46 protein-coding genes, 4 tRNA genes and 2 pseudogenes (1 of these 52 cut by a window edge) are annotated in these 51,512 nt (G+C 45.9%); 25 read left to right on the forward strand and 27 right to left on the reverse strand.

The features are described from left to right. From hcaD to hcaE, 6 genes are all read right to left on the reverse strand, one after another. On the reverse strand, positions 1-1,171 hold the 5' portion of the coding sequence (gene hcaD, locus AZH43_RS04120; RefSeq protein ID WP_067666871.1) for a 3-phenylpropionate/cinnamic acid dioxygenase ferredoxin--NAD(+) reductase subunit. The gene continues 59 nt to the left of window position 1, outside the view; only the first 1,171 of its 1,230 coding nucleotides appear in the window; the start codon lies at positions 1,169-1,171; the stop codon falls past the left edge of the window. Between the two features lie 18 nt (positions 1,172-1,189). Continuing rightward, on the reverse strand, positions 1,190-2,152 hold the full coding sequence (locus AZH43_RS04125) for a 3-carboxyethylcatechol 2,3-dioxygenase (protein WP_067666873.1): 963 nt from the start codon (positions 2,150-2,152) through the stop codon (positions 1,190-1,192). A 201-nt stretch (positions 2,153-2,353) separates the two neighbouring features. Then, complete coding sequence (hcaB, locus tag AZH43_RS04130; protein WP_067666875.1) at positions 2,354-3,169, reverse strand: 3-phenylpropionate-dihydrodiol/cinnamic acid-dihydrodiol dehydrogenase; 816 nt, start codon at positions 3,167-3,169, stop codon at positions 2,354-2,356. A 2-nt stretch (positions 3,170-3,171) separates the two neighbouring features. Continuing rightward, positions 3,172-3,498, reverse strand: coding sequence for a 3-phenylpropionate/cinnamic acid dioxygenase ferredoxin subunit (hcaC, locus tag AZH43_RS04135; protein ID WP_067666877.1), 327 nt, complete (start codon positions 3,496-3,498; stop codon positions 3,172-3,174). Then, complete coding sequence (hcaF, locus tag AZH43_RS04140; protein WP_067666879.1) at positions 3,498-4,016, reverse strand: 3-phenylpropionate/cinnamic acid dioxygenase subunit beta; 519 nt, start codon at positions 4,014-4,016, stop codon at positions 3,498-3,500. Before hcaF ends, hcaC begins: the two co-directional genes overlap by 1 nt. After that, a complete protein-coding gene (gene hcaE, locus AZH43_RS04145; RefSeq protein ID WP_067666881.1) occupies positions 4,013-5,380 on the reverse strand; it encodes a 3-phenylpropionate/cinnamic acid dioxygenase subunit alpha in 1,368 nt (455 codons plus the stop codon). Before hcaE ends, hcaF begins: the two co-directional genes overlap by 4 nt. A gap of 281 nt (positions 5,381-5,661) precedes the next feature. On the opposite strand from hcaE, the pseudogene hcaR reads away from it, so the two are divergent. Both hcaR and AZH43_RS04155 read left to right on the forward strand, forming a co-directional pair. Further along, positions 5,662-6,566 (forward strand): annotated as a pseudogene (gene hcaR, locus AZH43_RS04150) (DNA-binding transcriptional regulator HcaR). A 305-nt stretch (positions 6,567-6,871) separates the two neighbouring features. Further along, positions 6,872-7,549, forward strand: a complete 678-nt coding sequence (locus tag AZH43_RS04155) for a DUF1345 domain-containing protein (protein ID WP_067666882.1) — start codon at positions 6,872-6,874, stop codon at positions 7,547-7,549. 61 nt (positions 7,550-7,610) lie between these two features. Here AZH43_RS04155 and AZH43_RS04160 read toward each other — a convergent pair whose 3' ends face one another. The 7 genes from AZH43_RS04160 to AZH43_RS04190 all read right to left on the reverse strand — a co-directional run bounded on the left by AZH43_RS04160 (position 7,611) and on the right by AZH43_RS04190 (position 15,564). Continuing rightward, a complete protein-coding gene (locus tag AZH43_RS04160; protein ID WP_067666884.1) occupies positions 7,611-8,468 on the reverse strand; it encodes an alpha/beta fold hydrolase in 858 nt (285 codons plus the stop codon). A 302-nt stretch (positions 8,469-8,770) separates the two neighbouring features. Continuing rightward, positions 8,771-10,012 carry an OprD family outer membrane porin gene (locus AZH43_RS04165; RefSeq protein WP_067666886.1) on the reverse strand — a complete coding sequence of 414 codons (1,242 nt, stop codon included), beginning with the start codon at positions 10,010-10,012 and terminating at the stop codon, positions 8,771-8,773. A 505-nt stretch (positions 10,013-10,517) separates the two neighbouring features. After that, a complete protein-coding gene (gene dmpG, locus AZH43_RS04170; RefSeq protein ID WP_067666888.1) occupies positions 10,518-11,537 on the reverse strand; it encodes a 4-hydroxy-2-oxovalerate aldolase in 1,020 nt (339 codons plus the stop codon). An 11-nt stretch (positions 11,538-11,548) separates the two neighbouring features. Further along, on the reverse strand, positions 11,549-12,451 hold the full coding sequence (locus AZH43_RS04175; protein ID WP_067666890.1) for an acetaldehyde dehydrogenase (acetylating): 903 nt from the start codon (positions 12,449-12,451) through the stop codon (positions 11,549-11,551). A 38-nt stretch (positions 12,452-12,489) separates the two neighbouring features. Continuing rightward, on the reverse strand, positions 12,490-13,287 hold the full coding sequence (locus AZH43_RS04180; RefSeq protein WP_067666892.1) for a 2-keto-4-pentenoate hydratase: 798 nt from the start codon (positions 13,285-13,287) through the stop codon (positions 12,490-12,492). Positions 13,288-13,812: 525 nt separating this feature from the next. Continuing rightward, the gene (locus tag AZH43_RS04185; protein WP_067666894.1) at positions 13,813-14,481 is read right to left on the reverse strand and encodes an HAD-IA family hydrolase; all 669 of its coding nucleotides are present in this window, start codon (positions 14,479-14,481) and stop codon (positions 13,813-13,815) included. 123 nt (positions 14,482-14,604) lie between these two features. Continuing rightward, entirely contained in the window at positions 14,605-15,564 is a 960-nt protein-coding gene (locus tag AZH43_RS04190) for an RluA family pseudouridine synthase (RefSeq protein WP_067666896.1), read from the reverse strand. A 761-nt stretch (positions 15,565-16,325) separates the two neighbouring features. Here AZH43_RS04190 and AZH43_RS04195 point away from each other — a divergent pair. The 6 genes from AZH43_RS04195 (at position 16,326) to AZH43_RS04220 (ending at position 22,326) form a co-directional block, all read left to right on the forward strand. Beyond that, on the forward strand, positions 16,326-19,652 hold the full coding sequence (locus tag AZH43_RS04195) for an Rne/Rng family ribonuclease (RefSeq protein ID WP_067666898.1): 3,327 nt from the start codon (positions 16,326-16,328) through the stop codon (positions 19,650-19,652). 186 nt (positions 19,653-19,838) lie between these two features. Continuing rightward, complete coding sequence (locus tag AZH43_RS04200) at positions 19,839-21,680, forward strand: long-chain-acyl-CoA synthetase (protein ID WP_067666900.1); 1,842 nt, start codon at positions 19,839-19,841, stop codon at positions 21,678-21,680. 131 nt (positions 21,681-21,811) lie between these two features. Then, positions 21,812-21,887, forward strand: a tRNA-Lys gene (locus AZH43_RS04205). 20 nt (positions 21,888-21,907) lie between these two features. Then, positions 21,908-21,983: transfer RNA gene (locus tag AZH43_RS04210), tRNA-Lys, on the forward strand. Between the two features lie 49 nt (positions 21,984-22,032). Next, a tRNA-Lys gene (locus tag AZH43_RS04215) sits at positions 22,033-22,108 on the forward strand. A 142-nt stretch (positions 22,109-22,250) separates the two neighbouring features. Continuing rightward, positions 22,251-22,326, forward strand: a tRNA-Lys gene (locus AZH43_RS04220). Between the two features lie 178 nt (positions 22,327-22,504). On the opposite strand, the gene AZH43_RS04225 is transcribed toward AZH43_RS04220, so the two are convergent. Beyond that, on the reverse strand, positions 22,505-23,185 hold the full coding sequence (locus AZH43_RS04225) for a hypothetical protein (RefSeq protein ID WP_081406767.1): 681 nt from the start codon (positions 23,183-23,185) through the stop codon (positions 22,505-22,507). 310 nt (positions 23,186-23,495) lie between these two features. On the opposite strand from AZH43_RS04225, the gene AZH43_RS04230 reads away from it, so the two are divergent. Continuing rightward, on the forward strand, positions 23,496-23,756 hold the full coding sequence (locus tag AZH43_RS04230) for a PspC domain-containing protein (protein ID WP_067666902.1): 261 nt from the start codon (positions 23,496-23,498) through the stop codon (positions 23,754-23,756). Positions 23,757-23,863: 107 nt separating this feature from the next. Here AZH43_RS04230 and AZH43_RS04235 read toward each other — a convergent pair whose 3' ends face one another. Then, on the reverse strand, positions 23,864-24,976 hold the full coding sequence (locus tag AZH43_RS04235; protein ID WP_067666904.1) for an HPP family protein: 1,113 nt from the start codon (positions 24,974-24,976) through the stop codon (positions 23,864-23,866). A 223-nt stretch (positions 24,977-25,199) separates the two neighbouring features. Next, positions 25,200-25,997: a transglutaminase-like domain-containing protein gene (locus AZH43_RS04240; protein ID WP_067666906.1), complete on the reverse strand. Its 798-nt coding sequence runs from the start codon at positions 25,995-25,997 to the stop codon at positions 25,200-25,202. 313 nt (positions 25,998-26,310) lie between these two features. Between AZH43_RS04240 and glyQ the strand changes: the two genes are divergently transcribed. The 8 genes from glyQ to AZH43_RS04280 all read left to right on the forward strand — a co-directional run bounded on the left by glyQ (position 26,311) and on the right by AZH43_RS04280 (position 33,367). Continuing rightward, positions 26,311-27,294, forward strand: a complete 984-nt coding sequence (gene glyQ, locus AZH43_RS04245) for a glycine--tRNA ligase subunit alpha (RefSeq protein WP_067666981.1) — start codon at positions 26,311-26,313, stop codon at positions 27,292-27,294. After that, complete coding sequence (glyS, locus tag AZH43_RS04250; protein ID WP_067666909.1) at positions 27,294-29,363, forward strand: glycine--tRNA ligase subunit beta; 2,070 nt, start codon at positions 27,294-27,296, stop codon at positions 29,361-29,363. Before glyQ ends, glyS begins: the two co-directional genes overlap by 1 nt. 105 nt (positions 29,364-29,468) lie before the next feature. After that, positions 29,469-29,942: a hypothetical protein gene (locus AZH43_RS04255; protein WP_067666912.1), complete on the forward strand. Its 474-nt coding sequence runs from the start codon at positions 29,469-29,471 to the stop codon at positions 29,940-29,942. Between the two features lie 352 nt (positions 29,943-30,294). Then, entirely contained in the window at positions 30,295-30,657 is a 363-nt protein-coding gene (locus AZH43_RS04260) for a DUF3060 domain-containing protein (RefSeq protein ID WP_067666915.1), read from the forward strand. Positions 30,658-30,825: 168 nt separating this feature from the next. Beyond that, positions 30,826-31,215: a hypothetical protein gene (locus AZH43_RS04265; protein WP_067666917.1), complete on the forward strand. Its 390-nt coding sequence runs from the start codon at positions 30,826-30,828 to the stop codon at positions 31,213-31,215. 310 nt (positions 31,216-31,525) lie between these two features. After that, positions 31,526-32,041 (forward strand): hypothetical protein, encoded by a 516-nt coding sequence (locus AZH43_RS04270; RefSeq protein ID WP_067666921.1) that lies wholly within the window; start codon positions 31,526-31,528, stop codon positions 32,039-32,041. Between the two features lie 253 nt (positions 32,042-32,294). Next, positions 32,295-32,849, forward strand: coding sequence for a hypothetical protein (locus AZH43_RS04275; RefSeq protein ID WP_067666924.1), 555 nt, complete (start codon positions 32,295-32,297; stop codon positions 32,847-32,849). Between the two features lie 188 nt (positions 32,850-33,037). Then, complete coding sequence (locus AZH43_RS04280; RefSeq protein ID WP_227509783.1) at positions 33,038-33,367, forward strand: hypothetical protein; 330 nt, start codon at positions 33,038-33,040, stop codon at positions 33,365-33,367. A gap of 196 nt (positions 33,368-33,563) precedes the next feature. Here the strand turns inward: AZH43_RS04280 and AZH43_RS04285 are convergent, their stop codons facing one another. From AZH43_RS04285 to AZH43_RS04295, 3 genes are all read right to left on the reverse strand, one after another. Beyond that, positions 33,564-34,517, reverse strand: a complete 954-nt coding sequence (locus tag AZH43_RS04285) for a 2-hydroxyacid dehydrogenase (RefSeq protein ID WP_067666983.1) — start codon at positions 34,515-34,517, stop codon at positions 33,564-33,566. Between the two features lie 160 nt (positions 34,518-34,677). Next, positions 34,678-34,869, reverse strand: a complete 192-nt coding sequence (locus AZH43_RS04290; RefSeq protein ID WP_227509784.1) for a hypothetical protein — start codon at positions 34,867-34,869, stop codon at positions 34,678-34,680. A gap of 120 nt (positions 34,870-34,989) precedes the next feature. Then, positions 34,990-36,261: a hypothetical protein gene (locus AZH43_RS04295; RefSeq protein ID WP_067666985.1), complete on the reverse strand. Its 1,272-nt coding sequence runs from the start codon at positions 36,259-36,261 to the stop codon at positions 34,990-34,992. A 120-nt stretch (positions 36,262-36,381) separates the two neighbouring features. Between AZH43_RS04295 and AZH43_RS04300 the strand changes: the two genes are divergently transcribed. After that, a complete protein-coding gene (locus AZH43_RS04300) occupies positions 36,382-37,164 on the forward strand; it encodes a class I SAM-dependent methyltransferase (RefSeq protein WP_067666928.1) in 783 nt (260 codons plus the stop codon). Between the two features lie 7 nt (positions 37,165-37,171). Continuing rightward, on the forward strand, positions 37,172-37,744 hold the full coding sequence (locus AZH43_RS04305) for a hypothetical protein (protein ID WP_067666929.1): 573 nt from the start codon (positions 37,172-37,174) through the stop codon (positions 37,742-37,744). Between the two features lie 53 nt (positions 37,745-37,797). On the opposite strand, the pseudogene AZH43_RS04310 reads toward AZH43_RS04305, so the two are convergent. The 3 genes and pseudogenes from AZH43_RS04310 to AZH43_RS04320 form a co-directional block, all read right to left on the reverse strand. Further along, positions 37,798-38,210, reverse strand: a pseudogene (locus tag AZH43_RS04310) (GFA family protein). A 93-nt stretch (positions 38,211-38,303) separates the two neighbouring features. Beyond that, positions 38,304-39,503, reverse strand: coding sequence for a TIGR03862 family flavoprotein (locus tag AZH43_RS04315; RefSeq protein ID WP_067666931.1), 1,200 nt, complete (start codon positions 39,501-39,503; stop codon positions 38,304-38,306). 5 nt (positions 39,504-39,508) lie between these two features. Then, complete coding sequence (locus tag AZH43_RS04320) at positions 39,509-40,156, reverse strand: class I SAM-dependent methyltransferase (protein WP_171254425.1); 648 nt, start codon at positions 40,154-40,156, stop codon at positions 39,509-39,511. 99 nt (positions 40,157-40,255) lie between these two features. Between AZH43_RS04320 and AZH43_RS04325 the strand changes: the two genes are divergently transcribed. Then, positions 40,256-40,441 carry a DNA gyrase inhibitor YacG gene (locus AZH43_RS04325; RefSeq protein ID WP_067666935.1) on the forward strand — a complete coding sequence of 62 codons (186 nt, stop codon included), beginning with the start codon at positions 40,256-40,258 and terminating at the stop codon, positions 40,439-40,441. Between the two features lie 104 nt (positions 40,442-40,545). Here AZH43_RS04325 and AZH43_RS04330 read toward each other — a convergent pair whose 3' ends face one another. From AZH43_RS04330 to AZH43_RS04350, 5 genes are all read right to left on the reverse strand, one after another. Beyond that, a complete protein-coding gene (locus AZH43_RS04330; RefSeq protein ID WP_067666937.1) occupies positions 40,546-41,190 on the reverse strand; it encodes an MBL fold metallo-hydrolase in 645 nt (214 codons plus the stop codon). 19 nt (positions 41,191-41,209) lie between these two features. Continuing rightward, positions 41,210-42,223: a ferrochelatase gene (gene hemH / locus AZH43_RS04335; protein ID WP_067666939.1), complete on the reverse strand. Its 1,014-nt coding sequence runs from the start codon at positions 42,221-42,223 to the stop codon at positions 41,210-41,212. A 64-nt stretch (positions 42,224-42,287) separates the two neighbouring features. Further along, on the reverse strand, positions 42,288-43,316 hold the full coding sequence (locus tag AZH43_RS04340; RefSeq protein WP_067666941.1) for a DUF4062 domain-containing protein: 1,029 nt from the start codon (positions 43,314-43,316) through the stop codon (positions 42,288-42,290). Between the two features lie 167 nt (positions 43,317-43,483). Beyond that, the gene (gene murI / locus AZH43_RS04345; RefSeq protein ID WP_067666943.1) at positions 43,484-44,353 is read right to left on the reverse strand and encodes a glutamate racemase; all 870 of its coding nucleotides are present in this window, start codon (positions 44,351-44,353) and stop codon (positions 43,484-43,486) included. A gap of 47 nt (positions 44,354-44,400) precedes the next feature. Next, positions 44,401-45,012 (reverse strand): DUF1285 domain-containing protein, encoded by a 612-nt coding sequence (locus AZH43_RS04350; protein ID WP_067666945.1) that lies wholly within the window; start codon positions 45,010-45,012, stop codon positions 44,401-44,403. Between the two features lie 191 nt (positions 45,013-45,203). Between AZH43_RS04350 and AZH43_RS04355 the strand changes: the two genes are divergently transcribed. From AZH43_RS04355 to AZH43_RS04375, 5 genes are all read left to right on the forward strand, one after another. Further along, positions 45,204-46,916 (forward strand): electron transfer flavoprotein-ubiquinone oxidoreductase, encoded by a 1,713-nt coding sequence (locus AZH43_RS04355; protein WP_067666986.1) that lies wholly within the window; start codon positions 45,204-45,206, stop codon positions 46,914-46,916. Between the two features lie 61 nt (positions 46,917-46,977). After that, positions 46,978-48,357 carry a multidrug transporter subunit MdtD gene (gene mdtD, locus AZH43_RS04360; RefSeq protein ID WP_067666947.1) on the forward strand — a complete coding sequence of 460 codons (1,380 nt, stop codon included), beginning with the start codon at positions 46,978-46,980 and terminating at the stop codon, positions 48,355-48,357. A 439-nt stretch (positions 48,358-48,796) separates the two neighbouring features. Then, a complete protein-coding gene (locus AZH43_RS04365) occupies positions 48,797-49,675 on the forward strand; it encodes a LysR substrate-binding domain-containing protein (protein ID WP_067666949.1) in 879 nt (292 codons plus the stop codon). Between the two features lie 16 nt (positions 49,676-49,691). Further along, complete coding sequence (locus tag AZH43_RS04370) at positions 49,692-51,044, forward strand: MmgE/PrpD family protein (protein WP_067666951.1); 1,353 nt, start codon at positions 49,692-49,694, stop codon at positions 51,042-51,044. Between the two features lie 235 nt (positions 51,045-51,279). Then, a partial coding sequence (locus AZH43_RS04375) for an acyl-CoA dehydrogenase family protein (RefSeq protein ID WP_131796924.1) occupies positions 51,280-51,512 on the forward strand: 233 nt, incomplete at its 3' end.

Here is a 51,512-nt window from a genome sequence, read left to right on the forward strand (position 1 = left end):
CAGACTGTTTACTGATCAGTTTTTTCAAATGACGCATTTCTTTGGCTGCATTTACAGTGATGCCGCCAACAATCACACCATCCGTCACACCAAACAGCACAAAAGACGATTCTGCACCCAACTCAGGATTGATCTCACCGCGGGCAATCCACTCAGCCGCGGCCATATCGCCGACAAACTGGTAGTTGATATTTAATTGGTCCGTCCAGAACCACGCTGGATTTGGCGTTGGGTGTTCTGCCCCCATGACATGGCGGGCAAAAATGCCTGCTTGCAGATTGGCATTTTCCCATGTTTCCACGCGGCGGTGATTGCCGCAGTCACGCAGCTGAGTTGCAACGTCGCCCGCAGCATAGATGTCTGGATGAGACGTTTGGCAATCTTCATTCACAAGAATGGCAATATTCACATCTAAACCAGCATCTGCGGCCAGCTGCGCATTCGGCACAATACCAATCCCGTAAACCACTGCATCTGCACGAAGCTCTTCACCGCCGTCCAGTGTAATAACAACTTCTTCGCCATCAAGCTTGCAGTCTGCAATTGCAGTTGAAAGACGCACGTCTACACCGGCTAAACGCTGCTGCGCCAGCAAAAATTCGCTTAACACGCGCGGAGAAGAACGCCCCATCACCATAGGGCCCATTTCAATCACCGTAACGATACAGTCTTTAAAACGCGCAGATGAAGCCAGCTCTAAGCCGATCACACCGCCGCCAATTAAGACAATACGCTTGCCAGCCTGCAATACAGGAACAAGCGCTTGTGAGTCTTCAAGGTTGCGCAGTGTGTAAACATGTTTGCCCAAAGCATCGAAGTTTGGCAAACGGCGCGCTGCGCCGCCTGTTGCCAGCAATAATTTGTCATAAGCAACGACATCGCCATTTTGAAGTTCAACGTTTTTTGCGTCGGCATGGATTTTTACCACACCATTGCCGCGAATCGTTTCCACCCCAAGTTCTGCCAGTTTCTGTTCTGACAGAATTTCGATTTTGGTATCGGAAGGCTTCAAAATCACATCTTTAGACAACGGCGGACGTTCATACGGAAGATGCGTTTCATCACCGATTAAGATGATTTTACCTGCGTATTTATTGCCGCGAAGCTCTAAAATTGCACTGGCGCCTGCTTGACCTGCACCTACAATGACGATGGTTTCGATGTTGCTCATGTGCTTAAACCCTTACAATTATTTCAATTCAGCAGAAACGATGCCGAAGCCCGCAATCCACTCACTAATATCTTCATAGCAGTGAGTTGTCATTTCATACTCACCGATTTCATGCAATGCAGCAAAGGCCGCCATCCAAGAACGCACTTCCTGACCGCCGCGGCCGCCATCACGGCGGATTTCCGCTTCCGTCATCGCCTCAATCGCGGCAAAGTCCGCTTTGGCAAATGTCGCTAACAGCGCGCGATCCCAATCCGGGCTAAGCGGCACAGCAACAGATGTATCGCCTGCCGCCAGTTTTTGGCCGACAGCAATAATCTTAGACTGGCGGTTATTGCGCGACTCTTCACTTGGGTTGCGGCCGCAGATCAGGAATTCTTCCACTTCCGGCGGTACAGCGCCCATTTGCGGTGTCGGAGGATCATGCGAAAGGCCGCCTGTACCCAAAATCAGAACGCGTTCATTTTCCAGATTCAATGATTTGATGAACTGCCCCACTGCACGGCCTAAAGCGACAGTACGCTTGGTGGTCGGCATGGGCGCCGCTGCGCCATTGATGAAAATTGGAATCGTTGGATAGCGGTCCAGCTTGCCATTGCATAGAAAATGCAGCGGCTGAGTTACGCCATGGTCGGCCTGCATACGGTATGAATACGCAACGTCCACACCTTCATCCAATACGCGGCGAACAAGGTTCACTGCGGTTTCTTCAGGCACATCAATTTTGTTATTGTCTTTGCCGTAGTCCCAATCGCCTGCAGCGGTTGCGCGGATGCCCACGCAAAAGCTTGGCATCAGGTCATAAAAGAAGCCATTAAAATGGTCTGGGCCAAAAGTGATGATTAAAGTCGGATCGTAAGCAGCGACTTCCGCCGCAAGCTGAGCAAAAGTCGCGCGGACTTTATCCTCTTTATACTTCTCTTGCGGAGAAGCGAATTCCATGAGCGGGCTATGCGATGCACAAATAAGTTTAACGGCCATGAGAGACTCCAGAACGGAAGTTCGATCCTTGAAAAGGTCATTCATCTAAATTCCCTTATCCTCCTGACTCAGCAGAAAGCAGCCTTTCGAAGCTTTGCAGGATTCTATAAAGGCCATTCCCCTCATTGCTAGAGGGGTTAGGGGAACTGATATAACATACAGTTATTTAATGACAAGCAAGCAATCTTTAGAAAGCGGATTTTATTCGTCAAAGAAACCTGCACGCGGCTGACGTAAACCGCGAATGCCTAGACCGCATTCAGCATTAATTAAAACACCGGTCAAAGGACGGTTATTTTGACGAGAAGCCAAGAGCACGTATGAACCAGTCATATCTTCCGGCTCAGGCAGGAAGTTCAGCGGCATGCCGCGTGCAATTTTCTCAGGGTCGCGTGCATCCAGTAAGCCAAGGTTTTCCTGACCTAAAGACGCAGCGCCTTTGATGTTCACATTCATACCTGACGGCGCAACTGCATTCACTCGTACTTTAGGCGCAAGCTCATAGGCCAATTCTTTCATCACCCCTACACCGGCATGCTTAGATGCAGTATATACAGGGCCTCCGCCAGCTGAGTACAGCGCGGAATTAGACAAAGTAAATATGATAGAACCTTCAGAAGCTATCAATGCATTCAGCGCAGCTTTCGCGCCGAGGATGAGCGATTTGGTATTAATGCCCATAATCTCATCAAAGGCTTTTTCCAGCTGTTCGCCTGAAGTATTGACGATATCTGCATAGTGATCCCAGATACCGGCATTACCCACGAAACAGTCCAGCTTGCCGAAGCGCTCAACTGTCGCGTTTACAGCGCGGACGTTGTCTTCATAGCTGGCCACATCTCCGGCAATTGCTAAAACCCGATCACCGAAGTGCTCTTTCAGCGCATCAACTTTTGCTTGTGAACGCTGAAGCACCGCAACTTGCGCGCCCTCTTCTAAAAAGCGTTCAACCAATGCCCAGCCTAAACCTGAACCGCCACCCGTAATAAGTGCAACTTCGCCTTGCAGCCAACCCATGATTACTCTCCTGCCATCTCTACATATAAGGCGCCATCTTCAAGCACGACCGGGAAAGTCTTGATTGGATCTGTTGCAGGCAAGCAAAGCGCTTCACCTGTTTTTAAACAGAAACGTGCCGAATGAAGCGGGCATTCCACAGTACCGTCGTCTTCAAGATAACCTTCAGACATTGACGCGTTGCCATGCGAACAGCGGTCATTCATGGCAAAGAACTCACCGCCATTGTTGAATACGGCAAGCGCTTCAATACCGTTCACGCCGCAGTCCACTTTCAATGCTTCGCCTTCATCCAAGTCATCAACTTGGCAAACAAAAATCTTATTCATTAGAAGAACACGCTCAGGTTATGTGAATTATAAGTCACTTGATCAAGAGTGATCTTACGGTTGAAGATCTGGAAGCCTTGATCAGAGTCGACTTTACGGATTTTGTCGTGACGCTTACCGCAGTAGATGGTGACATCTTTTTCTTTCTGGGTGCGGTACAGCAAATACGTGACATAAACGTCGTATTCGCCTTCAACCTCAGTTGTTTCAACAATCACATTGGAAACCATGTGTGTTGTACGTGAAGGAGGTTCTTCCGCCCAAGCCATGCCAGTCTCTAAACGGGCTACACGGCGTTCCAGCAAATCTTTGGTATCGTTGAATACCCACGTGGTCGGCGGCTCAACTGAGCGGCGGCGGTCACGGGTTTGCGCATTGGGTGTTGTACGCAGCGTATAAGAAATATCTTCTGCCAGCACGCTTAGCCAATCGCGGAATTTCCAGTCGTCCAGCATTTTTGCTTCGCGATAAAGGAACTGACTGATTTGATGCTGAAGTTCTAAACTGATCTGACTCATTTCATCAGCTCCTTCTCATATTCGTCAGCGGCTTTTTCCACATCTTCCCATTTCTCATGGATCAGCAAATCTGCCCAGCGGCGGTATAGGCCGCGCGCTGCAGTTTCAGAGAAGATATAGTTGGTAATGCCTGGAATACCATCTTCGCGCTGTTTTTCATTGCCTAAACCCATTTCCATAATGAGTTTGTTGTTGCGCGCTTTATAGCCGCGCAATACTTTTTGAATCTCAATCCAGTTTTCAGAGTCATCTTGCTCCAAGAAACCAGCTGGACCGAAAGCGCGGGTTGCAGAACGCTCAAATGCCTCTTTCACTTCTTGCGATGCTTCAGCGTCCGCAATGCAGAATGCCCACACTTCCGTTTTGTTCGGACCGCGAGGGTGCCATACGCGAAGTGTAGCCGTACCGTTCAGCCAAGACATGGTCGGGAACATATTGTTATGGCCGGCAAGGCGTAAAGCCCGCGTTTCGCCCAAACGCTCTTTCACTTCTTCGTATGTTTCACGGAAGTAATTAGCAACTTCACCGTCTACCCAAACGTTTGCATCCGGTTTTTCGGTAAAGAAGAAACCTGAACCATGACCGCGTGAACCGTACTGGATTGCATCTTTGGCAGTTTCCCAGACTGGACGCGCTGTTTGCGCTGCGCCGAGTTTCTTAGATGATTCATCATCCGGTTTTGCACCCAATACCTGAATTGCAGATGCATGAGAGAACAGCGCATGGTATTGGTCAGATGCAAACTGTTCCGCTGCAAATTTCCAGTTGCACTCGATTTCCCATTTATGCACGCCGCCAATGATTTCAGTACCGCCCGGACGGCGGTCGACAACACCGTCTAAATACCAAGCGATGTCGCCCATGTATTCGATTAAATCTGGCGTGGTTTCATCCCAGCAGCCGAAGATTAAGCCTTTGTAAGACTCAACACGGTTCACTTCCACCAGACCCCACTGCTCTTTGCATGCGCCATGCGGGAAAGCGCGCTCTTCAAGCGGGATATCTTTTAAAGAACCGTCAATGCCGTAAGACCAGCCATGGTATGGGCAAGTAAATGCACGGGTATTGCCGCAGTCTGCAAAACTTACACGCATAGAACGGTGACGGCATTGATTTAAGAATCCTTTGATTGAGCCGTCTTTTTGACGCGCCACGATAATCGGATCTTCACCCATATAGGTGTTGAAAAAATCACCCGCCTTAGGGATTTGGCTTTCATGGCAAAGGAACAGCCAAGTGCGGCCAAATACACGTTCCAGTTCTAACTCGTATAAATCCGGGTCTGTATAAATAGACGGCGAGATACGGCCATTCTGTGCATCGACTAAAGCGTCGATTTCGCGCACATCAATTTTTCCACTCATGAAAGCTCTCCTGCGACAACCGTGGGGTCACAAACAAATAGACTCAACTTTTCATCGATAATGGATATTTAGGCGATTTTGGTGAAATATTTTTTTTGTTTCAATTAATAGGTTTAAGCGCTTATTAAAATAGTTATTAGTTATATTAAAACCGCCATGAAAGCGCTAAGACCATTTATTTTCTAAATATCAAAATCATCTTCACGGCATAGTTGTTTATAGATTATACTGGCCCGACTTCATAGTAAGACATTTTTTGGATTACTCACTAGGCTGATTATATGGAATTACGACACCTACGCTACTTTATTACGGTTGCTGAAGAACTCAATTTCAGTAAGGCTGCGCTGAAGCTTTTTACCGCTCAGCCGTCTCTCAGCCAGCAAATTAAAGACTTGGAAGAAGATGTCGGTGTCAAACTGCTGCATCGCACAAAACGCAAAGTGGAACTCACTGAAGAAGGCGCTGTATTCCTTGAGCAAGCGCGTTTGACCCTAGCGCAAGCCGATAAGGCGATTGCTATGGCGCGTCAGGTTTCACAAGCCAAACAGCAGATGCTGCGCATTGGTTTTGTGCCTGTAGCCGAGATGAAAATCTTCCCTTATGTGCTGCCGAATCTGCGGGTTCAGAATCCGGATCTGAAAATTGAACTGCTGAGCCTGAACAACGTTGAACAGATGAAGCTGCTGAAAAAAGGTGAATTGGATGTCACCTTTCCCGCCATAACTTTCACAACGAAGAAATTGAAAGCCAGTTTGTGCTGCGCGAGCCGCTGATCTTTATTTTACCCAAGGACCACCCGCTGGCGAAATACGAACGGATTCCAGTTAAAGCATTGAATGGTATTGATTTTATCATTCCTGCCGCTGAACAGTCCTTAACCCTGCATACTGCAATTTTAGACTTTGCCAAAGCCAACAATATTGAGTTCAATATTGTGCAAAAAGCGGACAATATCCTGTTCAACATCAACTCGATTGGCATGGGTTTAGGCTGCACGATTCTGCCCGGCTATATTGCGCCGCTGACCATGAGCAATACCGTCATCCGCCCGCTGGATATTGAACTGCCATATTTGGACCTGTATGTCAGCTACCGCAAAAACAGCTCATCCACTGCAATTCAAAAATTCATTGAACTGCTGACCAAAGTATTTTATTTAAATATCGCCCGCGATCAGCAGTAAATTTTTCACTGCTGCATAAAAATAAATGTGCGCCATTATTTATTTTGAAAATAATGGCGCTTTTTTTCGGTTAATTTTGGCTTTTTTTTCGGCATACCCGACTTAAGTCTTACACTTTTTATCAATCAGATCCGCATGATTAATGGGAAATAACTTATAAATTTTAGTTTATGAATTCATAAATTATTTAAAGTATTCTGCAAATTACAACTTAAGTCTAATAAGATTCGGCTATTCAGAATAAAATATTCCTATTCTTTAGTAAAAATATTATCTTCTTTATAAACAGCAACAAAGGAACTTTGATGAGGATTCAGCCGTTTTCCAGCATTAAAGCAGGCATGCAATACCGCCCATATTTCTTTGTTTCTTTTCTGATGACCCTGCTGCTGTACAGCGCGCTGCAGTTTTTCACTGCATGGGCATGGTCAACCTGCTTGCTCATCAGCTGGAATTTAGCCGTTTCCGCTTACCTCATTTTTACCATGACGCGCCTTTGGCATACAGACCACAGCCGTATTTTACAGCGCGCGCAGCAGCAGGATGCCAGCAAATGGCTAATTCTGGTGCTGGTATTCTTAACCTTGGTGATGTGCTTTATTGCCATTGTCGTTGAAGTCAACCATATGCCGCCAGACTCTGCCATCCGCCTTGCCCATTTAGCGCTGTCCGTGATTACCATTCTCTGCGCATGGCTGTTTATGCATACCGTTTTCGCCCTTCATTATGCTCATGACTTTTATTTGGCGCTAGCGGAGTCGCAAGACGGCGGACTGGAATTTCCAAAAACACCGCTGCCGGCTTATCCCGATTTTCTTTATTTCAGCTATGTGATCGGCACCTCAGCCCAAACAGCAGATGTCGCCATCACATCCCGCCCCATGCGGGTTTTAAATATGCTGCACATCTTATTGGCTTATGCCTTTAACACCACAATTCTTGCAGTATGCATTAATGTGGCGGCTGGATTTATTCAGCCTTAAAAAAACAAAAAGGATGGCAAAACGCCATCCTTTTTTAATTCATTTCAGCTCTTAAAAACGATTAAACGCCGCGGGCAGTTAGATAGTTTTTAATCACGGTATTGAATTCTTCAGATTTTTCAACTTGAGACCAGTGGCCGCATTGGCTGAAAATGTGCGCATCCGCATGCGGAACCACATTCAGGATATCCCAAGAACGTGAAACAGGAATCACCACATCCTGTACACCATGAATCAGCAATACTGGCACCGTAATGTCTTTCATTTTGTCAAAATCAAGCGGGAATTCAAAACGGTCACGGTCACGTGCGCCAACCACATCCATCAGACGGTTAGAAGCATAGTCATTGGCTGCAGAAGCAAAACGCACTTTAACCAGCTCATCTGTGATCAGGTCTTTATTCACGACAAACATAGACAGCGTTTTTTTAATGCCTTCTTCTGTCAATACTGGATTTGCGTGGGCTTTCAGCGCAGCAGTCTGTTTCGCGCCGCCGGTTCCCATAGACACGATACCCAATACGCGCTCTGGATAGTCCAGGGCCAATTGGAATGCCAGCCAGCCGCCCAATGAGTTGCCGACTAACCAAGTTTTCTCAATACCCAAAGCATCTAAAGTACGGATTGCGTGATCGACCCATGCACGGATGCCGTAAGCTGTGCCCGGCGCCACAACAGTTTGGCCGTAGCCAATGGTATCAATCGCGATACAGCGCGCCTGCTCGCCGATTTGCGGCAAGTTCAGCCACCAGTTTGCCGCTGCAGATACGCCAGTACCTGAACCATGCAAAAACAGGATTGGTGTTCCTTCGCCAATTTCGTGATAGTGAGTTAACTCACCTTCAGCTGTTTCAACCCATTTATCTTCTAAACCGAAGAATGAATCCGTTGTGTAGTCTGGGATTTGAACTGTGCTCATACATACTCCTCGTACCGCGTAAGCGCCTGCGTTGCCATCTTCTGCAGATTTAAACGCCAAGTGGATTAAAGTTTTAGACTTTTCTACAGCTTTATATTAACCGCTCTGCCGCCGCCAACTGATACAAATTTACGATCATATACAACAATTTAGATATTATTTAAAGCTTTGTTTTTATTATGTTTAATATTTCAGGTTTCCTTATTTTCCTTCGGGTATTTCTTCTTTAAATACAGCAGGCATAAAAAGAGCGGCATTTTCAGCCGCTCTCCTTCAACGCTATTGGATTCAGAAACAGCAAATTAGAACTTATAGGTATAAGTTGTAGCTACGCGGTACTCTTTAAGATCGGATTTCCAGTCAAAATCGGCATCAATATACATGGCTTGAAAACCTAAGCCCTTCAGTTTGCCTTCCGGAACAGTGTAATTCACAATCAAATTCAACTCATCCGACTTTTGGTCGGTTTTGCCAGCCACTTTTGCATCAGCGCCAGTGAAATAAACCGCAGTGGCATTTAAGCCTTTTGCACCTAATTCAGAGAAGTCATAGCCATAGGTGAAGCCCCATGATTTTTCATCTGGATTGGTAAATGTTGCAACACCCCAGTTCACTAAATACGGCTGCGGCACCCAGCCGCCCAATGTTGGAAATGCATTATCGCCAAACATTTGCTGGTAGCCCAAACCTACCGTATGCGCGCCGTAATTCACTTTGGCGCCAATAGATAAAGCTTGATTATCAATATCACCGTACAGCTTATCGCCAGACTCAGAGTTGTCAAAATAACGGATATGGCTGTCTAATTTGGCTTTTTCACCCAGCTTAGTTCTGTAGTTTGCGCCGACATAATGCTGCTGATAAATGTCTTTTACATCTGCATACCAGTAGCTGCCGCCAATTTCAGGCGTAAATTGATGGTCAATCCCCGCAATATACATGCCATCCGCTTTTGCGCCATTATCATAAGCAGGCGGTGCAAATTTTGTCAGATCACGGAATTGATTGTCATAACGGTTGTTGATGCCGTCAATGTAGGCCAAAGTCAATTTAGTATCTTTGATGTCTTTAGATTCCAGCCAAGCGCCGCTGTACGTCGTCAGCAATTGACGTGAAGGATCAAAGACCAGCACTGGAGATACAGGCAAAAGCTCGCCCACTTTCAATTCAGTTTGCGACACTTTGGCTTTTAATGTTGCGCCCACTTTGCCAAAGTTATCTTTCGACTCATTGCCGTCATGCGGCAGCACCCAGTCTGGATTTTTGTCTCGCCCATTCAATTTAAAGGCATGCTGCACCAAAAGGTCAGCGCCCACTTGAATGCCGCCGCCAATATCGGCATAGCCGGACTTGACGTCCAAAGTCACCCCTTGTGACCAAGAACCCCAGTTATTTTGAGGCGCATCAGCATATTGACGGTCTAAATAAAAATTTTTAAATTTTAACTGCACTTGGCTATCGTCAATAAAATCTGCATGTGATGCAGTTGTCCCTAACGTTGCTGTCGCAGCAAAAATTGCTATCCATAAATTTTGACGACGCATGGCTGAATTCCTAATGATCAGATTAAGCTATGGCCTTATCATGCGGAACAATGCACTGTAAAAAAATCCGACTACAGTATTAAGAATTGAGGCAGCAGCCTGCCTCTTCTACCTCTAAAACGGATTCAGCTGTTTTTCTTTAGATATTTAAGCAATAACTGTTTTTAAATCCGCCTACCAAACACTCGAACTAACCCTATGTTTTAATACATTTAAATTTATATTTTTTTATTTTTTCCAATTACAGCCCGCCTATTAATTGCTTTTAAGTTTAATGCATTATTTTTAGTGAGAGGCATCCTTATTTCGGTTATAGCATTTAACGATCAAACCATATATTTAATGTATCATTATCAACAATATATATTTCAACATCCATCTTCAGAGCCTTTTGGGGCAGAGTCAAAATTGCCATAACATGCGTTGCCCGCCTATAGCCTGCCTGATGAACCCGCATGCAAAAAAAAGCGCCCTTTCGGACGCTTTTAAACTTCTGCTTAAAAGATTAAGCTGAAAGTTCTTTGGCTTTAGACATGGTCAATGCCAAGTCTTCAATCATGTCTTCCTGACCGCCAACTGTACCGCGGCGGCCTAACTCCATCAAAATATCACGCGCAGACACGCCATATTTCGCTTCAGCGCGTTTTGCAAACAACAGGAATGACGAGTAAACACCCGCATAGCCTAAAGTCGCTGCATCACGGTCTGCACGGATTGGATTGTGCATCATTGGCACCACTAGATCTTCAGCGATGTCCTGCACTTTAAACAAGTCCACGCCAGTTTCCATGTGCATGCGGTTTGCAACAGCAACAAACAATTCAAGCGGTGTATTGCCTGCGCCTGCGCCAAGGCCAGCCGATGCCAAGTCAATACGCACTGCGCCGGCATTGACAGCAGCCACCGAGTTCGCCACACCCATGCCCAAGTTATGGTGGCCATGGAAACCGATTTCGATGTTTGAGTCTAAGCTTTGACGCAATGCATCCACACGGTCTGTTACGTCATTCGGCAGCATATAGCCGGCAGAATCCGTCACATAAATACAGTTCGCACCGTAAGACACCATCTTTTTCGCTTCTTCTAAAAGACGTTCAGGCGATGCCATATGTGCCATCATCAAGAAGCCGACAGTGTCCATTCCCAGTTTGCGGGCAGCCGTAATATGCTGCTCTGAACAGTCTGCTTCTGTTGAATGCGTTGCCACACGAATGGTCGACACGCCAATTTCATGCGCCATGTGCAAATGATCAACCGTACCGATCCCAGGAAGCAGCAAGGCAGTCACTTTGGCGTTTTTCATCAAAGGCACAACTGCAGACAAATATTCTTCGTCCGTTGCCGCCGCAAAACCGTAGTTTACTGAGTTGCCGCCAAGGCCGTCACCATGCGTCACTTCAATCAACGGCACGCCTGCATCATCAAGCGCTGTTGAAATCGCAATCATTTGCTCAACAGAAGTTTGATGGCGCTGCGGATGCATACCGTCACGCAGCGTCATATCATTAATAATAATCTTAGACATGGTATAGATCCTTAAGCTTCAGCAGTTTGATTAGCGATTAGGCGTTCAGCAAACATTTCTGCAGTGCGCGCAGCCGCTGCAGTCATAATGTCGAGGTTGCCCGCATATTTAGGCAAGTAATCACCCAAGCCTTCAACTTCCATGAACATAGAAACACGGTTGCCGTCAAATACAGGGCCGTTAACCAGCTTGTAACCCGGAACGTATTTCTGAACTTCTTTAATCATGGCATGCACTGATTCAGTGATCGCGGCCTGATCCGGCTCGCCTTCAACCAAGCAATGCACTGTGTCACGCATCATCAGCGGCGGCTCAGCAGGGTTAATGATAATAATCGCCTTGCCTGCTTTCGCGCCGCCGACTTTCTCAATGGCGCCTGCAGTGGTACGGGTAAATTCATCAATGTTTTTACGCGTGCCCGGGCCAACAGATTTTGTCGATACCGTTGCAATGATTTCGCCATAGTTCACAGGCTGAACACGTGATACCGCGGCAACCATCGGAATTGTTGCCTGACCGCCGCAAGTCACCATGTTTACGTTTGGCAATTCGCCTTGTTCAAGCAACGCTTCAAGGTTCACCGGCGGCACGCAGAATGGCCCGACCGCTGCAGGCGTCAAGTCAATCATCTGCACGCCAAGCTCATTCAGCTTGCGGCTGTTTTCTGCATGCACATACGCAGAAGTTGCATCAAAAGCAATTTTAATATCATCCGCCAATACGTGCGGAAGCAATCCATCCACGCCGTCGCTGGTGGTTTTGATGCCCATTTTAGCCGCGCGTGCAAGTCCTTCAGACGTTGGATCAATACCCACCATCCATACTGGCTCCAGCCATTCGCTGCGCTGTAATTTGTAAAGCAAGTCTGTACCGATGTTACCCGGCCCGATCAATGCACATTTAATCTTTTTCATGAACAGTATCTCTTCAAAATGCGTTATAGAATTCAGGCTTATTCAGCAGCGAATGCTGCAGTCACCGAACCGAAACCTTCAATTTCCACAACAAATTCGTCACCGGCATTGGCCACCACCATTGGGCCTAGCGCGCCAGTTAAAACAATGTCGCCTGCCAGCAGCGGGCGGCCGCGGCGCACCATTTCATCTGCCAGCCAAACAGCGGCATTCAGCGGATTTGCAAGGCAAGCCTTACCCACGCCTTGAGAAACCACTTCACCGCCTCGGGTCATGGTCATTTTGCAATTGACCAAGTCAAGGTTTTCAAGTTTCACCGGACGTGAACCCAAAACATAGGCAGCGGAAGAGGCATTATCGGCAACGGTATCAATCAGGCTGATTTTCCAGTTTTCGATACGGCTGTCGACAACCTCTACCGCAGGCAGCGCATATTCAGTTGCACTGATAATGTCGGCATACGTGTGTTTTTCTTGAGTTAAATCTTTATTAATGATGAGCGCAATTTCTGCTTCAACTTTTGGCTGAATCAATAGGCCTGCAGGAATTGCTTCTCCATCGCCATACGCCATGTCAGCGAACAGCATGCCGAAGTCAGGCTGATCTACGCCCAGCTGCGCTTGCACAACTTTAGAGGTCAAACCGATTTTACGGCCTGTTAAGCGGCGGCCTTCAGCCTCTGCACGTTTGGTATTTACTTCCTGAACGGCATAAGCGATATCCACATCAGCCTGTTCACCGCCCAATTCCGGACGAATTGGCGCAACCGCTTTTTTAGATAACTCCGCCTTACGTAAAGCCTGCGCAACTGATTCAACAACAGCAGAATTCGACATCAATGTTTCCTTAAACTGCAAAAATTGGACATATCGCATCCGTGTGCCTGCTAAAAAAACCAGTCAAAACCGCTGATATTTTTTGAGCCATTCATGCTGAATCGGCCCGCATTACAAGCAAATGCATATATGTATAAACTGATTTAGAATCGGGATTTTAAGAAATGAATGCCAATACTTATTTTATTTAGGGCAATAGCTAAATCCTATAAATTCACTCAGATTTATTTTATAAAAACAGGCCTCTAGAATAATTTCCTTAGAAAAGGATGAATTACCCGATTGCGCTGAAATCGCAATATCCACGATAAAACCGCTGACATACGACTAAAAGATTAGATCAGTTGATTATTTAATGCGCGCCATTTAAATCAAATAAAACGGCTCAACGCTCTGTTATTCAATTATTTTTAAGCGTTATTTTTTTGAGTTTTGCGCTATTTACGCAATATTTTATTTTGCCAACCAAATTCAGCAGCAGAAACTATGCAGAACAGCAATCCGCTGTTCTGGCATTAATTTGACTCATACCGCCTGACGCAAGCCTGCCTGCTGCAGTAGAAACTGGTGCAAGGCCGTGACACTGTCCGCAATATGCAAAGGCTGATAATGGCTGAGTGTTTCAATGCTGTGCACCCCATAGCTTACCCCAACCCGAGGCATAGCAATGTTCTGCGCCATTTCCAGATCATAAGACGTATCGCCCACCATCATGGCCTGCTCAGCCCGGATTCCGGTTTCTGCTAAAATTTCCTGCAGCATTAACGGATGCGGTTTAGAGCGTGTTTCACTGGCTGCGCGCGTGCTGATAAATAAATTCTGACTTTCCGTCTGCTTTAAAACCCGATCCAGCCCTTTGCGGCTTTTTCCCGTGGCAACTGCCAGTTTTAAGCCAGCCTCACTCAGGGCCAAAAGCATCTCCGCCACGCCATCAAACCAAATATCACCTTTCGAATGAGCAACATAATGGTCTGCATAGCACTGTAAAATGTCTGCATGCAGTTCAGGCACACGCGGAAACAGGCGCTGCGCCACTTCCGGCAGGCCCAAGCCGATAATGCTTTTGGCATCCGCAGCTGTCAGCGGCTGTTCAAACTGCTGCGCTGCGAACTGCAGGCTAGCCACAATTTGTCCAACGGAATCAAATAAAGTGCCATCCCAATCAAAAATGATCAGTTCTACAGGTTTGTTCATATTTGGGTTCCAATATGTGATTCAGTTCAAGGCCACTTAAAAAGCATGACTTAATACCTCTCCCTCTCCCTCTCACTCTTAAAAGGAGAGGTAGAGAGAGGATTCAATTCAAGAATTTAACTGTTAAAACTCAGGCGGCGGTGTCGGCTTATCCGCTTTCTGCGCTCTCAATTGCGCGACTAAGCTTTGCATGTCTTCCGGCAATGGCGCCTCAATCACAGGATAGCCGGGAATTTCCAAACGCATTGCATGCAGGCATAAACGGCGCGGTTTTGGCCCTTTATATTCAGTTTCATGGCCATATTTATCATCGCCGACTAAAGGATGGCCGATGCTTAAACCGTGCACACGAATCTGATGCGTACGGCCAGACAGCGGCTGCGCATACACCAACGTGGCATGCATAAAGCGTTCCTGCACATTCCACTGGGTTTTTGACTCTTTGCCGTCTTTTGTGACGCGCACCCGGCGCTCGCCATTTGGCAATTCATAGCGCAGCAATGGCTGATCGATCAGCTGCTTATCTAAGCTGACTTGCCCTTTAACCACCGCGGCATACGTTTTTTGAATCTTATGTTCACGCAGCATATCCTGCAGGCTTTTCAGCACGCTGCGCTTTTTAGAAATCATCACTAAACCAGAAGTATCGCGGTCAATACGGTGAATCAGTTCTAAATATTTTTTGCCGCTGGCCGCGCGCAGGCCTTCAATCAGGCCATACGCCACACCGCTGCCGCCGTGAACGGCAATGCCTGAAGGCTTGTTCACCACCATCAGCCCTTCATCTTCATAGACAACGCGGCTAAGCAGGCTTTGAGCCACTTTGTCGGATACAGGTGCCGCTTCCTCTTTTTGTTCATAGCGGATGGGCGCAACACGGACTTGGTCGCCAATATTCAGTTTCGTTTCCGCTTTAACCCGCTTTTTATTTACGCGCACTTGGCTTTCACGGATTAAGCGGTAAATGCGGCTTTTAGGCACACCTTTTAAACGGCTAAACAGAAAATTATCAATACGCTGACCGGCTTGATGCTCATCAACTTCAAACCAAGTGACGCTTTGCCATTGCTGTGTAGAATTCATACAGTTACTGTGACCTAAAAAAATATCGAAATTGATTAAAAACTGATCATTTAGGCTATGCTTTACACAAGAAACATAAGCTTAGCCCATAGGCAGATGATCCAAGGTTTGATATAGTCAGCGCACGGAAACCATCGTAAGTGAGTAAAAGTTGGTTCATTTCAGGTTTTGCCTGAAGATAATCCCCAATACTGAACTCACATCAAAACGGGAAGGTCCCCAAAGAATTATGCCAACGCCGAAGGCTTATTATATCGGCAAAACTGCAAGCTGTTGCGTTTAATTGCATCTTAAGATGTAAAAGCAGCTTGCCCCAAAAAAATATGCTGCCAACTTTGTTGGTTTTTAAACGTAAACTGATACACATCAGATTAGTCGCACCCTGATATCGCATTCAGGCTACAGCGCTTGATGCATTGGATCTGCACAATTTGTAAAGATACGACGATAATTCCGTATCAAGACAGCCCTTCAAATATAAAGGGATGATCTTCGAGCAATGTGACAGTGAAAGTTACTCACATCCAATGCACCGCTCGTCCGCCAGTGAGTCGAACAGGTGACTTTAATCGTTTAAAGATTGAAGCCGTATTGCCATCATCAATACGTGAATCATAAACCGAAGCCCACCAAAAAAGGCCGGTAGAAAAAGCTCAGAACGCAATGTGTTCTTTGAAGACTGAGTAATTGATCCGTGATGTGTGATGTTCGCTGCGTGTATAGCGATGTTTTGCTGTGTATCACTACTAGGTGTTACACCCATGAAACGTATGTTGATTAATGCAACACATGCCGAAGAAATTCGCGTTGCACTCGTCACTGGTCAGCGTCTTTACGATTTCGACTTAGAGAATCGTACCCGTGAGCAAAAAAAATCCAATATCTATAAAGGTCACGTGACTCGCGTAGAACCTTCATTAGAAGCTGTCTTTGTAGAATATGGCGCAGGCCGCCAAGGCTTCCTGTCTATGCGGGAAATTGCCAATTCTTATTACAAAGCAGACCCTCGCCAAACTTCAAATATCCGTGAACTGATCACTGAAGGCACTGAGCTTTTGGTTCAGGTGGAAAAAGAAGAACGCGGCAATAAAGGCGCGGCGCTTTCTACATTTATTTCCCTTGCCGGCCGTTATTTGGTACTGATGCCAAACAATCCGAAAGGCGGCGGCATCAGCCGTCAAATTTCTGGCTCAGTGCGTGATGAATTAAAAGAAATGCTGGCCTCTTTAAGCGTGCCGCGCGGCATGAGCGTCATTGTCCGCACAGCAGGCATCGGCCGCTCTCAAGAAGAACTGCAGCTCGATCTTCAGCACTTGCTGGACCTTTGGGCACAAATCCAAAGCACTTCAAGCTCTGGCCCATCGCCAATGCTTGTACATCAAGAAGCTGGTGTGGTTACCCGCGCTATCCGCGATTACTTGCGTGACGATGTTGCTGAAATTTTAATTGACTCAGAGCAAGCCTATAACGAAGCATATAACTTCGTAAAAGCAGTGATGCCTCGTCAGTTAGATAAGCTAAAAACCTATACATTAAATGAGCCTCTGTTCGCTCATTTTGGTATTGAAAGCCAAATTCAAACTGCTTACGAACGTGAAGTAAAACTTCCTTCTGGCGGTTCGATTGTCATTGACCAGACTGAAGCTTTGGTGTCTATCGATATTAACTCGGCTAAGTCTACCCGCGGTCATGACGTTGAAGAAACAGCGCTCAACACCAACTTAGAAGCAGCTGAAGAAATTGCGCGCCAATTGCGTTTACGCGACATCGGCGGTTTGGTTGTCATCGATTTTATCGACATGACCAAAGACCGCAACCAGCGCATGGTAGAAGCAAAACTTCGCGAAGCGACACAAAGCGACCGTGCGCGCATTCAATTCGGCCAACTGTCTCGCTTTGGCCTAATGGAAATGAGCCGTCAGCGCTTACGCCCGTCTTTAGAAGAAGCGACTGGCTATGTTTGCCCGCGCTGCCACGGTACCGGCATGGTGCGTGACTTACGCTCACTTTCACTTTCAATCATGCGTAAAGTGGAAGAAATCGCGCTGCGTGAACGCCATGGTGAAGTTCAAGTTCAAGTGCCTGTAGAAATTGCAGCCTTTTTGTTGAATGAAAAGCGCCACAGCCTTGTTTACTTAGAGCAAACTTCCGGTGTGCGTGTCACTGTGCTTCCTCACCCGCACTTAGAAACACCGCATTACGAAATTTCGTATAACCCTGAAGGTTTTGCGCCAACCAGCTACGAACGTACTGAAGCCACTCGTTCAAGCGAAAAAGAGCTGGGCTACGAAGCGGCGGAATGGCATTTAGAAGGCGAACAGCCTGTCCATGCTCCTGCGTTTTCGCAAGACAAAGGCCAGAAAAAGCACAATGAAGCTGCTCCACAGCAGCAGCCGGCAGTTCAAGCGGCGCCTGTGCAAGCATCTGCAAGCCCATGCGCATGGCTGGAAAATCTGTTTGTTCAGAAACAAGCGTCTACTATTGATCAATCACGCACAGCAAACAATGCTGCCGCGGCTATTGAACAGATGGTCAATACTGGCGCAGTCAGCCGCGGCCAGCTAGGTCAGGTTTCATCTGCGCCAGCGCCATCTGCTGCTGTATCGGCTAATGCTGTATCTGCAAATAATGCGTATCTGACGCCATCAACGGTTGCGCTGAAAGCAGACAGCCGTGATGCAGATAAGCATCCAGCAGACAGAGAAGACAAGCCGCAGCGCAGCAATACTGGCAATAACAGTAAAAAACCGCGCAATAAGCACAAAGAGCCGCGTGAACAAGCGCCTCAAGAAAATACTGTGCATGAGGAAATTGTTCAAGTTTCGCGTCAGGAACAGCGTCAGGAAGCGCGTGAAAACAAACGCAATTCCCGCCGTCCGCACAGCAATGAACAGCAGCAGGAAGTTCAAAACAACGAACAGCCGCAGCAGCAAAACAATGTTCCTCGCCGTGACCGCAACAGCCAGCGTCCAAACCGCCCAAATCGCCCACGCGATCAAAGCGTATTGAACGAACAGGCAGCTGCTCCGCAGGATGCTGCAGTTGAAAATGCTGCGCCTTCACGCCAGCTGAAAGTTGACACTGTAGATGCGCCGCGTCAAGACATCATGCCAACCGCAATGATTGTCAATCTTGATCAAGCGCAAAGCGAAATTGTTGCCCTTGCGCCAGAAGCGAAACCTACTGCAGCCAAAGCAGAGAAACCTGCCCGCGCAGCAGCACCTGCCGCAGCGCAAGAAAAAGCTCCTGCTGAAACTGCGCCGGCAAAACAGCAAGAGAAGCACGCAGAGCACAAGCCTCGCCAGGAGCAAGTGAAACGCGCCAGCAATGACCCGCGTCAACGCCGCCGCCAGCAGCGCGGAGCGCAAGCTCACACAGCGCCTGCGCCAAAAATTGCGCCTTCTCAAGTACCGACGTTAGGTCAATACACAGTAAGCAGCCTCATCAGCCATGTTTACGGTGAAGACTATTCTGTACTGATTGAGCAATTCGGCTTAATTCCGACATTCAACCGTGCTTTGCAAAAATTCACGGACGAGTACGCAGCAACCCTCAAAGCACCTGCAGCTGCACCTGCTGAGAAAAAGCCTGTGACCCGTGATGTTGAAATTTCAAAAGCGGCGCCAGAAGCAGAACCTGCTGCAGTGTTAGACTTAACACCGCCTCAGCCGGCATCTGAAAACCGTGTTGCCAACGATCCGCGCGAACGCCGCCGCTTAGCCAAGCAAGCGCTGGAACAGGCAAAACAAGCGCATGCTGAAGAACCTGCAAAAACTGAAACAGCCGCTGAAGCTGCTGTCGAAGCAATTGCAGAGCCGGTTGTTCCTGCTCCAGTAAATAAACCTGCAGCTCAAGCAGACGCGGCCCCTGAACCGGTTCAAGCAGAACTTCCTGTTGAAGCCGAACAGCCTGAAGCGCCTGCAGCAGCAGAACCGGCTCAAGCAGCTACAGAACCTCAAAAGGCTGATAGCGCAGAGAATTCTGAAACTGAAGCGGATGAACAAGCCAAAGCAGACAGCGATAAGCCAGTCCGCCCACGCCGTCCTCGCGGCCGTCCGCCGAAAAAAGCAAACACCCCTGCTGAGTAAGCATTTGCTCAATCGCAGGTGAATAAAAAAATCCAGTCATTTCGGTGACTGGATTTTTTTTGCTACTTTTGTCAGATTAGGTTGATTGCACTAGAACGAAACGATTAAAAGACAAGTGTGAAATTAACGAAAAAGTTAGGCACAGAAAGAAACCGCATCGGACGGCGAAAAATAAATAGGATTATTATGAGTCAAACTACACAACACGATCTAATTGGGATTGCGGATGTTGCAGCAAAAATACCGGGCTTTATCAATAAAGTTCCTAATCTGCTAAGCGGTCTAAAACAAGCCTATTTACGCACCCCTAATACCCCTGCAGGCTTAGGCATCGCTTTTGAAAAAGCGGTTAAGCGCAATCCAAACGGCAATGCCCTGCTGTTTGAAGATCAAAAATATACTTATAACGAACTGAATGCCTGGGCAAATCAAATTGCTCACTATTATTTATCCATTGGCGCGCAAAAAGGCGACGTCATTGCCGTCATGGTAGAAAACCGCTCTGAATTGGTCGCAACGATTGTCGCGCTGGCAAAAATTGGCGTGACGGCAGCCTTGGTCAACACCGCACAAACAGGCAAAGTCCTGGTTCACAGCATTAATTTAGTCAAACCCATTGCACTGATTGCCGGTGAAGAATGCCGCGCCGCAGTCGATGAAATCCGCCATGAGCTTAACTTGCCTGCAGAGCGCTTTCACTGGTTTGCAGATCAGGCGACCCGCCAAGACGCAGGTACGACGCCGCAAGGCTTTATCAATCTGGCTGCCGTAATCCAAGACTTTCCAACATTCAATACGCCGACAACGCAAAATGTGAAAGGCAAAGACGGGCTGTTCTATATCTACACCTCAGGTACAACAGGACTGCCTAAAGCGGTGATTTTCACCAACAGCCGCTGGACTTTAGCATATGGCACTTACGGCCATGTGCTGAATTTGAATCCCAAAGATGTGATGTATGTTACGCTGCCGCTGTACCATGCCACAGGCACAGTAGTCTGCTGGTGCGGCGTCATTGCGGGCGCGGCGACACTGGCTTTGCGCCGAAAATTTTCCACATCGGCCTTCTGGAAAGATGTGAAAAAATTTGATGCTTCCGCGATTGGCTATGTCGGTGAGCTCTGCCGCTACTTAATGGATGCGCCTCCTTCCGAATTGGAAAAAGGCCACCGCGTGAAAAAAATGATCGGCAACGGCATGCGCCCGAATATTTGGGACAAATTCAAAGAGCGTTTCGGTGTTGAAGAAGTGCTGGAGCTTTACGCCTCCAGTGAAGGCAATGTCGGTTTCAGCAATGTCTTCAATTTTGACAATACCGTCGGTTTTTCGCCTACCCCTTATGCCATTATTCAGTTTGATAGGGAAAAAAATGAACCCGTCCGTGACCCGAAGGGCCGGTGCATTAGAGTGAAAAAAGGCGATGTTGGCCTGCTGGTGGGGAAAATCACCCGCCGCTCCCCTTTTGACGGCTATACAGATGCTGAAAAAAATAAGACTGTGATCATTCCAGACATGTTCAAACAAGGTGACTCATATTTCAATACAGGTGACTTAGTCCGCGATATCGGCTTCCGCCATGCACAGTTTGTTGACCGGCTGGGGGATACTTTCCGCTGGAAGGGTGAAAATGTCTCGACCACTGAAGTCGAAAACATGGTCAGCGACTATGAAAAAATTGCAGAAGCCGTCGTGTATGGCGTAGAAATTCCGAACACCAATGGCCGCGCCGGCATGGCGGCTATCACATTGGCGGATCATGCTGTGCTGAATGATGAAGACTGCAAAAAAATGGCGGCCGAGTTTAAAAAGAACCTGCCGGTTTATGCTGTTCCGGTATTCCTGCGCGTTCAGCAAAAAGTGGAAACGACCGGCACCTTTAAATACCAGAAAAACAAGCTGAAAGAACAGTCATTTGATCTGGGGAAAACCGATGAGCGCATCTTGGTGCTGCTGCCCGGCTGTGAAGCGTATTGCGACTTGACTGCGGATATTTTTGCCAATATTCAGGCCTATAAATACCGTTTTTAAGCAGAATATTTGCCTGTTTTATCAATAAGACAGGCAATTTTGTTGTATTTATAAGCAAACAAAAGCAAGTTTATGTTTTTTTACTTGCGCTTGAATGAGATCTTGCTACAATACGCTCCATCAAGAGAGATGGGTCGTTAGCTCAGTTGGTAGAGCAGTAGACTTTTAATCTATTGGTCCCGCGTTCGAGTCGCGGACGACCCACCATTTTCTCTGATATCCCTGATGGGTCGTTAGCTCAGTTGGTAGAGCAGTAGACTTTTAATCTATTGGTCCCGCGTTCGAGTCGCGGACGACCCACCATCTTTCTAAAATCTTTATTTTAGAATACAATTTAGAAATACCCCTATATGGGTCGTTAGCTCAGTTGGTAGAGCAGTAGACTTTTAATCTATTGGTCCCGCGTTCGAGTCGCGGACGACCCACCATTCTTTCTTTCATCCGTAAAGAAATGAAACCTGCAAGTTCCGACCAAGACAAACCATCTCCCTTCCGGTTTTGATTCGCCCTTCTCGAAATTTTGCTATATCTCTCTTGCAGTAGGTTTAAAATATTTTTTAGACTTGTTCAGGGTTGTTAGCTCAGTTGGTAGAGCAGTAGACTCTTAATCTATTGGTCGTGGGTTCGAACCCCACACAACCCACCAGATTTCCTGTACATCGTTGTGTTTAGCTATATTTTGATATAAATCAAAGGCAATATTGTGCTTAGCCCATTTCAGCATTTAAAATAATTGACGCTGTTTCTATTTTTATCATTTAATATTTTTATTCTGTTTCACTCTTTTTTCTATGCCAGCCTTATTCAGGCACACATTCCATTCATTATTGGCCCTTTTGATCCCGCGTCAGCGCATAGGCTTTTGCCGGCTGAGGATAGCCTTCGTCAAATAATTCCTGATTGCGCCCTTCAGTATCGCTGCGGATTCTATCAACATCCATAATCAAATGATCACGGTCTTGAATGCGGTAATAAAAATTCACCCCTTCCTGACGGTGAACAATGATTTCCCTGTCTTCTTCATCCAAAGTCCACCTGTCTTTTCGATACGTGGTATTGCCCTCTTTTGACATGGGCTTATCGGCAAAAACCTTGCCGTAATGAATAATGCTGCGGTGCGCCGACCCATCCGGCAAAAGATTCAAAATGAATTCAGCGGTGCCCTGCTGGCAGGGAATAAAGCCGTCATCACATGGAATGATGGCATGAAAGCGTCCAATAAATTCTTGAGCATTTTTAGGAAGCGCGCTGGACTGCGGGGACGGATCATTACGCATCGTGGCCTGCCCTGCAACTTCAGTTAATTTTTTCCCCTGTTCTTCAGCTTGTTTTGCCACAGCAATATGCGCATTGGCGCTAGCAGCAGATACCGGCTGCGCTGCTGTGCTATTTTCAGACTCTACTGGCATTGGCTGCGGCTCGCATCCAGCAAGCAGGCTTCCAGTACAGAAAGCAATCCAGCCCAATGAAACTTTCAGGTATTTTTTTTCGGCGTACTGCATCATTTCAATTACTGCTTGTAAGTTTGAATGCCGATGAAACGCGGCTGTATATTGCGTAAATAGGGCTGAAACTTGACCAGTGATTTTAAATTTAAAAGACAGCCTCATATCTAATTGTTATTTATATAAAAATAAATTCATTAGCTTGCATTCGCTCATTTTAATGCGGTGCAGGCCGTTTTTTAATTCCGCTTTACATATTTTTACTTTTTTTAGGCCTTCCGCTCTTTAAATCAATAACTGCGTCACCATTTTCTATACAAGAGGCAAATATTTTGGCTCTGCCCTATTTTTTTGTTTTAAGGAGACTTAAATGGCCAATGTTGGTTTATACCGTTCAAATCGCTCGAATATGATTGCGGGTGTCATGGGCGGTATTGCTGAACGTTTTGGTTGGAATGTGACATTGCTTCGCATTATTTTTGTGATCGTGTCTTGCATGAGCGCAGCTTTTCCAGGGATTTTAGTGTATTTGGTCCTCTGGCTGGTCATGCCGAAACAAAGTTCTGAATTTAAAAATATGCACGGCTATAAAAATCCTGTGCGTACAGTCAATGACGATCCATTAAGTTAAGCCTGATTTGATAGACGGTATCCCTTAGACCTGTTTTTGGTCGCTGCAGTTTTTCCCCTAAGATACTGCAGCTTTTTTTTGCCTATGTTTTCACTGCTTAATCTTTGCTATTCCGCTTGCTGGCGAAGATGATTCAATTGCTGATTCAAGACCGCAATCATATCGGCACGGCTGATGATGCCCACCAAGCGCTGCTGCTCCACCACTGGAATATAGTTAAAAGACCGTTCAACAAAGTAAGGCACCAAATCTTGAATCGGCTGCTGCAGCTGCGCGGTAACGACTTGCGGGTTCATAATCTGATAAACATGCTCTTCCCAAGATGACTTCGGATCGGCTGCCCGCTTAAACCATTCCACCACATCATACAGCGCGAGTGTCCCCACCAGCCGATCCAAATCTGTTACCACCGGCAGGCTCATTAAATTGACCTGCTTGAATTTATCCAGCGCAGACTGAATATCATCTTCTGCACGCAATGAAATCACTTGTTTGGTCATAATATCCTGACAGGTAAATAAATTGACTGCCCGGGCATTCGCCAGTTCCTGCGCTTCTAAAATGATTTTCTGCAAATCATATTCACTGATATCCAGCAGCTCAGTGCGCTGTTCCAGCGCATTTTGAATATCTGCCGGCTGAATGGTTACTTTCTGCGTAGGTGTCGGCGCTGCAGTCCGGGTGTTCAGCTGCGCTTTTTGCGGATATTGCTTGCCGAGCAAACGGTTATAAATAATCGCAATCAGCATCAGCAGCACTGAATTCAGCAGTACGGGATAAAGTAAAAAGCTGTAACCCAGCTGATGTACCGCATCACCGCCTAAAACAGCAGTAATTGCCACTGCGCCGCTGGGCGGATGCAGTGAATCGGTGGTCATCATCAGAATGATCGCCAGCGCGACTGCAACACTGAAAGCTTCCGTTAAATTCGGAATGAACATGGAGCAAGTCACGCCAATCAAAGCCGCAAGACTGTTGCCAATGACCATATTCCACGGCTGCGCCAGCGGGCTGGCGGGAACCGCAAAGAGCAAAACGGAGGAAGCGCCCATAGGCGCGATATACCATGCGTTTAAGTCACCCAACGCCAGCCAGCTGATAAAAGAAGACAGTGCAAGGCCAATTAGCGCGCCGAAGCCGCACAGTAAACGGTCTTTTAAGGGCAGCACTTTAAAGTTAGGCTTTAAGGTATTCAGCCAGTCCAGATTTGAGTGAAACACGGTTTGCCTTGCTTATTTTTTAACGGATTGGGCAATTATAAAACGATCTTTCTATAAGGTGTATTTCTTTTATATCTTTTAAGCATAAAGAATGCCCTTGGACAGATTGCCTTCCATTTTCTCAGATCAGAGCTGAGATCAGAGCACACATCTATTTCCCTGTGCCCCTTAAAACCAACGCACTGGCTTTCAAGCTACATTTTTCAACTCTAAGCCTTTACGCCTACTCACTTTGATAATTGATCCTCGGTTCAATCTTGAGCAATTCCAAGTCTCCATAAAAGGTCGCAAAGGCTACATCTCCAGCATCAACACCGGCTGCAATGCGGATCAGGTTTTCAGTGGGCGCCAAACGAGTCGGATCAAACAGCCTCCAGCCGCCCTCCAAATATGCTTCAAATACAGCATGAAAATCGGGGCTAAAATTTTCAATCTCGACGTAGCCGACCACAATGCGTGCAGGAATTCCCAGCGCACGGCATAAGGCGATCCCTAAATGCGCAAAATCCCGGCATACGCCTGCACGCTGAATCAAGGTATCAGTTGCTGTAGTGAATTGATTTGAACTTCCTGAAATATAGGCAATATTATTAAAAATCCACTGTTCAATCGCTTTAACCCGCGCATAGCCCGCTTCCATCCATGCAAAAGAGCGCATTGCCATATTTTCCAACTGGTCAGAATTACAATAGCGGCTAGCTAAAAGATAAGGCAATACTGCATCAGGAATATCTCGAATGGCTACTTCACCGCTGGATTGCGGGTGTACGGCGATGTCATGGCATTCAACCGTGGCCTGATAATGCACTTCAAAAGATTCACAGGGCGCTGCGCGCAATCGAATGTGGCGGTTGTGATGCACAGGATCCTGAAATTCATGCCAAGCCGCAGTCGGGCTAATGCACAGCTGTTCAGCTAAAATAGTTTGATTCGGACTGTAGGCAGCATGAATCAAAAAAATAATTTCAGTGGGCTGAATAATTTTGTAGGTTAAATGGCAATCAATTTGACAGGTTGTCATAGCATTCCTATTGGTGACCGTCTGATAACATGCCGAAAGCTTAAACGGGGATGATGAGTAGCTCATGCTCACAGCAGACCATATTGACACGATTTTCATGCAAATACTGGCACAGCCCTATCTTATTTCCGGTCAAAGCCAGAAATAAAACATGAATAAGGTTTGACCAAAACGCTGGGCAAATCCATCCATTTAAAACTGCAGGGACATTTGAATTTTGCTGAATTAAGCCTTGGTGTATTAACCCTTTGCCACTCCTCTGGAAAGCCCTTATAATTGAGCACAATTTTTCTCTAATTTTAAGTGGATGACCATGAGTCGCGCCATATCGCATATTGATACCTTCCAAGGCTTAATTCTTGCCTTACAAAACTATTGGGCGGAGCAAGGCTGCGTCATTTTGCAGCCTTACGACATGGAAATGGGCGCAGGGACATTTCATACTGCGACATTCTTACGCGCTTTAGGGCCGGAAACTTGGAATGCGGCTTATGTACAGCCTTCACGCCGTCCAAAAGACGGCCGTTATGGCGAAAACCCGAACCGTCTGCAGCACTACTATCAATTCCAAGTGGTACTGAAGCCAAATCCGGACAACATCCAGCAGCTGTATTTAGATTCTTTAAAAGCCATTGGTATTGATACCCTTGTTCACGACATCCGTTTTGTCGAAGACAACTGGGAATCTCCAACTTTAGGCGCTTGGGGCTTAGGCTGGGAAGTTTGGCTCAATGGTATGGAAGTAACTCAGTTCACCTACTTCCAGCAAGTGGGCGGCGTTGAATGCTACCCTGTCACTGGCGAAATTACCTATGGTCTTGAACGTCTTGCCATGTACCTGCAAGGTGTAGACTCTGTTTACGATCTTGTTTGGACCAAAGGCCAGTTCGGCACAGTCACCTATGGCGATGTCTTCCACCAAAATGAAGTGGAACAATCGACCTATAACTTCGAATATGCCAACGTTGAAAAAATGTTTGAATTGTTCGACTTCTATGAAGCTGAAGCGACCCGCTTAATGGAAGCAGAACTTCCGCTTCCTGCGTATGAACAAGTGATTAAAGCATCTCATAGCTTTAACTTGCTGGATGCCCGCGGCGCAATTTCTGTGACTGAGCGTCAGCGCTATATTTTACGTGTGCGTACATTGGCGCGCGCCATTGCACAAAGCTATGTGGCTGCGCGTGCGAAGCTTGGCTTCCCAATGGCGGAGCCTGCCCTGCGTGATGAAGTCCTTGCACAATTAAAAGCTCAGGTTGAAGCGGAAGCAAAAGTTGAATCTAAGGAGAGCAAATAATGTCTAAACATACCGTTTTGTTCGAATTAGGCTGTGAAGAACTTCCACCAAAAAGCTTAAAAAAATTACGTGATGCTTTGCATGCTGAAACTGTAAAAGGTTTAAAAGATGCTGGCTTGGCGTTTGATGCGATCGAAGCTTATGCTGCGCCGCGCCGTTTGGCACTTAAAATAGTCAATGTTGATGGCGCACAAGCCGACACGCAAAAACGTTTTGATGGTCCTGCAAAACAAGCGGCTTTTGATGCGGAAGGCAATGCAACTAAAGCCCTAGAAGGCTTTATGCGCGGTCAAGGCATCACCGTTGATCAAGTATCAACTTTCCAAGCGGGCAAAGTTGAAAAAGTTTGCTACCTAAAAGACGTGAAAGGTCAAAGCCTTGACGTATTGCTTCCGCAAATTTTACAAGCTGCTTTGGACAACCTGCCAATTGCAAAACGTATGCGTTCAGCGGCCAGCCGTACCGAATTCGTGCGCCCGGTTAAATGGGTCGTGCTGCTTAAAGATAACGATGTGATTGATGCATCCATTCAGGATCATAAAGCAGGCAACGTGACGTTTGGTCACCGTTTCCATGCGCCTGAAGCAATTACTTTAGCCAATGCTGATGAATACTTAGCAAAACTTAAAGCAGCTTACGTTGTGGCAAACTTTGAAGAACGCCAAGCGATCATTGACGGTCAAGTCAAAGCACTGGCTGATGAAGTAAATGCCATTGCGATTGTACCTAGCGACCTTCGTGACGAAGTAACAGCATTGGTTGAATGGCCTGTTGCGCTACGTGCTAGCTTTGAAGAACGTTTCTTAGCTGTGCCGCAAGAAGCGCTCATCACCACCATGCAGGACAACCAAAAGTATTTCTGCTTAGTGAATAGCGATAACAAGCTTCAACCGTATTTCATTACCGTTTCAAATATTGAGTCTAAAGATCCGGCTCAAATTATTGAAGGGAATGAGAAAGTTGTACGTCCGCGTTTGTCTGATGCTGAATTCTTCTTCTTACAAGACCAAAAGCAACCGCTGGCGTCTCGTAAAGAAAAATTAGCGAACATGGTGTTCCAAGCTGAGCTTGGCACGCTGTGGAACAAGTCTGAACGTATTGCAAAACTTGCTGTTGCGCTTGCGCCGATTACTAGCGCAAATGCAGCTGATGCTGAAAAAGCAGCGTTGCTTGCAAAATGCGATTTAACCTCTGAACTTGTGGGTGAATTCCCTGAGCTGCAAGGTATTGCGGGTACATACTACGCGCGTATTGAAGGCGAAAATGATGAAGTAAGCGACGCTTTAGGTGAGCAATATCTTCCTAAATTCGCGGGTGACGTTTTACCGCAAACAAAAACAGGGACAACCATTGCCCTTGCTGACCGTTTAGACACGCTGACAGGTATTTTCGGTATTGGTCAAGCGCCTACAGGTTCTAAAGACCCATTTGCTCTGCGCCGTTCTGCGATTGGTATCTTACGTCTTGTGACTGAAAACAATCTTGATGTGTCGATTGAAGAATTGATCAAACTGGCTTTGGCTGCCTATGGCGATGTACTGAAAGATCACGACAAGACTTTAAATGATGCTGTTGCATTCCTTGAAGGCCGCTACCGTGCCAAGTACGAAGACCAAGGTGTTGCGGTTGATGTGATTCAAGCGGTTCAAGCGCTTTCTCCAAAATCTCCTTTAGATTTTGATAAGCGTGTGAATGCGGTCAATCATTTCCGCAATTTGCCTGAAGCTGCTGCACTTGCTGCTGCCAACAAGCGTGTTGCCAATATTCTTGCAAAAGAAGCTGAACCAACTGGTGCAGTGGTTGAAGCAAACTTGGTTGAAGATGCTGAAAAAGCATTGTTCGCTGAACTTGCTAAAATCACGCCTGTCGTTGAGCCATTATTTGCTGCCAAAGACTACACTGCTGCATTGTCTGCGCTTGCTGCACTTCGTGCGCCTGTTGATGCATTCTTTGAAGGCGTAATGGTCATGGCAGATGATGCTGACTTAAAAGCAAACCGTTTACGTATGCTTGCACAGCTTCGTGACTTGTTTACGAAAGTGGCTGATATTTCAGTGTTACAGCACTAAGTTCTGATTTGATGTTAAAAACCCGCTTTAGAGCGGGTTTTATGTCATTTGAAATGCGTCTAAAATCCTGCTAAAAATAGCGGGATTTTTTTACAAGAATAATAGATGCCAAATATTAAAGTTCAGCGTCATTACCGCCCAGACCTCTATCTTTTTATCGTCCACGCCTTGCTGTTGGCATCCAGTTTCACTCTGATAAAATTCTATCCGCATGTAATACAAAAACCAGATATGAGTGGCATCTTCTTTATGCTCATTTCTATTTTAGGCGGAATTATTGCCATCGTTATACTAGCAGTATCCTTACCTCGCCTTGACCGCTCGGTCCGCGCATTGACTATTAATAAGTTTATTTTAGCTTTGATATATTGGATATCCAGTACCTCTATTTTCATCATGGCAGGCTATTCCGAATTTCTGTTTAATAACCCGCTGTGCATACTGATTTTTGTAAGTGTTTTTTACCCAAGTTTGTATTTTTCGATCATCAAAATTGCAGATATGCGAAAGAAAGATTGGCTGATTATGGGTGGGATACTGGGTGGATTCATGATGCTGTTTTTTTTGCCAAAGCTGTAGGAATCAAAATTAAGATGCTGCTATTTGAAGGAAAACCTATGCACTATGGCTCCGCCCTATTTACGTCCATCGGGCCAAATAAATTCTTACTATTAAAAAAACTTAAGCTAAAGTCACTCCCCCCCAATAAGCAATAAGAAAGAAACTTATAAAACCAACATATTCTTTTGACTAAGTCTATCAAGATTTCTTGACGTTCTTTTATCTATGCATCAGCAAATGCACTTCAAGTTTTAGCACACACTAAAACAACTCATCTAAACCAGAAAAAATTAAAAAATTCCCAAAGAACAGATATCCGTATATTCTTCATACAATAGCTATATTCAACACAAAATACTTTGGAAAAACAATGTATAAGAACTTTATTCCAAGCCTGTTATTAATCACTGTATTAGCAAGCCCTACTCTGTACGCAGATACTGAATTTACCCGTGCTGAAATTTTTGTAAATTCGCCAGATACCGTTGCATCTTATGATTGTGAAGGCCGGAATGTTACCGTTAGAGGCCCAGATAGCCGGCTTACACTCAAAGGCAACTGTCCCGTCGTCAATGTTATTGCGCCTGACTGCACTATACATGTTGATGCTGTGAATAAAATTCAAATTTCAGGCCCAAAATCGAAGGTCTATTACAAGCGCAGTCTGCATCCCAGCCGCTTTGTACAAGTGAAAAGCTTTGGCCCGAATAGTGCGGCATATCAAGTCCGTTAAAATCAGTCCATGCTATTTCATAACCGCACAGCTATTACAAATGTGTCCAATGTCTAACTGCATACAAAAGGAATTAAGCGAAATTTTCTTGAACTTCAGAAAAGCTATAGGTATTTTTCAATCATTTCCCTATACTCAAACCAACAACACTCAACAAGAAAGAATCGTATGAAACTGAAAACGCTCATTTTGACTGGTCTTGCGGGTATCGCACTTACAGCATGTACAACAGCGCCAAAAATCCAAACTTTGGACTTAGGGGTACTGCAAGAAGTCAGCGACTTAGACGTCTATCCAAACACAACCAACAACAAAGCCAAACTGACTAAATTTGACGACAAATGCGTGATCGAATTTACCGGCAACCTAGAAGCCGGCAAAGTTGTAGAGCAATGGTCATTCAGAGGCTTTACGCTTATCAGCGGCGGTTCTGCGACCTTTGCAAAAGACGGCACCAGTACAGCCAACACATTTGACCTGCATGCGCCAGAGGTGCAAAAGAACTTCCTTGCCCTGCGCCACAACTTCCACAAAGACGCTTTAGCGCAATGTGACTAATCCCGCATGATTCATCATCTATTAAACAGGCTTTAATAGATGATGAAACGGTTCAGTTATTAAGTACGCATTCAATAATTAATAAAAATATAAATAATTAAATCTGTTTTCAAACACTTACTTTTATCACATTTTATTACCAGCTTCTTACACAAAACAGCTGAACGTATTTTCCGTGTAATCCCTTGTGCAGCTTTTATCACAAACCCGTCTTTTTCAAAAAAATACCTCTAAGATGATTTCCGATCCCATCCGCAAGGTGAACTTATTTCACCAATCAAGTTTCACCCAACGAGGTATAAATTTTAAAATGAATCTATTTAAAACAGCATTCTTTAAGACAACAGCGCTGACCGCCGCCTTATTTGCCGCATCTCCCCTCGTCATGGCGAATACAGCGCAAGTTTCCGCAAATGCCAATGCGAACGTACAAGCCAGCCCTGAATCTGGCACGCTGCAGAGCTTAGGCCAAAATGTGAAAAACGCTGCGCATAAAACCGGTGAAAGCATCGAACGCGGCGCTGACAAAACTAAAGCGTTTACTCAAGACAAATGGCAGGACACCAAAGACTTCACTGCCGACAAAGTGCAGTCTGCCAAAGAAAAAACAGCTGAAATAAAACAGTCCAGCACTGAAAACACGGCGCAAGCAGAACAGTCTCTGCACGAAAAATCTGTACAAACCAAAAATGTCTTATCTAAAAAAACGGATCAAGACAAAACGCATAACACCGGCTTGAAGGGTAATGTACAAGCAGATCTCAATACGCCTGCCGGCAAAGCGCATGTTTCTTCTGAAACGGATGCCGCCATTGGCATCAAATGACGCTGAATGATTCAGCGTTTAAAAAAATGGTATTCTTCTCCAGAGATATCTAAAAGGAAGGCCCATCTTGGTGGGTCTTTTTTATGCCTGACAGATGGATTTTGAATACTTTTCAGCGCCCAATACCCTTATTTTAAAAGCTGTATGAATTTCGCAGCCTATGCATGCAAGTTCAGCCTGCTTGCATATAATGATGAACAGAAATGGGCTTTACAGCCTCTAAGCTCAGCCAAACAATAGAGGTGCCTGCACCATGAAATATATTCCAACCGCTTTTACTAAAAATGCAATGAAAGCTTTACTCTGCACCGGCTTGGCTTTAACGGCCGCCTCTTCGCTTTGGGCACAGGAGCCTGCGGCGGCGGCAGCTCAGAATGAAAAACCTGTTCAGCAATATGGCGATAACCCGAATATTTTCCATGTCTGGGCCTATAAAGCGCAGGAAGGTGTATTGAATACCGCCGCCAAAGTGGGCAATGCGGCTGAACGCGGCATTGGTAAAATTAAACCGTCGGTCGATCAGGCGTGGGACAATACCAAAGACATTGCTGGCAATACCGTGCAAAAGGTCGATGAAGGCGCACAAAGAGCAACTCAAGGTGTAAATACTAAAATTCAGGAAACCAAAGAAGTTCTGGGCGGCAAGCCCAGCCAGTCTGTACCCATTGAACAGCGTTCTTTAAGCGAACCGTCATCATCATCAAGCAGCAATCCAGCCGCAAATACAGCTGTGCCCAATACCAGCACCCCCAACACAGCGTACCCAAGCAGTTCAGCGCCCACAGCTTACCCTGTCACTGATTTATAAATTTCAAAAAACCTTTCTTTAAAATAAAAAGCCCATCATCGGGCTTTTTAAGGTATGCCTTTCTATTAAGATAACAATCAAAACAGTACACAGTCTGCTTAAAAAATATAATTGTACTTCTGAGAATAAGAACATTGCACAAAATACCCTTAAATCGTGCACAACCATATCAACTATCACGGACAACAATGAAAATACTAATTGGATTTATTTTAGGACTGCTCAGTGCATGTGCAGTATGGTATTCCCTGCCACAATTGCACCGCTATTTACCCAATTTACCTATGCCGACAGCACGGAATGATAACGCTTACTCACATGAGCCTAACGGCAAGATACTACAGTCGTTGGACTATGTTTCAGGCGAGGAATTTGCCTCCACAGAAGGAAATGAAGCTTTGTTATATCAGCTGAAAAACAAATGCAAGCTAACCCTTAGTGCCTTTGGTGAATCCCATCAATATAAGATCAGCTTTTACTTCCATCAAGGGAAAATTCAGTCTGCATTTCTAACATAATACAGCTACCCCAACGGCGGTTTTTATGCCGAACATAAAACAAATGAAGCTTTTGAAACACAGCAACAGTTTCTGAAAATAATGAATCCTCTGAACATTGAAACCATTAAGCTCTTTGATGAGATCGCTTCTCAGTTTAAGCCTGTACTAATCAATGCCTGCTAATAAACAGCAAACAATGATTAGTTCTAGCAATTTAATTCACTTTACGGATCGGCAGCCCCGCTTTAAAGGCTTCCACATTTTCAATCATCTGCTGCACAATACGCTGGCGCGCATCTACACTGCCCCATGCGCTGTGCGGAGTCACAATTAAGTTGGGAATGCTGCTGTCCAGCAGCACATTGCCGGCTTTTGGCGGTTCAACCGTCAGGACATCTGTGGCTGCCCCCGCAATCTGGCCTGAACGCAGCGCATCCGCCAGCGCCTGCTCATTCACCACGCCGCCCCGCGCGCAATTGATCACAAATGCACTTGGCTTCATTTGCGCAAAGGCAGCACTGTCCAGCAAATTCTGAGTATCTTCCGTTAAAGGGCAATGCAGGCTTAAAAAGTCCACTTGCGGCAGCAGTTCTGCAAAAGGCACACGCTCTGCAGCCGCAGGGCGTTTAGGCAAAGATGCAATCATGATTTTCATGCCGAAAGCGTGCGCCAGCTTCGCCACTTCCTTACCCAGTTCTCCATAGCCCACCAGCCCCAAAGTTTTGCCGGAAAGTTCAATAATTGGAAAGTCCAGCAGGCAAAACTGGCTGGCTTTATTCCACTCGCCTTTCTGTACTGCGCGGTCATACTGGCGGAATGATGTCGCTAAGTTCAGCATCAGCATTAAGGTATGCTGCGCAACGGCGGATGTGCCATAGCCTTGGCAATTGCAGACAGTCACCCCCTGCTGCTGGGCCTGTAGCAAATCTACATTGTTAGTGCCTGTGGCGGAAATTAAAATCAGTTTCAGCTGCGGGCATTGCTGCATAATTTCGGCATTCACCATCACCTTATTGCTGATAATCACCTCAGCCTGCTGCACACGCTCCAGCACTTGTTCAGGCGCAGTGCCAGGGTATAAAGCCAGTTCGTCGAATACAGCATGCAAACCGCTGAAATCCAAATCGTTTTTATCCAATGATTCAAAATCTAAATATACGGCTTTCATCTGCATCCTCGTCTATAGTCATCCATTGCGCAGTGCATGCGCTTAAGGCATTAAAGCTAAGTCCAGCAGGCTTTTCAAGCTCATTTTGCCGTACCTAAAAACAAAAAACCCGCAATACTGCGGGTTTGCCATACAGGCAGATCAATCCAAAAAATGATGTTCAGCGTTTGTCTAAATCGCTGCGCAATGAGTTGCGGACTTGAATCACCACATACACTGCCAATGCGCCAACCACCATCAAGCCAAGACCGAAAATGGCCGTATTGGCGCTGAAGCCCTGTGCAAAAGCGCTGCTCGAAAACAGCGCGCTAAAGAGAAAACACCATACAGCCAGCATCTGATGAGATTGCATACTGAGGCCCCCGCTCATACTGATATTCAATTAAAAAATCTGCGGAATGAACACAATGAAGCATTGTTCAATTTAGATCTTAGTCTGAATACAGAAAAAATCAACTGCCTGTTTTTTAGGCTAAGATTTTTCCGGCTGCGGTACAAATTTATTGGAATCATCCAATGAATCAGTAAAGTTCGCCGCACCTAATTCATCGGTGCTTAAATTCAGGTCTTTGTAGCTCAGCACATAGTAATCGGCGTATTTTTTCATCATCAGCGGATGCATGCCCACAGACAGCTCATCCTGCAGCAGCACCAGTTTCATCATTTGGCGGTCATTCATAACAATCATATATGGCTGATCATTCCAGCTGATCTGCACCAAGGCATTGCCTTTGGCATAAATCGGAATCAGGAATTTATGATTCAGCGCAATAGCGCCCGCGGCATAGCTTTCTATTTTTTGGCTGATGACATTAAATACCAAACCATGCCCGTAGGCATCCTGCAGCAGGCTGCGTTTTTCCTGCGGCATGCTGACCTGTATGCCCAGTTTGGCTAGATCCTGCTGATCCACCTGTTTATTGCTGAACAGCTCACGCAGCAGCGCCTGCTTCTGCTTCGCATCAAAAAACTGATCATCCAGCGCCAGCGCATTGCTCTTTAAAATGTGTCCCAGCGCCGCACGATGGCGCGGCAGCAGATTTTCAATCACCTTGCGGTAATAGAATTTGCTGTTCTTTTTGACATGGCGCATTTTTTGGTAAAAATAGCTGGCGTCAAAAGGGTGGCGTAAAAAGTCATGCACCAGCGATGAACTGGCCAAAACGGCAATCGCATCATGATCGGTATAAGGCAAATGCAGCCAATGCGCATGCGGAATCAAAGGTTTCAAATGCTCAATATGCACGCGGTCAGCCGCATAATACGGGTCAAAAATTACAATATATTCACGCGCTGGCGAAACGTCTTCCGCGCGCACATACATGCGCCCATTCAGTTCCGGCTGGTAGAACATGTTGTAGCGCGTATCTTCCACATCTTCAGGGTTTATTGAGTACTGCGGCACCATCGCGACAACACGCTGCACATCCAGCAGATTAGAATATTTAATGGCCGCATAGCCGCCCATTGAACCGCCATAGGCGATCCGGGTTTTAAACGGCGCAATCACCGGCTGAATGCTGTCCATCATGGCTAAAATAGAGCGTTCAGGAAACCATGATTTTTGCTTGGGCATAATGCCAATCACATTAAAATCGAATTTGTGCAGTGATTTTTCAGCATTCACGCTCAGGCCTTTGGCCCGCGTAATTAAATCGCCAAAGGAAAAAATCAATTCTGCAGATGAACCTTTGAGGAAAATGACCCTGATCTGTTCATCTTCAAAAATAATTTGTTTATCCATCATTACACCGTTCTGAAGTCCATTTGCATCGTTCATCTAAAATTCGGTACGCAGTCAAAATTTGCAGTACAAGGGAATATGCTATTTTATAGAGGAGTCAGGGATTAAAAATTGCAGAATATGACACAATCACTACATCCTGCCGCAGAAAAAGGTTTTGGCGCAGCCGCGGCGCTGTATCAGCAAGTGCGCCCCGATTATCCGGCCGAAATCAGCATTTGGCTGCAGCAGCAGCTAAATTTAGGCCCTCAGGATGCCTTGCTGGATTTAGGCGCGGGCACAGGCAAATTCCTGCCCTATTTAAAACCGATCAGCGCATGTATTACTGCGGTAGAGCCTGTTCCAGCAATGCTGCAGCAGCTGCGCCAAGCGCATCCTGATATCAATACTGTACAGGCTTTCAGCAGTCAGATTCCGGTTCCGGATCATTCCATCCGCGCGGTTTTTTGCGCACAATCCTTTCATTGGTTTGCCGACCGCGCCACGCTGGCGGAAATTCAGCGCATTTTACAGCCGCATGGCTATCTGGTACTGATTTGGAATCAGCGCGATATTAACACGGATTGGGTGAAAGCCTTAGCCGATATTCTGCTGCCGCTGGAAGGCAGCACGCCGCGCTACCACAGCGGCCTATGGCAAAAAGCCTTTGAACAGCAGCCTTGGTTCACGCTTCATCAAGAAACCGCCTTCCGCCAATTGCACCGCGGCACTGTTGAGCAGGTTGTTTCTAAACGCCTCTTGTCCACCAGCTTTATCGCCGCCATGCCGGAAGCGCAGCAGCAGGCGCTGAAACTGCAGTTTGAACAGACTGTATTTGAATTGACCGGCAAACAGGCGCAAGATGAAATTGAATTCCCCTATACCACCCATGTGTATGTCTTTCAAAAAACTGCAGAAAAATAGGTGACTTATGCAACAAGCATTTAAATTTTTGGGGATGCCGCTGCTGATCAGCGCTATCCTGATGATCACAGGCTGTGACCGCAGTCAAGAAGCGGAAAAGCCGTCTGCAGATCTTTCGCAAGATGATCAGATCATGCGCGAGCTTTCATCTGAGCCGGTTAAAGCCTTTGCCAAAACAGCCCATGACATACACGACATTCAGGCCCTGACCGATTTTGATACACGCTTTACCGCAGTCAGCGATGAAATGGAAGATGAGCTGATGCGCATGAAGGAAGACGGTTCTTTAACACCAGAATTCGCCTTAAGCCGCAAACGGGACAATATCAACTCAGCCCTGACCATGCTCAAAGCCTTGGATTTAAAAACAGAGCAAGGCCGCTATATTCAGGGCCTGATGTATCAGTATTGGGATAATCAAGGCAAATTGCTGCAGCAGACTGCCGATCAAAGCGCCGCCGGCGATAAACAGCCAAGTGAAAATGTGAAAGGCTTAGGCCAGTTTATCCATGCGCAGGAACAGCTGGAACATTGGCAGCAGCAATATCCTGCCATTCCATCAGCAGCAGAGAAGCAATAAGCATCTAAAAATAAAGGGTTCATAGGAACCCTTTTTTTTACAGCAGCCCCTATTTAAGATGAGGGCCGTTCTGCATACTGCGGCAAATGATCGCAGATATCATCCCATTCTGCTTTTGAGTCCGCAAAAATATGCATGACCGGCTTCTGCGCCAAAGGCGTATCTAGAGTACCAATCCGCAAGCGGTAGAAATCTGGGTCTCCACTTTAATGCTGATGATCGGTGAGCCGCAATCGCTGCAAAAACAGCGCTGCGTGGCTGCAGTGGACTGAAATGTTTTGAACAGGTGTTCACCTTGAATAAGTCTGAAGTCTGCTTTGCGGATTGGCGCATTCACGGCATAAGCGGAACCATTGGCCTTTCGGCAGCGCTGACAGTGGCACTGCACAATATCACCAATTTCACCGTGAATTTCATATTGAATGCCGCCGCATAGGCAGCTGCCTGCGTATTTTTTTTGATCCATCGTCCTACCCGCCATCCCTTGTGTTCTGTATTATTGATGCAGATTAAAATTAACACAGCATTGCAGCCAGCGGTATCATCGCCGCCGCTGTTTTTAAGGCGCGGTCAAAAAATGATGCGCGCCTTCACCGGCTGCCCGCCCTGTGGCAAAGCACGCAGTCAGCAAATACCCGCCGGTCGGCGCATCCCAATCCAGCATTTCACCTGCACAAAATACCGATGGGTGGGATTTCAGCTGTAGCTGTTCGGTCAGCATTTCGCGTTTAATGCCGCCGGCGCAGCTGATCGCTTCTTCAATCGGGCGGAAACCGCTCAGGGCAATCTTTAAAGATTTAATCTGTCCAGCTAAAGCCTCAGGCTGTGTCCATAATGTCTTATCCACCAGTTCACGCACCAGATTGGCTTTGGCGGCATCTAAGCCAGCTTTGCGCCAGACATTGCTCAATGACTGTTTTTTGCTGGGCTGCAGTTTCGCTGCCAGCTGTTCAACACTTTGATCAGGCAGCAAATCCAAATATAGTGCCATCGGCTGCTGCTGTTTGGCTAAATGGCGCAGTTCACGCCCTTGCTTATAAATCAGTCCGCTTTCTAAGCCATAATGTGAAATGACAATATCGCCTGCGGATTTCGCGCTGTCTCCCGCCCACGCTTCTACACGCTTTAAGGGCTGACCGAATACCGGCTGCATAAATTTAGACCAAGCAATTTCTACTCCTGCATTGCTGGCTTGAAAGGGTTCAATTTCTTCAGCATTCAGCCATGACTGCCATGCGCCATCACTGCCCAGCTGAGACCAAGACACTGCGCCGCACGCCATGATCACTGCATCAAAATGCTCTTCAAAAACGATGTCCTGCAGCAGGTTCCTGAATTGCACCGCCGGCGGCTGCACGTTCAGCACTTGGTGACGGTAATGAAATTTCACCCCATTTTCCGACAGCCGTTTCAGCCAAGCGCGCAATAAAGGCGCCGCTTTCATTTCAATGGGAAACACACGGCTGGATGAGCCAATATAGGATGAGATGCCAAGGCCTTTCATCCAATGCTGAATCCACACTGCATCCCATTGCCTGATCCAAGGCGCCAGCCAATCAGACTGATCATAGCGCTGAATAAACTGCTCGGCCGGTTCTGCATGGGAAATATTCAGTCCGGTCTTGCCGGCCATTAAAAACTTGCGGGCAGCCGACGGCTTTTGCTCATAGACATGCACATCGTATTCATATTGGCTCAGCACTTCGGCAGCCATCAGCCCTGCTGGGCCTGCGCCAATAATGGCAATGCGTTTATTCATGCAGGCTATTCCGCAGATGCTGCGGCAGCTTGGCCTTGCAGCGGCTGAAAATCATCAAAACGCGTGCTGTAGCCTTCCGGTTTGGTAATAATCAGCTGCTGACACAATTCGCCGCGTTCCAAATATTTGATTTCGAAATGCGTGCGCGCTGAATCTGCAGGAATCACCTCTTTAATAAACGGCAGCTTCCACACATCAATCAGCTGCTGCTGCGCTTCATCAATATATTCAGGAATATTGCTGGCCAAAGTAATGCTGCCGCCAAACGCCAAACGCGACAGCAAAAATTCAAAAAACGGCATGTTCAGCCAGCGCTGCGCCGAATTATGCGGTTCCGGATTCGGGTACAGAATAAACAGCTGCTCAACTTGCGCCGGAAACAGCGCATGAACCACCCAAGGCAATGCATCGGCATGCACCGGCTGCAGATTTTTCTGGCCTTCCAAAGCGTGCTGCTTTTGCATGGACAGAAATTTTTCGCGGGTACGCTCTACCGCAATCAGCTGTTTTTCCGGGTTTAGACCGCTGAACAGCAAAGCATGCTTGCCTTTTCCGGCACCGATTTCCACGCAAACCGGCTGATTGGCGATGGCTTGAAAATCACGCGGGGCATGCATGCGCTGCGCTTGAAATTGACGAATCGGCATAATCAGATCAAACTAATAAAAACCGCATAAGTCTAACAATTGTGATGACCTTTGCCTAATTGATTTGCTTAATTTGAAATATCAGCTTTGACTTGGAGTCCTGCTATGCCCACCACTTTAAATTGTCCACGCTGCGGTGAGCTAACTGTTTGGGAAGGCAATGAATACCGCCCTTTCTGCTCTGAACGCTGTAAAATGATTGATTTAGGCGCATGGGCCAATGAAGATTATAAGCTGCCGACACAAGATGCGCCGCAAGCTGACGGCGGCTCTGAAGAAGACCAGTTCTAAAGCAAAGGAAGAAATTTCTCCTTATAAATAAAAAAGTCTGCGCTGGCAGACTTTTTTATTTAACGTTGCTATTCAGCAAATATGCGCATTATTAAGCTACTGAATTAACCCGCTTTTCCAGCTACAAATGGATTGTGCTGTTTTTCAAAACCAATGGTGCTCATCGGCCCATGCCCTGAAATAAACTGTGTATCATCCGGTAGGCTGAAACATTCCCGCTGAATCGAATCCAGCAGCTGCTGATGGTCGCCGCGCGGAAAATCAGTACGGCCAATGGAGCCTTTGAACAGCACATCGCCCGTCCACAAAATACCGTAATTGCGGTTATAAAAAATCACATGCCCAGGGGTATGCCCTGGCGCGAAACGCACTTCAAAGGCTTCATTGCCCAGCTTTAAGGTTTCGCCGCCTTCCAGCCATTGTGTCACGTCCACCTTTTCCGGAACTGGAAAGCCATAGCGCGCAGACACTTCCTGAATCATATCCAGCCAAAATGCATCTTCTTTATGCGGGCCAATCACCGGCACATTCCAGAGTTTTTTTAATGCGCCCACAGCCCCAGCATGATCCAAGTGGCCATGCGTCAGCCACAGCGCCTTCACCGTCAAGCCCAATGCTTCGACTTCGGCCTGCAGCTTTTCAGGCTCGCCGCCCGCATCAATCAAAACAGCCTCTTTGCTTTCAGAGTCCCAAAGAATGGAACAGTTTTGCTGGAATGCCGTAACAGGCACAATTTTGACTTGCAGCATTGGGCGAAACCTCAAAATTTCAGTGGGCTAATGTGTGCTTTAAGCCGTCAAGATTAGCCTGAAGCAAAGAATTGAGCAATTGCAAATGATCTGCGCGGCTGTTCAGCGCCGGAATGTAACTATAGCTGCCGCCGCCCGCGCCTTTAAACAGCTCGGCATTTTGCAGCGCCAGCTCTTCCAATGTTTCCAGACAGTCTGCTGAAAAAGCAGGGCTCATCACCTGCACCGACTGCACGCCTTGCTTTGCCCATTCTGCTAATAATGCATCCGTATACGGCTTCACCCATTCCTGTTTGCCAAAACGGGACTGGAAACTGATTGCCCATTGCCCTTGGCTGAGGCCTAATTCGTCAGCCAGCAAGGCTGCCGTAATCCGGCAGCGCTCGGCATAGGGATCGCCTTTATCGGCATAAGGCTGAGGAATGCCATGAAATGACATCAGCAATTTTTCAGGCTGGCCATGCTCTGCCTGATAATCCCGCACACTTTGCGCCAAAGACTGAATAAATAATGGGTGCTGATAATAATCGCGGATTATGGAAATGCCCGGAAGATTACGCTGCTGCGGAATCCACTTTGCGATGGCGTCAAACAGCGGCGCTGTAGAGGTTGCTGAATATTGCGGAAACAAGGGCAATAAAATCAAATGATCTTGCGGCTGTTTCGACAGCTGCTGCAGCAATGCGTCAATACCGGGATTGCCATAGGTCATAGCAGGCACAATATTCAGCTCAAACTCTGGATATTGCGCAATGAGCTGGCTTTTCACCGCCTGCACTTGCTGCAGCAGGATTTCACGCATCGGCGAATCATTGTTCCAGACCATTTCATAGGCATGCGCCACCCGCTTGGGACGGAACGGCAAAATAAACAGACGCAGAATCAGCTGCCAAATCGGCTTCGGTATTTCAATAACACGCTGATCCGATAAAAACTGCTTCAAAAATTGGCGCACTGCGGGAACTGCCGGCGAGTCCGGTGTGCCCAGATTCGCCAAGATAATTGTAATTTTCGCTTTAGATGCAGCAGACATCAAACCATTCCAATTGAATTGAACACAGCCACTTTATCAGTTTTCTGCAAATTTAATAAATGGATTAATATGTGTTCTTAAATTGAAAAACTCGATTATTATCCAATAAATTGCTTTCCATCAGCTTCTGCGCTTTAGCTGTCACTTGCCACAGCATGCGCTGACGGTCATCACGTCCAGACTGAATAATCCATTCATTTTGGCGCATTTGCATTTTAATGCTGTGCAGCGCCCGGATATTCATTTGCGCACGGGCAACCGCATGCGCACGCGGCATTTCCATGCGCGCGTCCTGCAAGCCGGTTTCGTTCAGATATTCATTCATGCGCTTAGAAAAAAATTCTTCCGGCGTCGGATGTATAAATGTAGAGCCCAAAACTGCAAGCAGCTGGGCCCAAGTCATTTTTTTCTGAATTTTCAGCTCTTTGAAATTGCCGTCTTGATAGGCATGCATGCGGTATTCAAATGAAAAAAATTCATGCATCGAGACTTTAGGCAAACTCAGGAATGGATCAACTTCGCGCTTGCCCGATTCAGTTTCCAGCTGTTCCAGCTTATTCTTCAAGCGGTCAATTTCATCTTGCAGCACTTGCGTATTCTGAGGACGGACCCACCCTTGCACAGGATAGCGCTCCAGCATTTGCGGCATATTAAAGCGCACAGCCATCTCTAAATCACGCAGACTGCGGTAAGCAAACACCTGATCGTTCTCATGCTGCAGCAGCTTGCGGAATTCTTGAAATTTTTCACGCAATTCAGGCTTGCCATCATGCAAAGAAGCCTCGCGGGCTGCAGGGTCATCATGCATAAAGACAATAATCGGTTTTTGCTTGGTCACGGCATAAATGTATTCTAAATGCATATACCCGACGCCAGATACGGACTGTTCGCCATAGGAACTGCCCAGCAGAATCACCACATAATCGCAATCGTCAATTTGGCGGCGCGCAAATGCCGTGCTTAATGGCGTACGCTGCTCCAATCCCCAAGAAAAAAAACCCATTCCGACCAGCGTTTGGGCCAGAATCATCCTTTCCGGCTGCATTTCAGAACCAGAAGTTGAAATAAAAACTTGATAACGCTTATCGAGCATTGGTTATCCTCATTCCAATTTGCATATTGCAGTACGATGCGGTTAAAGCCCGCATGCTCTGGCTGCAGATATGGCTACCCCAATCTAAACAACTATTTTATAAATGCTTAATCTATAAATAATTATTACTTAAGCAATAAGAAAGACTAACATAATTTATTTAATCTTTAATTGCCAATATTATCCACCGTCCAAGTCAAGTCCTCTGGCATTAAACGGCTTAAAATCGGCTTTAAATTTTCCGCATTTTGACCGCTGACATAGCATTCAATACGGACAGCATCTTTACGATCCTGCTCAAATAATAACTCATTTTTTATCAAAATGCGGGCTGTTTGACGCGCAACGGCCAATCCAGAGTCAATTAATGTCAGTTTCTGACCAAAAATATGCTGAATAGCAGGTTTTAAGAACGGATAGTGGGTACATCCCAGCACTAAAAAGTCAGCGCCTTGATCAACTGCCGGCTGTAAAACATCCTGCAGGGTCTGCAGGCAAGCCGCGCTCATTTGCGCGCCCGCTTCTACAAAAGGCACCAAATCCAAATTGGTTACCGGCATAACCTGCACTTGGGCTGGCGCTGCAAAGCGCTCTACCACCTCTTTGATCAGCTGGCCGCGGAAAGTTGCGGGAGTCGCCAGAACAGCCACTGTTTTGGTTTTGCTTTGCAGCACAGCTGGCTTTAATGCAGGCACTAGGCCAATAATGGGAAAATCTTCACCATAGTGGGTGCGCAAATAATCCAGACTGAATGCAGATGCGGTATTGCAGGCAACCACTGCAACTTTACAGCCCTTTCTATACAGCCATTCTATGGCATGCGCCGTCAGCTCACGAATCTCTCGGTCCTCTCGGGGGCCATAGGGCACGTGCGCCGTATCTGCATAATAGACAATATGCTCATTCGGCAAATGCCGCGCAATTTCCTGAGCCACTGACAAGCCGCCAATGCCCGAATCAAAAATTCCAATCGGCGCATCAGCCGCGGCTTTCGGCATGGGATCATTAAGCGGATAAATGGGATGAATGGCGGTCATGGCTTCAATTTGAGAAGTTGCGGTTGGGGATAATGAAAGCTTAAACCTCAAGCGCCTAATTGCAAGTGAAAATCGCCGCTTTTCAGGCTTAATATAGTTTCCCCTCGCTCATTTTCAAGCATCTCGCCCATTTCAATTAAATGAAAAAAGGCGGCCCGCTGAATTAATGCATTCAACCCAAAACGCACCGGAACATAAGGGCGCAGTTCCCCAGCAAATTCACGCATAAAAATGGGATGCTGCTCATCTACAATAATTTCATCCTGCGTGCTGGAAATCAGCTGAATATAGGTTTTGCCATTTATTTCTATTTGATTGGCTTGACTGATAAATAGAGGCTCATCTTCTACCTGTATTTCAATCTGTTCTGCGGGTGTTTTCAGATAAAACTTGCCGTCCTCTTTCCAGAGTACGCTGGAGAACAGGTCGATCAGCGCCTGACGCTTGATCAATTGACCTTCGTGCCACCACTCGCCATTTGCTTTTACCTTTAAATTCATGGCGCCGCAGTGCTTTGGATGCCATTTATCCAAAGGCGGAATTGACTTTTTGTGACCGGACTGTCCATCTTTTAAGTATTGTGCAATATCCATTAAATTTTTATTATCGCCAAGAGCTGTATTTTTCGTCTCATTTGGCGTTTTTTCTTGATTATTCATAGCAGAAGACCCTAATGACGGAAAAATAATATGATTCAGCCAATTGGCTAGACCACGGTTTAAAACTATACTAGCCCACAATATAAAAGACACGATAGCTTATTTGTGTCTAGCAACCAAGAACACTCATGGCAGCGCCGTTTTTAAAGTTGAAAGCGGTAGCCACCTTTAAACCAGATGAGGAGTCCTACATGGAACACATCGAACGTGAATCGATGGAGTTTGACGTAGTCATCGTTGGCGCAGGCCCTGCCGGCCTTTCAGCTGCGATTAAAATCCGTCAACTTGCAATTGAAAATAACCTAAACGATCTGTCCGTTTGTGTCGTGGAAAAGGGCTCCGAAGTCGGCGCGCATATCCTTTCTGGTGCTGTGCTTGAACCGCGTGCGATGAATGAACTGTTCCCGAACTGGAAAGAAGAAGGCGCGCCTTTAAATGTTCCGGTGACCGAAGACAAAACCTTCTTCCTGCTGTCTGATGAAAAATCTCAGGAAGCCCCGCATTGGATGGTGCCTAAAACCATGCACAACGATGGCAACTATGTCATCTCTTTAGGCAACGTCGTGCGCTGGTTAGGCGCTAAAGCGGAAGAGCTTGAAGTGTCTATCTTCCCGGGCTTTGCTGCTTCTGAAATTCTGTATCATGAAGACGGTACCGTAAAAGGCATTCAAACCGGCGATATGGGCATCGGCAAAGACGGCGAGCCGACGCACAACTTTACTCCAGGCTATGAGCTGCATGCAAAATACACACTGTTTGCTGAAGGCTGCCGCGGCCATTTGGGCAAACGCCTCATCGCTAAATTCAATTTAGATAAAGATGCAGATCCGCAGCATTACGGCATCGGCATTAAAGAGCTGTGGGAAATTGATCCAGCCAAGCACAAACCAGGTCTGGTCATGCACGGTGCAGGCTGGCCTTTAGCTGAAACAGGTTCTTCAGGCGGCTGGTGGCTGTATCACGCCGAAAACAATCAAGTGACTTTGGGCATGATCGTTGACTTGTCATACACCAACCCGCACATGTATCCATTCATGGAAATGCAGCGCTGGAAAACGCACCCGTTAATTAAGCAGTATCTGGAAGGCGGCAAGCGCATTTCATATGGCGCGCGCGCAGTTGTAAAAGGCGGATTCAATTCACTGCCTAAATTTACCTTTGCCGGCGGTTCCCTGATTGGCGATGACGCAGGCTTCCTGAACTTTGCCAAAATCAAAGGCTCGCACACAGCCATGAAGTCCGGCATGCTCTGCGGTGAAGCGGTGTTTGAAGCCATTCAAGCCGGTGTTGAAAAAGGCGGCGATCTTGCAGTTGCCCGTGTCACTGAAGGCGAAGATTTCTTTGCCAAAGAATTGACGGCTTATACCGAAAAGTTCAACAGCAGCTGGCTGAAAGAAGAGTTATATAACTCCCGCAACTTCGGCCCTGCAATGCACAAATTCGGGCAATGGATGGGCGGCGCGTTCAACTTCATCGACCAGAATGTCTTTAAAGTTCCATTCACGCTGCATGACTTGCAGCAGGATTTCAGCGCTCTGAAAACAGTTGATGCAGCGAACTTCAAGCCAAACTATCCAAAACCGGATGGCAAGCTGACTTTTGACCGTTTGTCTTCAGTTTTTGTTTCAAATACCGTGCATGAAGAAAACCAACCGGCGCATTTGAAACTGACCGATGCTTCTATTCCAGTCAATATCAACTTGCCGAAATGGGATGAGCCTGCTCAGCGCTACTGCCCGGCCGGTGTGTATGAAATTATGGAAGAGAACGACGGTTCAAAGCGCTTCCAAATTAACGCGGCCAACTGCGTGCACTGCAAAACTTGCGATATCAAAGATCCGTCTCAGAACATCACATGGGTAACACCGGAAGGCGGCGGCGGCCCTAATTACCCGAATATGTAATTAATATTTGAGTATGTGGAAAATGAAAAACTCTATTTTGAAATGATAAATGAGGCGTTCAATGGAAGAACACAATAAACTGCAGCCTGAATTTCGAGTACTGGTTTTATTGGCATCTATTGGCTTTTTTATGCAAGCCTTAGATACCACTATCATTTTTACGGCTTTACCAGCAATTGCTGAAAGCCTGAATGAAAACCCTCTGGATATTCATGGCGTAGTTATTGGCTATGTATTGGCCGTAGCTGGAGGCATTCCATTGAGCGGGTGGCTCGCTGATAAATTTGGGTTAAGAAATACTTATTTTGCGGCCATTTTGATATTTACAGCAGCATCACTTGGCTGTGGGTTTTCTCATAATCTGAATCAGCTGATAGGGTTTCGCATCTTGCAAGGTTTTGGCGGAGCTTTATTAATGCCTGTCGCCAGATTATCTTTGCTTAAAATTGTACCAAGGACACAATTTGTTTCCGCTATCAGTACTATGAATATCTCAGGTTTAATAGGGCCGCTGATAGGGCCGGCCTTAGGAGGGTGGATCGTTAAATCGACGACTTGGCATTGGGTTTTTTGGGTCAATGTTCCTATAGGCTTGATTGGCTTGTTTTTTACTCTCAAAGTGATGCCTAATATCATTGAAGAAAAAGTAAAGCCGTTTGATTTAAGCGGGTTTATTTTACTCCTCATTACCATGGTCGGTATTGTATTAGGCATTGAAATGGCGTCCAGTCCTGAGTTTTCCACGTCACTAATTATCAGTTTACTGGTAGCATCAATCTGCGCAGCACTCACATATGCTTATCATGCCCATTTGCATGAACAGGCATTATTCAGAGCGGATTTATTTAAAAATAGACTTTTTACCATTGGCATATTAGGTAATCTTTTTGCCCGATTAGGCGGCAATTCACTGCCATTTTTATTGCCATTAATGCTGCAGATAGGTTTTGGTATTGAACCGCTTATGGCTGGTTTAATGATGACGCCACTAGTATTGGGTTCTTTATTTTCCAAACCGATTACTCGGCCAATTATTCAATCTTTGGGCTATCGGCGTTTCTTAATTATTAACTCAGTATTGGTTGGGCTTTGTATAGCAAGTTTTTCACTGACTTCCATAGAAACGCCTATATGGTTTAGAGCATTGCATTTTTTTATTTTTGGTATATTAAATTCATTACAGTTTGTCGCAATGAACTCTCTGACGTTAAGTGAGCTGAGCGCTCAGCAAGCAAGCAGCGGCAACAGCTTTTTATCGATAATTATGATGCTTTCCATGAGTGTTGGTATTGCATTAGCTGGAACGCTCTTAAATGTTTTCATGGATGTATATGCTCATTCTGCATCTATTGATGCATTTCACAGTACATTATTATGTCTGGGCGCTATCAATATCATTACAGCATTTATTTTTTCCAAAATTTCTAATCGAAGCGAATGAATAAGATTATGCATGCAGTTTATTGAAATTAATTTGTTTGATTTGAGATTTTATAAATCAAAACTAAAAATTTGAGGCAGTACTGGGTTATTGATAATTTCTTTTTAGACATCAAATCTCTTAGTGTCCCAATCAAGTCATCACATGGGCAACGCTGTTATTTAGCGGTGATGAGGATTTTGCCCGCTTTAATAAAAGGGTTTTTATAACACTTCATTTTATTTTTTAGGTAAAAACAGTCCCTTAGGGGGCTGTTTTTTATAACTCATAGCAGTATGAGTTTTGAGTAATTAACACTGGGTATAAATATGTATGCTGTTTTCCAAAGCTAGGAACGCACATCAGCTATTCATTGCTACGACTTATTGATGACAGGGTTTATACGGACCATAGACATTTCCTTTATATACTGTGCTTTTGAAAAAAACAGGAGGTTGATATGCGCGATATACCACCATTAAATGCCCTTAGAACATTTGAATGTGTTGCTAGACATAAAAGTTTCACTAAGGCTGCGGATGAGCTATACGTCAGTCAATCTGCTGTAAGTCGCCAAATTACGCTAATAGAAGAATATTTAGGTATAGAGTTTTTTAAACGTGAACGTTCTGGAATTAGCCTCACTGATGCGGGCGAGAAATATTATGCAGAAATTGGGCCTGCATTTAATAAAATTGCCATTGCCACACGCGGCATGAGTTCCTATCGAAAAAATAACGATATTGCATTACGTGTGTATTCAACTTTTGCTGCTAAATGGCTAGTACGCCGCTTGCAAAAGCTGCATGCGGAAAATCCTAAATTACGTGTAAATATTAAAACAGCCGTAGCGCCAGTAGATTTTGCCACTGAAAGTGTCGATGCTTCAATCCAATTTGGTGATGGGCAATGGCCTGATGTAGATAGTTACTTTTTATGCAGTGATGAAATCAGGCCTGTCTGCAGCCCCAGTCTAATTAAACATTTAACTCGGCCGCCAGCACCGCAAGATGTAAATAAATACAAGCTTATTCATTCAACCTACAGAAAACTAGATTGGACTGATTGGTTGGTCGCACAAGATATTGAAAGTGTTGAAACTGATCAATTTGTCTTGCCAAATTCACTTTTAGCATATCAAGCGGCAATTGATGGCATTGGAATAGCGATGGCACAAACAAAATTGATAGAACAGGAAATTGCAAATGGCAGTTTGGTTTATTTTTCAGACTATGTTCTAAAGCGTGATTTGGGGTATTACCTCGTTATTCCACAAAATTCACCGAAGTTGGAAAAAATCAATGAATTACGTGATTGGTTGATAGGTGAACTTAACTAAAGGGTATTAGGAGCACATGACAACAATTATTCAGCAATATGCGGCATATGCAGCGATAGAAGCACAAAGAGATCTTTCACCAGAGACGCTTCATCATGCTAAACGTGTCGTTTTAGATTGGTTTTCAGCGCTTTATCCGGGACTTATCAGTGAGGTCGGTTCCAAAATTATTGCAACTTTCGAGGATGAGTTGGGTGTTGGGAAAAGCCGGATTCCAAGTTTAAATCAAACTGGTTTTTCCTCAGCTGCTGCTTGGATCTTAGGTACCGCATCTCATGCTATCGAGTTTGATGATATTTTCCGAGATGCAGTTTATCATCCGGGTGTACCAGTAATTAGTGCGGCATTGGCAATCGCCGATGAATATAATCGTTCAGGTTTAGAATTTCTAAAAGCTGTTGTAGTGGGATATGAAGTTTCTACGCGTTTAGGTGCGGCAGTACAACCTTCGCATTACTCATTTTTCCATACTACAGGCACGGTGGGCGCTATAGGCAGTGCAGCCGCAGCTGCATTTTTAATCGATCCGGAAAATCCGAATTTATTTGCTCACGCGGTAGCAACAGCGACTACTTTTGCATCCGGTTTACAGCAAGCATTCCGTTCCGACGCAATGACTAAGGCGCTGCATGGCGGTCATGCAGCTTCTATAGGTGTAACTGCGGCGAAGTCAGCAGCTAAAGGTATAACTGGCGCTCTGGATATTTTAGAAGGTGATGTTGGTTTTGCGGCTGCTTTATCTAAAGGTGGAAATTGGGAAGTTGCCATTGCGGGCTTAGGACAAAACTATAATATTTGCAAAATGACGCAAAAGAATCATGGCTGTTGCGGTCATACCTTTGCAGCAATCGATAGTGCGATCATGATTCGTGAAACTATGCTGAAAAAAGGCTTGGCATTAGCAGATGTGCAAAATATTGAAGTTCGTACGTATCAGACAGCGTTAGATGTAACCGGCAACTTTAGTCCTGAATCTGCATTTCAGTGCCGTTTCAGTTTACCATATGTATTGGCACATGGCTTTTTGCAGGGCAGCGTCAGATTAAGTGCATTTGAGGATGCTCAGCGTCATTCAAAAGAAACCCGTGAGTTAATGAAGATAATCACCTTAGAAAGTGACGAAGAATTAACTGCCAAATTCCCAAATCAACGTGCGGCAAAAGTCAAAATTACTTTAAAAGATGGCCAATCATTTGAACATTTTTCACCTTGTCGTAAGGGTGATCCTGAAGCTCCATTAACAGATGAAGATTTAGATCATAAGTTTTTTGAGTTGGTCGATGGGGTTCTTTCTCAAGATCAAGCTAGAGTACTCCGTGATCAAATTTGGAATTTAGATAATCTAAATATTTCTGAGTTGAATCTATGAGATTTTAAATAAGTTAATTTTAATAAAAAACTGATTTTTAATCAGTTTTTTATTACTTATAGCGTTCTATTTAAAAAAATAAGCAACTAAAAAATCTCATTTAATTAGTTTTAATAAATTCAATTCTGGCATTTTTTTAAATAAGTCATCGTAAGATGATTTATTAGAAAACTTGTTTGAATTCTATTCAATATTCTATGACTGTAATGTTAATTAATAGATGTAGAGTTGAATTATGGATTTCAATTTAACCGAAGAACAGAATGCATTTGCCGATTCGGTCCGCAAATTCGCTCAAAAGGAATTGGCTGATGGCGCATTAGAACGGGCGCATTCACATGAGTATCCTTGGGAAATCGCAGCGAAACTTTCAGAGATGGGCCTGCTGGGCATTACCTTGAAAGAAGAAGATGGCGGAATGGGCGGCACACTTATGGATGCGGTGATTGCCATTCAGGAACTGGCCTT

The sequence above is a fragment of the Acinetobacter pragensis genome (genome assembly GCF_001605895.1).
GTDB lineage: Bacteria > Pseudomonadota > Gammaproteobacteria > Pseudomonadales > Moraxellaceae > Acinetobacter > Acinetobacter pragensis.

Bases quoted from the DNA above. Each gene is read 5' to 3' on its own strand.
- AZH43_RS04125 (WP_067666873.1), bottom strand. From the start codon at position 2,152: ATGGCCGTTAAACTTATTTGTGCATCGCATAGCCCGCTCATGGAATTC.
- hcaB (WP_067666875.1), bottom strand. From the start codon at position 3,169: ATGGGTTGGCTGCAAGGCGAAGTTGCACTTATTACGGGTGGCGGTTCA.
- hcaC (WP_067666877.1), bottom strand. From the start codon at position 3,498: ATGAATAAGATTTTTGTTTGCCAAGTTGATGACTTGGATGAAGGCGAA.
- hcaF (WP_067666879.1), bottom strand. From the start codon at position 4,016: ATGAGTCAGATCAGTTTAGAACTTCAGCATCAAATCAGTCAGTTCCTT.
- hcaE (WP_067666881.1), bottom strand. From the start codon at position 5,380: ATGAGTGGAAAAATTGATGTGCGCGAAATCGACGCTTTAGTCGATGCA.
- AZH43_RS04155 (WP_067666882.1), top strand. From the start codon at position 6,872: ATGAGGATTCAGCCGTTTTCCAGCATTAAAGCAGGCATGCAATACCGC.
- AZH43_RS04160 (WP_067666884.1), bottom strand. From the start codon at position 8,468: ATGAGCACAGTTCAAATCCCAGACTACACAACGGATTCATTCTTCGGT.
- AZH43_RS04165 (WP_067666886.1), bottom strand. From the start codon at position 10,012: ATGCGTCGTCAAAATTTATGGATAGCAATTTTTGCTGCGACAGCAACG.
- dmpG (WP_067666888.1), bottom strand. From the start codon at position 11,537: ATGTCTAAGATTATTATTAATGATATGACGCTGCGTGACGGTATGCAT.
- AZH43_RS04175 (WP_067666890.1), bottom strand. From the start codon at position 12,451: ATGAAAAAGATTAAATGTGCATTGATCGGGCCGGGTAACATCGGTACA.
- AZH43_RS04180 (WP_067666892.1), bottom strand. From the start codon at position 13,287: ATGTCGAATTCTGCTGTTGTTGAATCAGTTGCGCAGGCTTTACGTAAG.
- AZH43_RS04185 (WP_067666894.1), bottom strand. From the start codon at position 14,481: ATGAACAAACCTGTAGAACTGATCATTTTTGATTGGGATGGCACTTTA.
- AZH43_RS04190 (WP_067666896.1), bottom strand. From the start codon at position 15,564: ATGAATTCTACACAGCAATGGCAAAGCGTCACTTGGTTTGAAGTTGAT.
- AZH43_RS04195 (WP_067666898.1), top strand. From the start codon at position 16,326: ATGAAACGTATGTTGATTAATGCAACACATGCCGAAGAAATTCGCGTT.
- AZH43_RS04200 (WP_067666900.1), top strand. From the start codon at position 19,839: ATGAGTCAAACTACACAACACGATCTAATTGGGATTGCGGATGTTGCA.
- AZH43_RS04225 (WP_081406767.1), bottom strand. From the start codon at position 23,185: ATGATGCAGTACGCCGAAAAAAAATACCTGAAAGTTTCATTGGGCTGG.
- AZH43_RS04230 (WP_067666902.1), top strand. From the start codon at position 23,496: ATGGCCAATGTTGGTTTATACCGTTCAAATCGCTCGAATATGATTGCG.
- AZH43_RS04240 (WP_067666906.1), bottom strand. From the start codon at position 25,997: ATGACAACCTGTCAAATTGATTGCCATTTAACCTACAAAATTATTCAG.
- glyQ (WP_067666981.1), top strand. From the start codon at position 26,311: ATGAGTCGCGCCATATCGCATATTGATACCTTCCAAGGCTTAATTCTT.
- glyS (WP_067666909.1), top strand. From the start codon at position 27,294: ATGTCTAAACATACCGTTTTGTTCGAATTAGGCTGTGAAGAACTTCCA.
- AZH43_RS04255 (WP_067666912.1), top strand. From the start codon at position 29,469: ATGCCAAATATTAAAGTTCAGCGTCATTACCGCCCAGACCTCTATCTT.
- AZH43_RS04260 (WP_067666915.1), top strand. From the start codon at position 30,295: ATGTATAAGAACTTTATTCCAAGCCTGTTATTAATCACTGTATTAGCA.
- AZH43_RS04265 (WP_067666917.1), top strand. From the start codon at position 30,826: ATGAAACTGAAAACGCTCATTTTGACTGGTCTTGCGGGTATCGCACTT.
- AZH43_RS04270 (WP_067666921.1), top strand. From the start codon at position 31,526: ATGAATCTATTTAAAACAGCATTCTTTAAGACAACAGCGCTGACCGCC.
- AZH43_RS04275 (WP_067666924.1), top strand. From the start codon at position 32,295: ATGAAATATATTCCAACCGCTTTTACTAAAAATGCAATGAAAGCTTTA.
- AZH43_RS04280 (WP_227509783.1), top strand. From the start codon at position 33,038: ATGAAAATACTAATTGGATTTATTTTAGGACTGCTCAGTGCATGTGCA.
- AZH43_RS04285 (WP_067666983.1), bottom strand. From the start codon at position 34,517: ATGAAAGCCGTATATTTAGATTTTGAATCATTGGATAAAAACGATTTG.
- AZH43_RS04290 (WP_227509784.1), bottom strand. From the start codon at position 34,869: ATGCAATCTCATCAGATGCTGGCTGTATGGTGTTTTCTCTTTAGCGCG.
- AZH43_RS04295 (WP_067666985.1), bottom strand. From the start codon at position 36,261: ATGGATAAACAAATTATTTTTGAAGATGAACAGATCAGGGTCATTTTC.
- AZH43_RS04300 (WP_067666928.1), top strand. From the start codon at position 36,382: ATGACACAATCACTACATCCTGCCGCAGAAAAAGGTTTTGGCGCAGCC.
- AZH43_RS04305 (WP_067666929.1), top strand. From the start codon at position 37,172: ATGCAACAAGCATTTAAATTTTTGGGGATGCCGCTGCTGATCAGCGCT.
- AZH43_RS04315 (WP_067666931.1), bottom strand. From the start codon at position 39,503: ATGAATAAACGCATTGCCATTATTGGCGCAGGCCCAGCAGGGCTGATG.
- AZH43_RS04325 (WP_067666935.1), top strand. From the start codon at position 40,256: ATGCCCACCACTTTAAATTGTCCACGCTGCGGTGAGCTAACTGTTTGG.
- AZH43_RS04330 (WP_067666937.1), bottom strand. From the start codon at position 41,190: ATGCTGCAAGTCAAAATTGTGCCTGTTACGGCATTCCAGCAAAACTGT.
- hemH (WP_067666939.1), bottom strand. From the start codon at position 42,223: ATGTCTGCTGCATCTAAAGCGAAAATTACAATTATCTTGGCGAATCTG.
- AZH43_RS04340 (WP_067666941.1), bottom strand. From the start codon at position 43,316: ATGCTCGATAAGCGTTATCAAGTTTTTATTTCAACTTCTGGTTCTGAA.
- murI (WP_067666943.1), bottom strand. From the start codon at position 44,353: ATGACCGCCATTCATCCCATTTATCCGCTTAATGATCCCATGCCGAAA.
- AZH43_RS04350 (WP_067666945.1), bottom strand. From the start codon at position 45,012: ATGAATAATCAAGAAAAAACGCCAAATGAGACGAAAAATACAGCTCTT.
- AZH43_RS04355 (WP_067666986.1), top strand. From the start codon at position 45,204: ATGGAACACATCGAACGTGAATCGATGGAGTTTGACGTAGTCATCGTT.
- mdtD (WP_067666947.1), top strand. From the start codon at position 46,978: ATGGAAGAACACAATAAACTGCAGCCTGAATTTCGAGTACTGGTTTTA.
- AZH43_RS04365 (WP_067666949.1), top strand. From the start codon at position 48,797: ATGCGCGATATACCACCATTAAATGCCCTTAGAACATTTGAATGTGTT.
- AZH43_RS04370 (WP_067666951.1), top strand. From the start codon at position 49,692: ATGACAACAATTATTCAGCAATATGCGGCATATGCAGCGATAGAAGCA.